47 protein-coding genes are annotated in these 51,386 nt (G+C 74.0%); 32 read left to right on the forward strand and 15 right to left on the reverse strand.

The window, feature by feature from the left end; all coding sequences use genetic code 11:
• The 3 genes from ACFE60_RS01325 to ACFE60_RS01335 form a co-directional block, all read left to right on the forward strand.
• A partial coding sequence (locus ACFE60_RS01325) for an SDR family NAD(P)-dependent oxidoreductase (protein WP_375387030.1) occupies window positions 1–526 on the forward strand: 526 nt, incomplete at its 5' end.
• A gap of 18 nt (window positions 527–544) precedes the next feature.
• On the forward strand, window positions 545–1,423 hold the full coding sequence (locus ACFE60_RS01330) for a fumarylacetoacetate hydrolase family protein (RefSeq protein ID WP_375387031.1): 879 nt from the start codon (window positions 545–547) through the stop codon (window positions 1,421–1,423).
• Window positions 1,424–1,523: 100 nt separating this feature from the next.
• On the forward strand, window positions 1,524–2,363 hold the full coding sequence (locus tag ACFE60_RS01335) for a fumarylacetoacetate hydrolase family protein (protein ID WP_375387032.1): 840 nt from the start codon (window positions 1,524–1,526) through the stop codon (window positions 2,361–2,363).
• Between the two features lie 25 nt (window positions 2,364–2,388).
• Here the strand turns inward: ACFE60_RS01335 and ACFE60_RS01340 are convergent, their stop codons facing one another.
• Window positions 2,389–3,006, reverse strand: a complete 618-nt coding sequence (locus tag ACFE60_RS01340) for a TetR/AcrR family transcriptional regulator (protein WP_375387033.1) — start codon at window positions 3,004–3,006, stop codon at window positions 2,389–2,391.
• Window positions 3,007–3,148: 142 nt separating this feature from the next.
• On the opposite strand from ACFE60_RS01340, the gene ACFE60_RS01345 reads away from it, so the two are divergent.
• The 8 genes from ACFE60_RS01345 to ACFE60_RS01380 all read left to right on the forward strand — a co-directional run bounded on the left by ACFE60_RS01345 (window position 3,149) and on the right by ACFE60_RS01380 (window position 14,537).
• Window positions 3,149–4,723 carry an ABC transporter substrate-binding protein gene (locus tag ACFE60_RS01345; RefSeq protein ID WP_375387034.1) on the forward strand — a complete coding sequence of 525 codons (1,575 nt, stop codon included), beginning with the start codon at window positions 3,149–3,151 and terminating at the stop codon, window positions 4,721–4,723.
• A gap of 72 nt (window positions 4,724–4,795) precedes the next feature.
• Window positions 4,796–5,737: an ABC transporter permease gene (locus ACFE60_RS01350; protein ID WP_375387035.1), complete on the forward strand. Its 942-nt coding sequence runs from the start codon at window positions 4,796–4,798 to the stop codon at window positions 5,735–5,737.
• A complete protein-coding gene (locus ACFE60_RS01355) occupies window positions 5,734–7,731 on the forward strand; it encodes a dipeptide/oligopeptide/nickel ABC transporter permease/ATP-binding protein (RefSeq protein ID WP_375387036.1) in 1,998 nt (665 codons plus the stop codon). Before ACFE60_RS01350 ends, ACFE60_RS01355 begins: the two co-directional genes overlap by 4 nt.
• A complete protein-coding gene (locus ACFE60_RS01360; protein WP_375387037.1) occupies window positions 7,728–8,747 on the forward strand; it encodes an oligopeptide/dipeptide ABC transporter ATP-binding protein in 1,020 nt (339 codons plus the stop codon). The genes ACFE60_RS01355 and ACFE60_RS01360 overlap by 4 nt, the downstream gene beginning before the upstream one ends.
• Before the next feature lie 109 nt (window positions 8,748–8,856).
• Window positions 8,857–11,475: a glycoside hydrolase family 78 protein gene (locus ACFE60_RS01365; RefSeq protein WP_375387038.1), complete on the forward strand. Its 2,619-nt coding sequence runs from the start codon at window positions 8,857–8,859 to the stop codon at window positions 11,473–11,475.
• 17 nt (window positions 11,476–11,492) lie between these two features.
• Window positions 11,493–12,371: an alpha/beta hydrolase fold domain-containing protein gene (locus ACFE60_RS01370; protein ID WP_375387039.1), complete on the forward strand. Its 879-nt coding sequence runs from the start codon at window positions 11,493–11,495 to the stop codon at window positions 12,369–12,371.
• A gap of 46 nt (window positions 12,372–12,417) precedes the next feature.
• Window positions 12,418–13,650: a family 1 glycosylhydrolase gene (locus tag ACFE60_RS01375; protein ID WP_375387040.1), complete on the forward strand. Its 1,233-nt coding sequence runs from the start codon at window positions 12,418–12,420 to the stop codon at window positions 13,648–13,650.
• Window positions 13,647–14,537 (forward strand): nucleoside hydrolase, encoded by an 891-nt coding sequence (locus ACFE60_RS01380; RefSeq protein WP_375387041.1) that lies wholly within the window; start codon window positions 13,647–13,649, stop codon window positions 14,535–14,537. Before ACFE60_RS01375 ends, ACFE60_RS01380 begins: the two co-directional genes overlap by 4 nt.
• 64 nt (window positions 14,538–14,601) lie before the next feature.
• On the opposite strand, the gene ACFE60_RS01385 is transcribed toward ACFE60_RS01380, so the two are convergent.
• Window positions 14,602–17,247 carry a family 78 glycoside hydrolase catalytic domain gene (locus ACFE60_RS01385; protein WP_375387042.1) on the reverse strand — a complete coding sequence of 882 codons (2,646 nt, stop codon included), beginning with the start codon at window positions 17,245–17,247 and terminating at the stop codon, window positions 14,602–14,604.
• A gap of 235 nt (window positions 17,248–17,482) precedes the next feature.
• On the opposite strand from ACFE60_RS01385, the gene ACFE60_RS01390 reads away from it, so the two are divergent.
• A complete protein-coding gene (locus tag ACFE60_RS01390) occupies window positions 17,483–18,799 on the forward strand; it encodes an MFS transporter (RefSeq protein ID WP_375387043.1) in 1,317 nt (438 codons plus the stop codon).
• Window positions 18,800–18,879: 80 nt separating this feature from the next.
• Window positions 18,880–19,521: a TetR/AcrR family transcriptional regulator gene (locus ACFE60_RS01395; RefSeq protein ID WP_375387044.1), complete on the forward strand. Its 642-nt coding sequence runs from the start codon at window positions 18,880–18,882 to the stop codon at window positions 19,519–19,521.
• Window positions 19,522–19,542: 21 nt separating this feature from the next.
• Here ACFE60_RS01395 and ACFE60_RS01400 read toward each other — a convergent pair whose 3' ends face one another.
• The 6 genes from ACFE60_RS01400 to ACFE60_RS01425 form a co-directional block, all read right to left on the reverse strand.
• Window positions 19,543–20,934: an FAD-dependent oxidoreductase gene (locus ACFE60_RS01400; RefSeq protein ID WP_375387045.1), complete on the reverse strand. Its 1,392-nt coding sequence runs from the start codon at window positions 20,932–20,934 to the stop codon at window positions 19,543–19,545.
• A gap of 106 nt (window positions 20,935–21,040) precedes the next feature.
• Window positions 21,041–22,417 carry an FAD-binding oxidoreductase gene (locus ACFE60_RS01405; protein WP_375387046.1) on the reverse strand — a complete coding sequence of 459 codons (1,377 nt, stop codon included), beginning with the start codon at window positions 22,415–22,417 and terminating at the stop codon, window positions 21,041–21,043.
• The gene (locus ACFE60_RS01410; RefSeq protein ID WP_375387047.1) at window positions 22,414–23,208 is read right to left on the reverse strand and encodes an SDR family NAD(P)-dependent oxidoreductase; all 795 of its coding nucleotides are present in this window, start codon (window positions 23,206–23,208) and stop codon (window positions 22,414–22,416) included. Before ACFE60_RS01410 ends, ACFE60_RS01405 begins: the two co-directional genes overlap by 4 nt.
• 49 nt (window positions 23,209–23,257) lie before the next feature.
• Window positions 23,258–24,514: an FAD-dependent oxidoreductase gene (locus tag ACFE60_RS01415; protein WP_375387048.1), complete on the reverse strand. Its 1,257-nt coding sequence runs from the start codon at window positions 24,512–24,514 to the stop codon at window positions 23,258–23,260.
• 96 nt (window positions 24,515–24,610) lie between these two features.
• The gene (locus ACFE60_RS01420; RefSeq protein WP_375387049.1) at window positions 24,611–24,997 is read right to left on the reverse strand and encodes a nuclear transport factor 2 family protein; all 387 of its coding nucleotides are present in this window, start codon (window positions 24,995–24,997) and stop codon (window positions 24,611–24,613) included.
• Window positions 24,998–25,136: 139 nt separating this feature from the next.
• Window positions 25,137–25,481: a hypothetical protein gene (locus tag ACFE60_RS01425; protein WP_375387050.1), complete on the reverse strand. Its 345-nt coding sequence runs from the start codon at window positions 25,479–25,481 to the stop codon at window positions 25,137–25,139.
• A gap of 245 nt (window positions 25,482–25,726) precedes the next feature.
• On the opposite strand from ACFE60_RS01425, the gene ACFE60_RS01430 reads away from it, so the two are divergent.
• Both ACFE60_RS01430 and ACFE60_RS01435 read left to right on the forward strand, forming a co-directional pair.
• On the forward strand, window positions 25,727–26,524 hold the full coding sequence (locus ACFE60_RS01430; RefSeq protein ID WP_375387051.1) for an SDR family NAD(P)-dependent oxidoreductase: 798 nt from the start codon (window positions 25,727–25,729) through the stop codon (window positions 26,522–26,524).
• 1 nt (window position 26,525) lies between these two features.
• Window positions 26,526–27,443, forward strand: coding sequence for a LysR family transcriptional regulator (locus tag ACFE60_RS01435; RefSeq protein ID WP_375387052.1), 918 nt, complete (start codon window positions 26,526–26,528; stop codon window positions 27,441–27,443).
• A 111-nt stretch (window positions 27,444–27,554) separates the two neighbouring features.
• Here the strand turns inward: ACFE60_RS01435 and ACFE60_RS01440 are convergent, their stop codons facing one another.
• Genes ACFE60_RS01440 through ACFE60_RS01460 form a run of 5 tightly spaced genes read right to left on the reverse strand, consistent with a single transcriptional unit; the run spans window position 27,555 to window position 32,715 of the window.
• Window positions 27,555–28,559 carry a fumarylacetoacetate hydrolase family protein gene (locus tag ACFE60_RS01440; RefSeq protein WP_375387053.1) on the reverse strand — a complete coding sequence of 335 codons (1,005 nt, stop codon included), beginning with the start codon at window positions 28,557–28,559 and terminating at the stop codon, window positions 27,555–27,557.
• Window positions 28,559–29,581, reverse strand: a complete 1,023-nt coding sequence (locus ACFE60_RS01445; protein WP_375387054.1) for an amidohydrolase family protein — start codon at window positions 29,579–29,581, stop codon at window positions 28,559–28,561. The genes ACFE60_RS01440 and ACFE60_RS01445 overlap by 1 nt, the downstream gene beginning before the upstream one ends.
• On the reverse strand, window positions 29,578–30,720 hold the full coding sequence (locus ACFE60_RS01450; RefSeq protein WP_375387055.1) for an FAD-dependent monooxygenase: 1,143 nt from the start codon (window positions 30,718–30,720) through the stop codon (window positions 29,578–29,580). The genes ACFE60_RS01445 and ACFE60_RS01450 overlap by 4 nt, the downstream gene beginning before the upstream one ends.
• 25 nt (window positions 30,721–30,745) lie before the next feature.
• Window positions 30,746–31,741: a cyclase family protein gene (locus tag ACFE60_RS01455; RefSeq protein ID WP_375387056.1), complete on the reverse strand. Its 996-nt coding sequence runs from the start codon at window positions 31,739–31,741 to the stop codon at window positions 30,746–30,748.
• Window positions 31,738–32,715 carry a fumarylacetoacetate hydrolase family protein gene (locus tag ACFE60_RS01460; protein ID WP_375387057.1) on the reverse strand — a complete coding sequence of 326 codons (978 nt, stop codon included), beginning with the start codon at window positions 32,713–32,715 and terminating at the stop codon, window positions 31,738–31,740. Before ACFE60_RS01460 ends, ACFE60_RS01455 begins: the two co-directional genes overlap by 4 nt.
• 226 nt (window positions 32,716–32,941) lie before the next feature.
• Here ACFE60_RS01460 and ACFE60_RS01465 point away from each other — a divergent pair, with 226 nt between their 5' ends.
• A complete protein-coding gene (locus ACFE60_RS01465) occupies window positions 32,942–33,958 on the forward strand; it encodes a VOC family protein (RefSeq protein ID WP_375387058.1) in 1,017 nt (338 codons plus the stop codon).
• Window positions 33,959–34,019: 61 nt separating this feature from the next.
• Here ACFE60_RS01465 and ACFE60_RS01470 read toward each other — a convergent pair whose 3' ends face one another.
• Window positions 34,020–35,819, reverse strand: coding sequence for an APC family permease (locus ACFE60_RS01470; protein WP_375387059.1), 1,800 nt, complete (start codon window positions 35,817–35,819; stop codon window positions 34,020–34,022).
• A gap of 297 nt (window positions 35,820–36,116) precedes the next feature.
• On the opposite strand from ACFE60_RS01470, the gene ACFE60_RS01475 reads away from it, so the two are divergent.
• The 14 genes from ACFE60_RS01475 (at window position 36,117) to ACFE60_RS01540 (ending at window position 50,207) form a co-directional block, all read left to right on the forward strand.
• Complete coding sequence (locus ACFE60_RS01475) at window positions 36,117–36,869, forward strand: ABC transporter ATP-binding protein (protein WP_375387060.1); 753 nt, start codon at window positions 36,117–36,119, stop codon at window positions 36,867–36,869.
• Entirely contained in the window at window positions 36,859–37,671 is an 813-nt protein-coding gene (locus tag ACFE60_RS01480; RefSeq protein ID WP_375387061.1) for an ABC transporter ATP-binding protein, read from the forward strand. The genes ACFE60_RS01475 and ACFE60_RS01480 overlap by 11 nt, the downstream gene beginning before the upstream one ends.
• A gap of 49 nt (window positions 37,672–37,720) precedes the next feature.
• Window positions 37,721–39,025 (forward strand): ABC transporter substrate-binding protein, encoded by a 1,305-nt coding sequence (locus ACFE60_RS01485; RefSeq protein WP_375387062.1) that lies wholly within the window; start codon window positions 37,721–37,723, stop codon window positions 39,023–39,025.
• 39 nt (window positions 39,026–39,064) lie between these two features.
• Window positions 39,065–41,152: a hypothetical protein gene (locus ACFE60_RS01490; RefSeq protein ID WP_375387063.1), complete on the forward strand. Its 2,088-nt coding sequence runs from the start codon at window positions 39,065–39,067 to the stop codon at window positions 41,150–41,152.
• A complete protein-coding gene (locus ACFE60_RS01495) occupies window positions 41,136–42,107 on the forward strand; it encodes a heme-binding protein (RefSeq protein ID WP_375387064.1) in 972 nt (323 codons plus the stop codon). Before ACFE60_RS01490 ends, ACFE60_RS01495 begins: the two co-directional genes overlap by 17 nt.
• Complete coding sequence (locus ACFE60_RS01500; RefSeq protein WP_375387065.1) at window positions 42,104–43,051, forward strand: ketopantoate reductase family protein; 948 nt, start codon at window positions 42,104–42,106, stop codon at window positions 43,049–43,051. Before ACFE60_RS01495 ends, ACFE60_RS01500 begins: the two co-directional genes overlap by 4 nt.
• Window positions 43,048–43,956: a flavodoxin family protein gene (locus ACFE60_RS01505; protein WP_375387066.1), complete on the forward strand. Its 909-nt coding sequence runs from the start codon at window positions 43,048–43,050 to the stop codon at window positions 43,954–43,956. Before ACFE60_RS01500 ends, ACFE60_RS01505 begins: the two co-directional genes overlap by 4 nt.
• On the forward strand, window positions 43,953–45,308 hold the full coding sequence (locus ACFE60_RS01510) for an FAD-dependent oxidoreductase (protein ID WP_375387067.1): 1,356 nt from the start codon (window positions 43,953–43,955) through the stop codon (window positions 45,306–45,308). The genes ACFE60_RS01505 and ACFE60_RS01510 overlap by 4 nt, the downstream gene beginning before the upstream one ends.
• On the forward strand, window positions 45,308–46,075 hold the full coding sequence (locus ACFE60_RS01515; RefSeq protein ID WP_375387068.1) for an SDR family NAD(P)-dependent oxidoreductase: 768 nt from the start codon (window positions 45,308–45,310) through the stop codon (window positions 46,073–46,075). Before ACFE60_RS01510 ends, ACFE60_RS01515 begins: the two co-directional genes overlap by 1 nt.
• Window positions 46,076–46,265: 190 nt before the next feature.
• Window positions 46,266–46,727, forward strand: a complete 462-nt coding sequence (locus ACFE60_RS01520) for a VOC family protein (protein WP_375387069.1) — start codon at window positions 46,266–46,268, stop codon at window positions 46,725–46,727.
• Window positions 46,724–47,200, forward strand: coding sequence for a VOC family protein (locus tag ACFE60_RS01525; protein WP_375387070.1), 477 nt, complete (start codon window positions 46,724–46,726; stop codon window positions 47,198–47,200). The genes ACFE60_RS01520 and ACFE60_RS01525 overlap by 4 nt, the downstream gene beginning before the upstream one ends.
• A 151-nt stretch (window positions 47,201–47,351) precedes the next feature.
• Window positions 47,352–47,813, forward strand: coding sequence for a MarR family winged helix-turn-helix transcriptional regulator (locus ACFE60_RS01530; RefSeq protein WP_375387071.1), 462 nt, complete (start codon window positions 47,352–47,354; stop codon window positions 47,811–47,813).
• Window positions 47,814–47,856: 43 nt separating this feature from the next.
• Window positions 47,857–48,708, forward strand: a complete 852-nt coding sequence (locus ACFE60_RS01535) for an SDR family NAD(P)-dependent oxidoreductase (RefSeq protein WP_375387072.1) — start codon at window positions 47,857–47,859, stop codon at window positions 48,706–48,708.
• 86 nt (window positions 48,709–48,794) lie between these two features.
• Window positions 48,795–50,207, forward strand: a complete 1,413-nt coding sequence (locus ACFE60_RS01540; RefSeq protein ID WP_375387073.1) for a dihydrolipoyl dehydrogenase family protein — start codon at window positions 48,795–48,797, stop codon at window positions 50,205–50,207.
• A gap of 7 nt (window positions 50,208–50,214) precedes the next feature.
• On the opposite strand, the gene ACFE60_RS01545 is transcribed toward ACFE60_RS01540, so the two are convergent.
• A complete protein-coding gene (locus tag ACFE60_RS01545; protein ID WP_375387074.1) occupies window positions 50,215–50,685 on the reverse strand; it encodes a MarR family winged helix-turn-helix transcriptional regulator in 471 nt (156 codons plus the stop codon).
• Between the two features lie 41 nt (window positions 50,686–50,726).
• On the opposite strand from ACFE60_RS01545, the gene ACFE60_RS01550 reads away from it, so the two are divergent.
• Together ACFE60_RS01550 and ACFE60_RS01555 are read left to right on the forward strand one after the other, a co-directional pair.
• Window positions 50,727–50,984: a hypothetical protein gene (locus ACFE60_RS01550; protein WP_375387075.1), complete on the forward strand. Its 258-nt coding sequence runs from the start codon at window positions 50,727–50,729 to the stop codon at window positions 50,982–50,984.
• Between the two features lie 160 nt (window positions 50,985–51,144).
• Window positions 51,145–51,386: hypothetical protein (locus ACFE60_RS01555; RefSeq protein ID WP_375387076.1), on the forward strand; the 242-nt coding region annotated here is incomplete at its 3' end.

Raw genomic sequence — 51,386 nt, forward strand, 5'->3', positions numbered from 1 at the left:
GTTCGGCGGCCTGGACGTGCTCGTCAACAACGTGGGCGACGTCTCCAGCGAGCAGATGTCGTGGCGCGACCTGACCCAGGAGGCGCTCGACGCCGTGGTCGACGTCGACGTCAAGGGCACGCTGCTGATGACGCACGAGTTCGGCGAGCGGATGCTCGAGCAGGGCCACGGCAGCATCGTCAACGTCGGCTCGACCGTGATCGTGCGGGGCTCGCCCCGCGCCCCCCAGTACGCCGCGGCGAAGTACGCGATCCTCGGCATCACGAAGTCCTACGCGAAGGTGCTCGCCCCGGCCGTCCGCGTGAACACCTTCGCCCCGGGCTTCATGGAGACCGAGCGGCTGCTGAACCGCGCCGACTGGAAGAGCGGCCGCCGCGAGGTGCTGCTGTCCCAGACCCCGATGGGCGTCATCCCGCCGCCCGAGTTCGTCGCGGGCACCTGCTTGTGGCTCGCGACCGACGAGGCCGCGCATCTGACCGGCTCGTACATGCTCGCCGACGGCGGGTTCAACATGGTCGGCGCGTAGGCGCCGGGAAGGATCGACATGAAGCTCATCACCTTCGACGCCGGCCGCGTGGGCCGCCTGGAGGGGGACGACGTCATCGAGCTCGACGTGCCGTCGACCCGCGAGTGGTTCGAGCGCGGCGGCGACGTCCGCGAGACGGGGGAGCGCCTGCAGCTGGCCGACGTGCGTCTGCGCTCCCCCATCCAGCCGAAGAAGTTCTTCCACACGGCGGGCAACTTCGCCTCCCACCACGAGGAGCTGACGGCGGTCAACTGGTCGCACCCGGTGCACAAGGGCATCGTGTTCTTCCAGAACGTCGACGCCGTGATCGGGCCGGACGACGACATCGTCTACCCCGCCAACCTCACGAACGAGCTGGACTACGAGCTGGAGCTCGCCGTCGTGATCGGCAAGAAGGGCAAGTTCTTCGGGCCGGACGAGGCGGAGTCGTACATCGCCGGCTACACGGTGTTCAACGACATCACCGCGCGCGACATCCAGCGCCGCGAGATGAAGTCGGGCGTCTTCTCGTTCAGCAAGGGCATCGACACGTTCTGCCCGATCGGCCCGTGGATCGTCACGGCCGACGAGATCGACGACGCCCAGAACCTGTCCATGGAGCTGCGGGTGAACGGCGAGGTCCGCCAGACCGGCAACACCAACGACATGAAGCTGACGCTGCCGCAGCTGGTCGCCTTCCACTCCCCGCAGGGCTACAGCGCGGGGGACCTGCTGACCACCGGCACGGTGTCGGGCGTCGCGGCGATCCAGCCGAACCCCTTCGACTTCTACCTGCAGCCCGGCGACGTCGTCGAGGCGGAGGTGCAGGGCGTCGGCGTGCTGCGCAACCGCGTCGTGTCGTGGCAGGACGCCTACGGCACGGAGGAGCCGAAGCCCGCCGTCTCGGTCGAGGGATGACGCGCCGCGCGCCGCGATCCCGGGCGACTTCGGACATTCCGGGCGTGTTTTCGCGCCCGGAACGTCCGAACCCGCCCGGGCTCGGCGGGGGAGCGGCCCGATGAGGCTCGCGAACGTCGACGGCCGCGCCGTGCTCGTGACGGAGGAGGGCGCGGGCGCCGACGTCGCCACGGCGAGCGACGGCCGGTTCGGGCCCGACCCGCAGGCGGTGCTCGCGGACTGGGCGGCCTTCACGGAGTGGGCGGCGACGGCCGCTCCGGCCGCGGACGTGCGCTTCACGACCGAGCAGCTGGGCCCGCCCGTCCCGCGCCCGCCGCAGGTGTTCGCGATCGGCATCAACTACCGGGAGCACGCCGACGAGGCCGGCTACCCGCCCGACTCCGCGCCCGTCACGTTCACGAAGTTCCCGACCTGCCTCACCGGGCCGGACGCGGTCGTGGCGCTGCCGACGGACACCGTCGACTGGGAGGTGGAGCTGGTCGTCGTGATCGGCCGGGAGGCGCGCGCCGTCACCCGGGAGGCGGCGTGGGACCACGTCGCCGGGCTCACGATCGGCCAGGACCTGTCCGAGCGCACCGCGCAGCTGGAGGGCGGCCGCCCGCAGTTCAGCCTCGCGAAGTCGCACGAGGGCTTCGGGCCGACCGGGCCGTACCTCGTCACGCCGGACGAGGTGCCCGACCCGGACGACCTCGCGATCTCCTGCCGGCTCGGGGACGAGTCCCTGCAGTCCAGCCGCACCTCGCGCATGATCTACGACGTGCCCGAGCTGCTGGTGCGGCTGTCCGCGGTCTGCGCGCTGCTGCCGGGCGACCTGATCTTCACCGGCACCCCCTCCGGCATCGGCAACGCCCGCACGCCGAAGCGCTTCCTGCGCGCCGGCGACGTGCTGGTCAGCGAGATCGAGGGGCTCGGCTCGATCCGGACGCGCTTCCGCGACTGAGTCCCGGCCCCGGGGGAGGGCACGGCTACGGCTCGAGGAGGCGGAGGAACTCCTGGACGTGGTGCTCCACGTCCAGCTCGCCGTCGTAGAGCCCCAGCGCCTGGATGCCGCTGATGAGCGCGAGCAGCTGCATCGCCGCGATCGCGGGATCCACGTCCGCGCGGATGCGGCCGTCCCGCTGCTGCGCCGCGAGGGCGGGCGTCACCTCGGCGACGAAGTCCTCCTGGCGGTCCTTGATGAAGCGATGAGCGGGGTGGGCGGGATCGATCCCCTCCGCCGTCAGCACCGTGTCGAGATGGACGATCCCGGGGACGGCCGCGTTCCGGCGCATCATCACGCGCGCGATCGACGCCACGTCCGCGTCGGCCCCGACCGCCTTCCGCGCGGCGCGGTCCAGCTCGACGCGGCGCTCCAGCACCCGCTGGTACAGCACCTCCTTCGAACCGAAGTGGTGGATGAGGCTCAGGTGCCCGGTGCCCGCTCGCTCGGCGATCGCGCGCAGGGTGGTCCGGCCGAAGCCCTGCTCCGCGAAGACCTCCATCGCCGCGGCCAGCAGCTGCTCGCGACGGCGCTCGCCGTTCGCGTAGCGAGCGCGGGCCGTGCCGGGGGCCGGGCTGGGCAGCGCGGTCGTGGTGGTCTCCATCCGGCCATCCTGCCGTGCCCGCTCCGCGCAGCGGAAGCCTCAACTTTCGACAAATGAAAGTAATACTCATTGGTTGAACTTTGTGGTAGAACGATTCAAGCGTCGGCACCGGACCGACCACGAGGCAAAGGTGCACGTGCAGATGAAGACCCTCCCGCGGACCACTCGCCGCTCGACGCGGCGTCCGCTCGTGGCCGCAGCCGCCGTCGGCGTCGCCCTCTCCCTCGCGCTCGCCGGCTGCAGCAGCGGCGGCGCCGGCGGGGGCTCGAAGGACTCGTCGACGCTGACCTTCGGCGTGAACGCCGACAACGCGCCGAACGGCTACGACCCGCTGCTCTACTCGCAGGGGCAGTCGACCTTCTTCAACGGCATCTACGACTCGCTCTTCGTCACGGACAAGACCGGCCAGGCGCAGCCGAGCCTCGTGTCCAGCGCGACGACGAGCGCTGACAAGCTGACGCTGACGCTGAAGCTGCGCTCCGGCGTCGCCTTCACGGACGGATCGAAGCTGACCTCGGCGGTCGTCAAGGACAACCTGGACCGCCGCTCCGACAAGACGCTCGTCGCCTACGGCGCGCTGGCCGCGGGCGGCGCGGCCGAGATCAAGTCCATCGCCACCCCGGACGACTCCACCGTCGCGATCACCTGGGCGAAGCCGCAGGCGACCGGGCAGAACAACCTGACGGACGAGGCCGGCATCATCGTCGGCCCGAAGGGGCTCGCGGACGCGGCGTCGCTGAAGACGACGCCGGACGGCTCCGGCCCGTACACGCTCGACACGGCCAAGACGACGAAGAGCAGCACCTACACGCTCGTGAAGAACACGAAGTCGTGGCACGCGAAGGACTACCCGTTCAGCACCGTCGTGTTCAAGGTGATCACGAACACGCAGACGCTGGCGAACGCGGTCGTCTCGGGCCAGGTCGACGTGGCCGGCCAGCTGGACGCCTCCACGGTCGACCTCGTGAAGTCCCGCCAGAAGGTCGCTCAGAACGGCGGCACGATCGTCGGCTTCCCGGTCGCGGACAAGCTGGGCAAGACGAACAAGGCGTTCGCGAAGGTGGAGGTGCGGCAGGCGCTGAACTACGGCACCGACCGCGACGCGCTCGTGAAGGACCTGCACCCGACCGCGAAGGCGACCGCGCAGCTGTTCCCCTCCGAGGCGCCGGGCTTCGACGCCGCGCTCAACACGAAGTACGCCTACGACCCGGCCAAGGCGAAGCAGCTGCTCGCCTCCGCCGGCTACCCCGACGGCTTCTCGATCGACCTGGTCGTGCTCGGTCAGCCGACCGACGACGAGATCGCGGTCCAGAAGCAGTGGCAGAAGATCGGCGTGAAGCTGAACTTCAAGATCGTCACCTCCACGGACGCGGCCTTCGCGGCGGTCAGCACCACGCCGCTGCTCTTCGGGCCGTTCGGGGTGGGGGGCCAGCCCGCCGGCTTCGTCGCCGGTGTGGTGTACGGCGGGTTCATGAACCTGCAGCAGGCGAAGGACCCGAACATCGAGAAGCCGCTCGGCGCCGCGCTCGGCGCGACCGGCGACGCGCAGGCCGCCGCCCTCACGCAGCTGAACGCCGCGATCACCGACGACGGCTGGTACATCCCGCTCTACGAGAGCTACATCACCTACGGCTACAACGCCGAGAAGGTGAACGAGCCGGTGTACTCGGGGACGAACGGCTACCTGCTGCTCTCCCAGATCACGCCCGCGAAGTAGCCGGCGTCCTCCTCCGGCCCGTACGGCCGGAGGAGGACGACCTCGGTCCGATCCCGTCTTCGAGGAGGAAGCATGGGTCTGTACATCGCGCGCCGGCTGGCGTTCGCGATCGTGACGGTGCTCGCCGCGGTGCTGATCAGCTTCCTGCTGGTGCACGCGGCCGGCGGCAGCCCCGGGGCGGTCGTGCTCGGGCCGTCCGGGACCGCGGCGGAGATCGCGGCGAAGAACCGCGAGCTCGGCTGGGACCGGCCGCTGCCGGTGCAGTTCCTCGACTACCTGGCGCACCTGGTCCGCGGCGACCTCGGCACCTCGCTGATCGACGGGCACTCGATCGCGGACGACATGGCGGCGCGGCTGCCGGTCACCGGCGCGATCGCCCTGTTCGCCACGATCCTCTCGGGCGTCCTCGGCGTGCTGCTCGGCGTCACCGCGGCCGTCCGCGGCGGCCGGGTCAGCCGCCTGATCAACGCGGGCAGCGGCGTCGTGCTCTCCCTGCCGCCGTTCTGGGTCGGCATCCTGCTCGTGTTCGTCTTCGCCATCCAGCTGGCCGTGCTGCCCGCCACCGGCTACGTCGCCTTCACCGACGACGTCGGCGGCTGGGCCGCGAGCCTCGTGCTGCCGGTCGCGGCGCTGACGCTCGGCGGCGCGGCGATCATCGCCCGCACGGCCTGCGCCGGCATGCGGGCGGCGCTGAACCAGGAGCACATCCGCACCCTGCGGGCGCTCGGCACCGCGACCTGGCGCATCCGGTACATCCACGCGCTGCGGCTCGCGAGCCTGCCGGTCGTGTCCGTGCTCGGCATCCAGTTCATCTCGCTGTTCGGCGGGTCGGTCATCGTCGAGACGCTGTTCGCCCTGCCGGGGCTCGGGCAGGCCAGCCAGGCCGCCGTCTCCTCCCACGACTTCCCGTCGCTGATCGCCGTCGTGATCGTCGCGACGGTCGTGGTCGTCGTCATCAACCTGCTGCTGGACCTCGTGATCGCCGCCCTCGACCCGAAGCTGAGGAACGCATGACCGCCACCGTGCCGATCCACCCGGCGCCGGACGACCCGATCCCGCCCGCCTCGCCCGGCGGAGGGCCGCAGGTCGCCGTCACCGCGCGCCGCCGCCGCGGGCTGCCCGCTGCCCTGCGCCGGCCGGGCGGCATCGCGGGTGCCGCCTGGCTGGTCGCCGTCCTCCTGCTCTCCTTCACCGCGCCGCTGTGGCGGCCGTACGCCGTCGACGACCAGGACCTCGCCCACCGGCTCGAGCTGCCGTCCGCGGCGCACTGGCTCGGCACCGACAAGCTGGGCCGCGACCTGCTGTCCCGGCTGTTCACCGCGGGCGCCGAGCCGCTGCTCGCCTCCGCGCTCATGGTGCTGGTGGCGTTCGCGATCGGGGTGCCGCTCGCGCTGCTCGCCGCCGAGCGCGGGCGGCTCACCGAGAAGGCCGTCAGCCGGTCGACGGAGGTGCTGCTCGCGCTGCCGGGCACGATCATCCTGCTCGCCGTCATCGGCGTGATCGGCCCGCAGACCTACCTCGTGATGATCGTGCTCGGCATCCTGATCTCCGCGGCCGTCTACCGGATCATGCTCGGCGTCGCCCAGTCCGTGCGGCAGCGGCTGTACGTCGACGCGGCCCGCGTGAACGGGCTCGCGTCCGTGCGGGTGAACCTCGTGCACGTGCTGCCCGCGATGGGCACCGTGATCGCCGTCCAGGCGGCGCAGCTGTTCGGCATCGGCCTGCTCGTCGTCTCCGGCCTCGCCTTCCTCGGCTTCGGCCCGGCCGAGCCGCAGCCCAGCTGGGGCGTCATGATCAACGACGCCTCCGGCCACGTCTACGACGACCCGTGGCTGATGGTGCCGTCCGGCCTGATCCTCGCGCTGACCGTCGTGGCGGCGAACGCGCTCGCCGACGCGATCGCCGGGCCGCGGGAGCGGGAGGCGAAGCCGGTGCGGCGCCGCGCGGTCGCCTCCGCCGCCGCCCCGGCCGACGCCGCCGCGGTGCTGGAGGTGCAGGACCTCGGCGTCTCGGTCGACGGCGGGCCCGCGCTCGTGACCGGGGTCTCCTTCGCGCTGCGGCCGGGCCAGGTGCTGGGGCTCGTCGGGGAGTCCGGCTGCGGCAAGACCATGACCGCGCGCTCGCTGCTGGGCCTGCTGCCCGACGGCGTCGGGGTGTCGAGCGGCGCGATCCTCTGGCGCGGACGCGACCTGGTCGGCCTGTCGGAGCGGGAGCTGAACGGGATCCGCGGCCGGGAGATCGCGATGATCTCGCAGGAGCCGATGGTCGCGCTCGACCCGGTGTTCTCGATCGCGTACCAGCTGATCGGCCCGATCCGGCGCTTCCGGAAGGTGAACCGGCGGCAGGCCCGCGACATCGCCAGGCAGCTGCTGGGGCAGGTCGGCATCGTCGACGCCGACCGGGTGCTCGCCAGCTACGCCCACCAGCTGTCCGGCGGGATGGCGCAGCGCGTCGCGATCGCGCTCGCGCTCACCGGGGAGCCGCAGCTGCTGGTCGCGGACGAGCCGACGACCGCGCTCGACGTGACCGTGCAGGCGGAGATCCTCAGCCTGCTGCGCGCGCTGGTGCGCGAGCAGGGCCTCGCGATGGTGCTGGTCAGCCACGACCTCGGCGTCGTCGCGGACATCTGCGACGAGATGGCGGTGATGTACGCGGGCGAGGTCGTCGAGTCCGGGTCGACCGCGGAGGCGCTCGGCGACGCCGAGCACCCGTACACGATGGCGCTGCTCGGCGCGAACCCCCACCTGCCCGAGGGGGAGCCGGTGCCGCTGCGCCTCGCCTCCATCCCCGGCACCGTCCCGTCGCCCGGCTCCTGGCCGGCCGGGTGCCGGTTCGCCAGCCGCTGCCGGTTCGCGCAGGCGCGGTGCCGCGTCCCGTTCGAGCCGCTGCCCGCGCACGGCGACGGCATCGTGCGCTGCATCCGGGTGCCCGAGCTGGTCCGGGCCGGCGCCGCCTGGACCGCGGAGGAGCCCGGCGCCGAGACCGTCGTCGTCGAGGGAGCAGCATGACCGCCGTCGCCCCGTCCACCTCCGTCGTCCCGCAGGACGGCCTGGCCGCCCTGGAGGTGCGCGACCTCGTCGTCCGTTACGGCTCGGGCCGGAAGGCGCGGCAGGCGCCGCCCGCGATCGACGGCGTCAGCTTCAGGGTCGCGCCGGGGGAGACCCTCGGCCTGGTCGGCGAGTCCGGCTCGGGCAAGTCGACGATCGGCAAGGCCGTGCTCGGGCTGCAGCCGCCCACCTCCGGCACGGTGCTGCTGCACGGGCGCGACATCACGAAGGCCTCGCTGAAGGAGCGCCGCACCCTCGCGGTGGACCTGCGCGTCGTGTTCCAGGACCCGTACTCCTCCCTGAACCCGGCCAGGTCCATCGGGCAGACGCTCGCCGAACCGTTGCGGCTGCTCGGCGCGAGCGCGGCGGAGGCGCGGCGGCGCGCGGGCGCGGGCCTCGAGTCCGTGGGGCTGCCGGCCGACGTGATCGACCGGTTCCCCTCCCAGTTCTCGGGCGGGCAGCGGCAGCGCATCGCGATCGCCCGCGCGCTCGTCTGCGACCCGAAGGTGGTCGTGCTCGACGAGCCGGTCAGCGCGCTCGACCTGTCGACCCAGGCGACGGTGCTCAACCTGCTCGCCGACCTGCGGGACGAGCGCGGGCTCGCGTTCCTGTTCATCGCGCACGACCTGGGCGTCGTGCGGTTCCTCGCGCAGCGGACCGTCGTGCTGTACCGCGGGCAGGTGATGGAGGAGGGGCCGGTCGCCGCGGTGAACGAGCACCCGAACCACCCCTACACGGTCGCGCTGACGATGGCCGCGCCGGTGCCGCGGCCGGCGGAGCAGCTCGCGCGCCGGACCGCGCGGGAGTCGCTCGGGATCGGGTCCGCGGGAGCGGCGCAGCCCGCCGCGACCGGCTGCCCCTTCGTGCCGCGCTGCCCGCTCGCGACCGAGATCTGCAGCGCCGAGCGCCCACCCCTCCGCGACGTCGCGGGCACGCGCAGCGCATGCCACCACCCCACGGAAGCAGCCGCCCTGTGACCGGTCGCCGCCGCTCGGACCGCGGACTTGCCACTTTCTGCGGGTCCGGCGGCGTGTCGGGTGCAAGAAGTGGCAACTCCGCGTTCGTCCGGGCGCACGAAGGGATCGCATGTCCGAAGTGACCATGACCGCCGTGACGGTCGAGCACCACCGGGAGCCGTTCGGGATCGGGGAGGCGCGGCCGCGGCTCTCCTGGACGACCGCGACGGAGGCGCCGGACTGGCGGCAGGCGGCCTACGAGCTCGAGATCACGCCCGACGGCGGCGAGCCCTGGTCCTCCGGCCGCGTCGACTCCGACGAGTCGGTGCTGGTCGCGTGGGTGGCGCCGCCGCTCGCCAGCCGCGAGCGCCGGTCGATCCGCGTGCGCGTATGGGGCGACGGCGGGGCCTCCGGCTGGAGCGACCCGACCGTCGTCGAGGCGGGGCTGCTCGAACCGGCGGACTGGACCGCGCAGCTGATCCAGCCGGTGCTGCCCGAGGGCGTCGATGAGCCGGTGGTGCAGCTGCGCCGCGAGTTCGAGCTCGGAGGCGAGGTCGTGCGTGCCCGCCTCCACGTGACGGCGCACGGGGTCGTCGAGGTCGCGCTGAACGGGACCGTCGTCGGCGACGAGGTGCTGGCCCCCGGCTGGACCAGCTACCGGCACCGCCTGCGCTACCGCACCCACGACGTCACCGCGCTGCTCGTCGACGGCCCCAACGCGATCGGCGCGGAGCTGGCCGACGGCTGGTTCCGCGGGTACGTCGGCTTCACCGGCACGCGGGCCCACTACGGCGACCGCACCGGGCTGCTGCTGCAGCTCGAGATCGACCACGCCGACGGCACGCGCACCACCGTCGGCAGCGACGGCTCGTGGCGCTCCGCGACCGGCGCCACCGTGAGCGCCGGCCTCTACAGCGGCGAGACGTTCGACGCCCGGCTGGAGGCGCCCGGCTGGGCGCGCGCCGGCTTCGACGCCGCGGCCTGGGCGCCCGTCGAGGTCGCCCCCTTCGATCCGACCGTGCTCGTCGCCCCGACCGGCCCGCCCGTGCGGCGCACGCAGCTCGTGTTGGCGCAGCGGGTGCTCGCCTCCCCGTCGGGCGCGACCCTCGTCGACTTCGGCCAGAACCTGGTCGGCCGCATCCGCTTCGCGCTGCCCGACGGGCCCGCGGGCACCCGGATCACGATCCGGCACGCGGAGGTGCTGGAGCACGGCGAGCTCGGCACCCGGCCGCTGCGCGCCGCCCGCGCGACGGACACCGTGATCCTCGACGGACGCGGTCCCCGCGTCTGGGAGCCGCGGTTCACCTTCCACGGCTTCCGCTACGCCGAGGTGACCGGGTGGCCGGGCGGCCCGGCGCCCGCCGACCTCACCGCGGTCGTGATCCACACCGACCTCGAACGGACCGGCACCTTCGCGTGCTCCGACCCGGAGGTGGAGCGGCTGCACGAGAACGTCGTGTGGGGCATGCGCGGGAACTTCCTCGACGTGCCCACGGACTGCCCACAGCGCGACGAGCGGCTCGGCTGGACCGGCGACCTGCAGGTCTTCGCGCCCACCGCCTCCTTCCTGTATGCCACCGCAGGCATGCTGCGGTCGTGGCTGGCGGACCTCGCGGTCGAGCAGGCGGACGCGGGCGGGAACGTGCCGATCTACGTGCCGTTCCTGCCCCTGCTGCCGTTCGAGCCGGGGGCGGAGGTGGGCTGGGGCGACGCCGCCGTCGTCGTGCCGTGGGTGCTGTTCCAGCGGTTCGGCGACGTCGCCGTCCTCGAGGCCCAGTGGCGGAGCATGACCGACTGGATCGACGTCTTCGCCGCGCGAGCCGGCGCCGACCTCGACTTCCCCGGCGGCGGCTTCTCGTTCGGGGACTGGCTCGACCCGATCGCGCCGCCCGAGAACCCGGGCGCGGCTCGGGTGCCGTGGCAGGCGGTCGCGACGGCGTACCTGTCGCGTTCGGCGCGGATCGTCGCGGACGCCGCGGCGGTGCTCGGCCGCGACGGCGCGCGGTTCGCCCACCTCGCCGACCGCGCCGCCGAGCGGTTCCGCCGCGAGTACGTGACCCCGAACGGCCGCGTCGCGTACCCCTCCCAGACCGCCTACGCGCTCGCGCTCGAGTTCGGGCTGGTCGACGAGGCGCAGCGCGCGGAGACCGGCCGGCTGCTGGCCGAGCAGGTCGCCGCCGACGGGTTCCGCATCGGCACCGGCTTCCTCGGCACCCCGGTCGTCGCCGACGCGCTGACCGGCACCGGATCGGTTGCGGCGGCCTACGCCCTCCTGCTGCAGCGGGAGCAGCCGTCGTGGCTGTACCCGGTGACGATGGGCGCGACGACGGTCTGGGAGCGGTGGGACTCGATGCTGCCCGACGGCACCATCAACCCCGGCGACATGACCTCGTTCAACCACTACGCGTACGGCGCGGTGGCGGACTGGCTGCACCGCGTCGTCGCCGGGCTGGCGCCCGCGGAGCCCGGGTACCGGCGCATCCGGATCGCCCCGCGCCCGGGTCCGGGCATCACCGCGGCGAGCGCGGCGCACCAGACGCCGTACGGCCGCGCCGCCGTGTCGTGGACGGTGGAGGCGGACGCCTTCGCGCTCGACGTGGTCGTGCCGCCGAACGCCTCCGCCGAGGTCCTGCTGCCGACGGGCGAGGCACCGATCCTCGTGGGATCCGGTCGCCACCGGTACGAGCGCACCATCGCCGTGCCGGCCGCGGTGCAGGCGCCTGCGCTGCACTGGAGCCCCGACGCATGACCACCGAAGGAGCCCGGATGACCCCCTACGACGTCCCGCTCGAGGCGGCCGGATTCACGTTCCGCGTCCGGGTCTACCCCGCCGCCGAGCCGACCGGCGCGGTCGTCGTCTGGCTGCACGGCGGGGCGTTCATGTTCGGCTCGATCGAGATGCCGGAGGCGGACGAGGTCGCGAAGCGGTTCGGGGACCACGGGGTCACGGCGGTGTCGGTCGACTACACGCTCGCCCCGCTCGACGCGCTGCCCGACCTCGACACCGCGGACGCGCCGGAGGGCATGCCGTCCGCGGAGCAGATCCAGGCCGAGATCGCCGCCGCCGGGCCCCGGGCCCGGTTCCCGGTCGCGTCGCTGCAGAGCGTCGCCGCGTTCGACTGGGCGGTCGCGTACGCCGCGTCCTTCGGCGGCGACCCCGCGCGGGTCGGGCTGGGCGGGGCGAGTGCCGGCGGCAACCTCGCCGCCGGGGCCGCGGTGCGCCTCCGGAACCGCGGTGGCGCGTCGCCCGCCGCCCTGCTGCTCGCCTACCCGGTGCTGCACTCGCAGCTGCCGCCCGCGGGGGAGGAGCTGGCGGCGCTGCTCGTCGGCCTGCCGGCGATGCTCACCTTCCCGCCGGAGCAGACCCGCGCCTTCAACCGGAACTCCGTCGGGGACGAGGCGCTGCTCGCCGATCCGACCGCCTTCCCGGCGGGGCACGACCAGCGGGGCCTGCCGCCGACCGTGATCGTGACCGCCGAGCGGGACCGCCTGCGCACCTCCGCAGAGGCGTGGGCCGCCGAGCTCGCGCTCGCCGGCGTCGACGTCGCCATCCGCACGGAGCGCGCGGCGCTGCACGGATTCCTCAACGAGGTCGGCGACGCCGCCGCGCTGCGGACCGTCGCGCGCTTCGCCGCCGCCCTCTGAACCACCTCCCCGGCGCACCCGCGCCACGAACCACCAGGAGCCCCGCATGACCACCCGAACCGTTCCCGCCGACTTCCTCTGGGGCGTCGCCACCGCCGGCCACCAGAACGAGGGCGACAACACCGCCAGCGACACCTGGTTCCTCGAGCACGTCACCCCGAGCGTGTTCCGCGAGCCGTCCGGGAAGGCCGCGAACGGCTGGCAGCTGTGGGAGTCCGACCTCGACCTCGTGGCCGGGATGGGGCTGAACGCGTACCGCTTCTCGGTCGAGTGGGCGCGCATCGAGCCGGAGGAGGGGCGCTTCGACGCAGCCGCGCTCGACCACTACGAGGCGCTGGTCGACGGCTGCGTCGCCCGCGGCCTCGCCCCGGTGGTGACGTTCAGCCACTTCACCGCGCCGCACTGGTTCGCGCAGCAGGCCTCCTGGCTCGACGAGGGCGCGGCCGCGCGCTTCGCGCGGTTCTGCGACGTCGTGATGGAGCGCTTCGGCGACCGCATCGCGCTCGCCGTGACCTTCAACGAGCCGAACCTGCCGCGGCTGCTCTCCTGGGTGCTGCCGCAGCCGGCGATCGACCTGCAGCGCGCGACCCTCGCCGCCGCCTCCGAGGCCGCCGGGGTCGAGCGGTACCGCGCAGGCAACGTCGTGGCGCCGGAGGACTTCGACGCGATGGAGGCGGGCCTCACCCGCGCGCACCTCGCCGGGAAGGCCGCGATCAAGGCGCGGCGCCCGGATCTGCCGGTAGGGCTCTCGATCGCGGTGATCGACGACGTCGCCGCCGGCGACCCCACGGTCCGCGACCGCAAGCGCGCCGAGTGCTACCAGCACTGGCTCGAGCTGGCGCGGGACGACGACTTCGTCGGCGTGCAGAACTACGAGCGCATCCACTACGGGCCGGACGGCGCGCTGCCGGTGGCGGAGGGATCGGTGCTGAACGAGATGGGCTCCGCGGTCGACCCGGCGTCGCTCGGCGGCGCGGTCCGCTACACCTTCGAGGTCGCGCAGGTGCCGGTGCTCGTCACCGAGCACGGCGTCGCGACGGACGACGACGCGGTGCGCCTCGGCGTGCTCGAGCCGGCCCTGGAAGGGCTGCTCGACGCGATCGACGACGGCGTGCCGGTGCTCGGCTACTGCCACTGGACGCTGATGGACAACTTCGAGTGGATCTCGGGCTTCCACAGCTTCCTCGGTCTGCACGCGGTCGACCGGACGACCTTCGCGCGCACCGCGAAGCCGAGCGCGGGGGAGTATTCGCGGCTGGTGCGGGCGCTGTCGGCATGAGCCCGGGCCCGCAGTGCCGGGTGGTGCTCGACAACGACTGGGCGGGCGACCCCGACGGGCTCGTGGCGCTGGCTCACCACCTCCTGTCGCCGACCAACCGGGTCGACCTGGTCACGAGCTCGTTCCTGAACCCGGTGTTCGAGCCGCTCGGCACCGGTGCCCGGCGCGGGGCCGAGCTCGCTCGGGACCTGCTCGGGCTGATCGGCGCATCGGAGGACATCCCGGTCCTCGCGGGCGCCGAGCGGCCGCTCCAGGACGCGGAGGCGCCCGGCGCCGCTGCGCTCGCGATCGTGGCGGAGGCCCGGCGGGACGACCCGCTGCCGCTGATGGTGGTGTGCGGCGGGCCGTTGACGAACATCGCTCAGGCGCTGCGGCTGGCGCCGGACGTCGTCGACCGCCTCACGCTCGTCTGGGTCGGCGGCACGCTCGCGGCGGACGCGTGGGAGTACAACCGGGAGACCGACCGCGCAGCCGCCGACGAGGTGCTCGCGCGGCCGGGGCTCCGCCTCCGCTCGTTCCCGCTCGAGGCATACGAGCGGTGCGCGGTCTCGCGGGCCGAGCTGGAGCACGATCTGGGCGGCTCCGGGGTCGTCGGCCGGTGGCTGTGGGACCGGTTCGTCACGCTCCCGATCCCCGAGGGCATGCCGGTCGGAGGCACGTGGGCGCTGGGCGACAGCCCGCCGATCCTGCTCACCGCGCTCACCGACGCGTCGAGCACGTTCGAGGCGCGGCCCTCGCCCGGCGAGCACCGGGTGTGCACGCAGGTCGACCTGCGCCTCGTCCTCGGCGACCTGCTCGCCCGCCTCCGCCTCCATGAGGCCGCACGGCGCGAGCAGCGCGAGCACTTGAGCAGGAAGAACGACGTTCGGCAGGAAGAATCGGGCTAGTTCTTCCTGTCGAAGAGGATTCTTCCTGCCGACGTGCTCGGTTCTTCCTGCTGTCGTGCTCGGGTCAGGCTGGACGCGGCTCGGGGGTGCCGGACTCGCCGAAGCGGTGGGTGCCGACGCCGACCACGACGGTCGCGCCGCCCGGAGGCGTGACCTCGCAGGTGGCGCCGGGCGGCACCTCGACCTCCAGCAGGATGCCGGTCGGCGTGCGGCGCCAGGCGCTGCGGATGCGGCCGTACGGCGAGTCGTGGGTCGCTTCCGCCCGGTCGAGGCGCGCCGTCGGGACCGGCCGGACGGCGAAGCGGCGGTAGCCCGGCTCCAGCGGCCGGATGCCTGCCGTGTACCGGTGCAGGAAGCCGATGACGGCGCCCTTCGAGTAGTGGTTGTGCGACTGCGACGGCATCCCGTCCGCGTCGTAGCCCTGCCAGCGCTCCCAGATCGTGGTCGCGCCGGCGTCGATCATCCCGAGCCAGCTGGGCCACGAGTCCTGCAGCAGGAGGTCGTACGCGAGCTCCGCCAGACCGGCGTCGGCGAGCACCGGCAGCAGCAGCGGCGTCGACAGGAACCCGGTGGTGAGGTGCCCGCCCGCGTCGCGCACCAGGTCCGCCAGCTGCGCGGCGATCGCGGCCCTCGCCGCGGCGGGCACCAGGTCGAAGGCGAGCGCGCGGACGCAGTTCGCCTGGTTCGCGGGCAGGACCAGCCCGTCGGCGCCGACGAACTCCGTCGCCCACGCGACCGCGACCCGCTCCGAGTAGGCCGCGTACCGGGAGGCGTCCTCATCGCGCCCGAGGGCGGTCGCGATCCGGGCGGCGAGCCGCGTCGAGTGCCGCAGGTACGCCGTCGCGACGTCGCTCTTGTCCGCGGCGAGGAAGGCGGGGAAGCCGAGGCGCTCGACCTCCGGCTCCGGCTCGAGCCACTCCCCGAACGCGAAGCCCGTGTCCCACAGGTACGGCTCGTGGTCGAGCGGAGCGCCCTCGCGCGTCGGGTGCCGGTGGTCGCGCGCCGCGGTCATCGCCCGCTCCAGCCAGCGCTCCAGCGCCGGCCACGCCTCCGCGAGCACGTCGACGTCGCCGGTCGCCAGGTGCTGCTCCCACGGCAGGATCGCGATCGCGTCGCCCCAGCCCGCCGAGCCGCGCATCATGCCGACCGGTCCGCCGGCGCCCTCGAACGGCGGCTCGGGAGCCGTGCTCGCCAGCGCCCCGTCGGCGTCCTGGTGGACGACGAAGTCGCGCAGCCACTTCAGCGCGAAGCCGCCCACGTCGAACAGGAAGGCCGCGGTCGGCAGGAACAGCTGCCAGTCGCCCGACCACCCGGCCCGCTCCCGGGTCGGGCAGTCCGTCGGGATGTCGCAGGCGTTCCCGCGGAAGCTCCACACGGCGGCCTCGTGCAGGCGGTCGAGGCGCTCGTCGCTGCAGGAGAACGTCCCGCGCGGCTCGAGATCGGTGTGCACGACGACCGCGGTGATGTCGCCAGTCGCCAGCTCGTGATCGAGCCCCTCCACGCGCACGTAGCGGAACCCCTTCGTGCTGTGGCGGGGCTCCGCCACAGCGTCCTGGTCGTCGCCGACGAGGACGTGGTCGACCTGGCCGGCGGACAGGGGGTGCGGCAGCATCGGCACGTCCGGGACGATGTTCACCTGCGTCACGTCCCCGGACGGATCCAGCGCCTCGCCGTACGTGAGCGTCAGGCGGGAGCCGGCGGCGCCGAGCCCGCGGAGGCGCACCCAGCCGTTGCCGTTCTGCCCGAAGTCGACGACCTGCCCCGTACCGACCCGCCGCACGCTCCGCGCCGGCAGGTCCTGCACGCGGCGGACCGGCGGGGCGGGGGAGGCGACCAGGTCCGCGACGCCGTGGCCCGCGACGGCGACCGGCCGCCGGGCGCCCCGGGGACCCGGCCGGGCGAGGTCGAGGGTCTCGCCCTCGATCAGGTCGGCGAGGTGCCGCGAGGGCGCCGAGGTCCAGCCGTCGCCGGTGACCACCGTGCGGAGGGTGCCGTCGGCGTCCGTCAGCTCGAGCTGCGCGAGCAGGCCGGTGCGGGCTCCCCACTGGTCCGTGGCGTGGAACAGGCCGACCTGGCCCCGCCACCACCCGTCGGACACCTCGACCTCGACGACGTGCTCCGCCTCCGCCGCGAGGAGGTCCGTCACGTCGAAGGTCTGCACCTGCAGCCGCCGGTCGTACTGGGTGTAGCCGGGCGTCAGCTCCGCGTCCCCGACCCGGCGGCCGTCGATCCACGCCTCGTAGATCCCGTGCGCGGTGATCCGCAGCCGGGCGGAGGCGGGGCCGCGGCTCGCGGGGAGGACCGTCCGGAACCAGTGCGTCGGGCGGCTCCCGGGCGCCACCGGGTCCTCCTCGGCGGGCTCGATCCAGCGCGCGGTCCAGTCCGAGGCGTGGAGCAACCCGCACTCCCAGGACGCCCAGGCCGACCACGCGGAGCGCCCCTCCGGGGTGTAGACCCGCACCCGCCACCCGACGCGCTCCCGGCTCGCGGCGGGCGGGATCGGCGGGTGGACCAGCACCGACTCGGCGGATCGGACCAGCCCGGTCGTCGCGACGCCGCCGCGCCGACGGGTCTCGATCTCGTAGGCGTCCTGGCGGGAGGCGCCGGCGGGCAGCACCCAGGAGAGCCGCGGAGCGGGCTCGTCGATCCCGATCGGGTCCTGCAGGTGCTCGGTCCGCAGGCGGGTCGGCGTGCCGAGGTCGTCCGCCATCCGAGCTCCTTCGGTCGGTGGAAGTCGGTATCGCAGTCTACCCGGACGGCTCGAGCGGGGCGGAGATGCGGCTCCGACCGCACAGGACGGTCATAAGCCCAGGTGATACCGCTCTTTTGTCAAACGAAAGTGATTCTCAAAAGCGGAGCGGTCTGGTACAACCGACGCAGCGCGACCAGCCGGCTCATCGACCGACCGAGGGCCGACGGCGTGCATCGCGAGCGAAGGAGCACGCATGACCGACTCACGCGTCCACGACGGCGACCGGCTCGATCCGGTGCTCGCCGACCCGGCCGGCGCCCCTCCGGGCGGCTGGACGAACCCGCGCGGCGGGTACCTCTTCTTCACGGCGTTCGCGGCGATCGGCGCCGGCATGGGCAGCCTGGTCCCCGCCGTCCTGACGCTCGCGCTCAAGGCGAAGGAGATCGATCCGGACAACGCGACGACGATCCTCGGCGTCGTCGTCGGCATCGCGGGCCTGGCCGGGCTCGTCGCCTTCCCCGCGCTCGGCCGGATCAGCGACCGCACGACGTCGCGCCTCGGCCGGCGCCGCCCCTTCCTCCTGCTCGGCGCCGCGCTGTTCGCGATCGGTGCCGTCGGCATCCTGCTGTCGACGAACGTGCCGCTGCTGATCGTGTCCGACGTGATCACCGCCGTCGCCTACAGCTCGGTCATGGTCGCCGTCACCGCGACCATCGCGGACCAGTTCGAGCCGCTGCGGCGCGGACCCGCCTCCGCCGTCGTCGGGCTGAGCCTGCCGCTCGGCGCCCTGGTCGGCCTCGGCATCGCGACCGCCGTGGCGAGCAGCCTCACCCTGCAGATCGTCCTGCCCGCCGTCGTCGCGGTGATCGGGACCGTCCTCCTCGCGTTCCGGCTGTCCGATCGCACGCTCGCGGCCGACGAGCGCCCGCACTTCGGCTGGACCCAGGCCCTCGGCACGTTCTTCGTCAGCCCGGTGCGCTACCCGAACTTCGCCCTCGCGTGGTGGAGCCGGTTCCTCATCTACTTCGGCGTCGCCGCGCTGCAGGCGTACCAGGTCTTCTACCTGATCTTCCGGCTGCGCTTCGACGCCGTCAGCGTCGCGAGCGGCGTGTTCCTGACGACGGTCGCGCTCGTGGTCGGGGCGCTCGTGTTCGCGCCGATCGCCGCCAAGGTCTCGGACCGCGTCGGTCGCCGCAAGCCCTTCGTGATCGTCGCCGCGGTGATCTTCGCGATCGGCCTGGTGCTCGCCGCGAACGCGCACGACTTCGCGTCCTTCATGATCGCGTCGCTCGTGGTCGGCATCGGCCAGGGCGTGTACTTCTCGGTCGACATCGCCCTGGTCACCCAGATCCTGCCCGACCCGACCAACCCGGCGAAGGACCTCGGGATCATGAACCTCGCGAGCACGCTGCCGATGGCGGTCACACCGCTGATCGCGCCGGTCGTGCTGGCCATCGGCGCCCTCAGCCCCGCGCCGCCGGACCAGAACTACTCCGCGCTCTTCCTGCTCGGTGCGGTCGCCGGCATCGTCGGCGCGGTGCTGATCCTGCCGATCCGCCGGGTGCGCTGACGCGGGGGGCGGGTCCCGCGATCGCGGGACCCGTCCCGTGCGTGCGGCCTCCGCAGCGCAGCACTTCCTAGAGTTGCCGGATGGCCGAACCCGATGTCGCCCCGCGGCGGGTGCCGCGCGGGGAGCGTCCCGCCAAGGGCGACCTGCGGGAGCGGGCCCTGCTCGACGCCGCGGAGGCGCTGCTCGTCGGCGGTGGGTTCGCGGACGCGTCCGTCGCGGGGCTCGCCGAGGCGGTCGGCATCTCCCGCGCCGCCTTCTACTTCTACTTCGCGTCCAAGCAGGCGCTGCTCGCGAGCGTGATCGACCGGGCGGTCGAGCACTTCAACGCCGAGATCGCCGCGGTGCTCGCGCCCGAGCGGCAGCAGCGCCCGGCCGACGCCGTGCGCGCCACGATCGAGGCCGCCGCGACGCTGTGGTGGGACCACGGCGCCGTGCAGGTCGCCGCGTTCGAGCTGGGTGCGGCGGTCGACGAGGTGTACCAGCGCACGATGCAGAACTTCGCCGTCGTGCGGGACCCGACGGTCGCGCTGCTGCTGCGCGTCGGCACCGTGCCGGAGGCGCGGGACGTGCGGGAGGCCGAGCGGCTGGTGATGACGCTGATCCTGATGTCGGAGCGCAACTTCTACGACCTGATGCGCGGTGCGCCGACGCCGGCCGACCGCGACTCCCTCGTCGACCGCCTCACCCGCATCTGGACCAGGGCGTTCGGCGTCGCGACCTGAGCGGCAGCCGCGGCACCCGCGTCACCGGCGGGTCATCGCCTCCGCAGCGCTGCGCGCGGCGATCGCCCCGAACACCAGTCCGTCGGTGAGCCCGCCGCCGTGATGCGTGAGGTGGCCCCACACGCTGCCCAGGCCGCCCGCGGCGAACAGCCCGGGAACGGGGGAGCCGTCCCAGCGCACCACGCGCGCGCCCGCGTCCCGACGCGGACCGCCGGAGGTCGTCGCCGCGCCCGGCCACACGGGCAGCGCGTGCAGGCGACCGGTCAGCGGCGCCATCGTCCCGGGATCGCGCCCGAAGGCGTCCCCGCCCTGCTCCGCCGCGGTCTCGAACGCCTCGACGGTCGCGGTCAGCGTCGCCGGGTCCATGCCCAGCGCCGCCGCCAGCTCGGTCGGCGAGTCCGCCGTGACGAACCAGCCGCGATCGAGCTCCGCGTCGTTGTCCGCGCTCCACGGGGCGCGGTCCGGCGCCGGGAACGGGGCGAGCGGCCCGGCGGCGAGCAGCGCGTCGTCGACGATCAGCGTCGCGGGCAGGGAGGGGACCACGTCGCGGCCGGGCAGCACGTCGCCGACCGGGCGCAGCAGGTCGTGCGCCTCCCGGCCCGCCTCGGCGTGGAACCGACGGCCGGAGGCGTCGACGAGCAGGAAGCCGCGCCCGAGCGGCAGCACGGGGATCGCGGAGGCGCCACCCGGCGGCTGGAACGCCCAGAAGCCGAAGAACGTGCTCATGTGCCAGAGCGCGGCGCCCACCTGCTGCGCCGCGCGCAGCCCGTCGCCGGTGTTACCGTCGCCGGCCACCGGGACGAGATCGGGGACGGGCAGGTACGCGGCCTTCAGGTCCGCCGACGCCTCGAACCCGCCGGTCGCGAGCACGACGCCCGCGCGGGCCCGGACGACCTGCTCGCCGTCCGCCGTGGCGATCCGCGCGCCCGTCACCCGGTCGTGCTCGGTCGTCAGCCGGGCGAGCGCGGCGTGCGTCCGCACCCGCACGCCGCGGTCGTCGAGCGCCCGGGCGAGCGCGCCCCATAGCGCGGGCCCGGCCGGCTCCGCCCCGGCGACGCGGTAGTAGGCGACGCTCTCCGCACCGGGCAGGTGCGGCCAGCAGTGCGGCAGCCACGGCACGTCCTCGGTGCGCGCGCCGAGCGACTCCAGCCGCCCGCGCAGCCCGGCGAGCCCGTCGGCGTAGGCGCCCAGCACGGCGTCGTCGGTCCGACCGAAGGACAGGGATCGCAGATGGGGGAGCGCGCCCGGGCCCTGCAGGTCGAGCAGGTTGCCGCCCGACCACAGCGCCGAGCCGCCCGGCCGCCCCGTCTTCTCGATCAGAAGGACGTCGAGCCCCAGGTCCGCGGCGGCGATCGCCGCGCTCGCCCCCGCGACGCCGCCACCGACCACCAGCAGATCGCATTCCGGCTCCATCGCCGACCGCCTTCCGTCCGCCGCGCTTCCGTCTGGCGAAAGCGCGTCTCATCGCTCTGTCGACCGTAGCTCGACGCGGTCCGGGCGGCAACGCGGGCGCGGGCGATCAGGCGGGCGGCACGTTCTGGTTCACCCGGAACAGGTTCTCCGGGTCCCAGACCCGCTTGAGCCGCCGGAGCCGCGTCCAGGTCCGCGGGTTGTACGCGGCCTCGACGTGCTCGGGCTCGTCGTTCAGGTAGTTCACGTAGTACGCGTCGTGCGCGTGCGCCTCGAGCTCGCGCAGGTACCCGTCCTGCCAGGCGCGCAGGCGCGTCCCGTCCTCGACGGCGCCCCAGCTCGCGGTCGCGGCCAGGTTCCACGGCTTGTCGCGATGGCTCATCGCGGTCCCGTCCTCATCCACCCTGGCCAGCCTGCCGCCGTAGTGGTGCAGCGAGATGAAGCTCGATGCGGACAGGCCGCGCACGGCGCGGTCCGTGATGCCGATCACCTCGTCGCCGAGGTCGTGGACGTGGTGCATCCGCGTCCAGCGGTGCACGCCGGAGGGGAACACGTCGGGCGCGGTGGACAGGGCGGGCCAGGGGATCCGCGCGATCCCGTCCGCGACGACCGCGGGATGGCGGCGCACCACGGCGAGGTCCGCCTCCGCCTGCGCGGCCGGGCCGCTGTGGCAGACGAGCAGGTGGACGGCGCCGCGGCCGCGCAGCGACGCCGGACCGGTCCAGGACGCCGGCGGCTGCGCGGCGGACACGATGGCGGTCAGCTCGTCGGGCGCCCCGAGCACCAGCTCGCGGCCCGCCCCGAGCGCATCGACGGTCGCGTCGGGGTGGAACCAGAGGAGCCCGAAGGTCACCTCCTCGAGCGGCACGAGCCGCAGCTCGAGCCCGACCACGACGCCGAACCCGTGCCCGGCGCCGCGCATCGCCCAGAACAGCTCCGGCTCCTCCTCGGCGCTCGTGTGCACGAGCCGCCCGTCCGCCGTGACGACGTCGACCGAGACGAGCGTGTCCGACGCCCAGCCGAGCAGCCCGGTCAGCCAGCCGTGGCCGCCGCCGAGCACGTGACCGGCGACGCCGAGCCGCGGGAACTGGGGTCCGGCGGCAGCCAGACCGAATGCGGCGAGCTCGTGCGCGACCTCCCGCCAGATCGCCCCGCCCTCCACCCGCACCCGCCGGCGGACGGGATCGACCCGCACGCCGTCGAGCGCGGCCAGATCGAGCAGCAGGGAGTCGGGCGGGGCGCCGAGCCAGCCGACGCCGCCCGACCGGATCGCGACCGCGAGGCCGTGCCGGCGGGCGAACCGCACCGCCTCGAGCACGTCCCGCACGCCGGCCGCCGCGACGACGACGTCCGGCTCCCACGGCACCAGCGGGTTCGGGAACGGCGGGGCCACGAGCGCCGCGTACGCGCCGTCGAGCCGGCCGGCGGCCGGGCCGCGCAGCCGCTCCCGCAGCCGCGCGACCGCGGAGGCGTCCGGCGGGCTCACGGCCCCGTCTCCGGCAGCCGGTACGGATCGGTGGCGAGCACGCCGCCGTCCACGGGCACCACCGTGCCGGTGATCCAGGAGGCGGCGGGGCCGAGCAGGAAGTCGACGACGGCCGCGACCTCCTCCGCCGTGCCGTAGCGGCCCTGCGCCCTGCCGAGCGGGGTGGTCGCGTGCAGCAGCGCGGCCGCGCGCGGGCCGCCGCCGAGCCGCGCCTCCATCGCCGCCATCAGCGGCGTGCCGATCGAGCCGGGGGCGATCGCGTTCACGCGCACGCCGAGCGGCGCGCCCTCGACCGCCGCGGTCCGCACCAGGGCGATCGCGCCGTGCTTCGCGGCGCTGTAGGCCGCGAGGTCCGAGCCGCTCAGCCCGGCGGTCGACGCGGTGACGACGACCGCGGCCGGCCGGCCGGAGTCGCGCGCGTGCCGCAGCGCCGCCCGCAGCCCGAGGAAGACCCCGCGCAGGTCGACCGCGATGATGCGATCGAACCCCTCCACGGTCTCGTCGATCAGGGGCGTCGCCGACCCGATGCCGGCGTTCAGGAAGTACCGGTCGATCGACCCGAAGCGCTCGAGGCCGGCGGCCGTCGCGGCCGCCGCGGACGACTCGTCGGCGACGTCGGCCGCGACGGCGAGCGCCTTCGGACCGAGTTCGTCCGCGAGCGCCCGCACCGGCCCCGCGTCCCGGTCGACCAGCACGACCCGGCCGCCGTGCTCCACGACGTGCCGCGCGAACGCGGCGCCCATCCCGCTCGCGGCGCCCGTGATCAGGGCGGCGCCTCCGGAGTCCGGCATCGCGGTCCCTCCCCTCCCCGCTGCGCTGCGGGCGTCGGTCGTGCGCCGGTCAGGCGCTCACGTCGGTGCGGGCGAGCGCGCCGCCGCCGAACACGTTGTCGTGGTCCACGGTGATCGCGATCAGCGGGTACGCGAACCCGCGCATCTCCGCCTCGTACGCGCCCACCGCCTCCGCGATGCCCGTCCGGCCCGCCGCGACCTCGGCGAGCCGGTCGGCCAGCACCGACGCGTCGCGGATCGCCGAGTTGGCGCCCATGCCGAGGGTCGGCAGCATGCCGTGGGCCGCGTCGCCTAGCACGGTGACCCGGCTGGGCGACCAGTCCTGCACCGGCTCGAGGTAGCTGAACGCGATGGAGAAGAGGCTGTCGGGATCGATCGCCTCGACGATCGCCCGGACGGCGGGGTCCCACTCCGCGACCACCTGCGCCATGCTCGCGACGATGTCCGCGCGGGTCTGCTCGGTCCACTCGGCGGCGGGCGGGATCACGGTCTCCGGCAGCACGCTGCAGCTGACCATCATGTAGTCGTCGACCGGCTCGAGGTCCGCGCCCGGCACCGCCGCACCCGCCTCGGCGATCGGCCGGCGGGGGCGGAAGGAGGCGAGCAGGCACCGGGTGCCGTGCGGACCGGCGACGATCAGCATGCTGTCGTGCAGCTCGTCCGGGATCTGCGCCAGCAGCTGCGGCGTGTAGGGCGCGCGGGCGTAGAGGTCGATGCCCGTGATCGCGGTCGAGACGACCCTGGTACCCGGCAGCCGCTGGTCCCGCAGCCGGGAGTGGATGCCGGCGGCGATCACGAGCAGGTCGCCGTGCGCCGTGGAGCCGTCGCCGAGCGTCAGGGTCACGCCGTCCTCGTCCTCCGCGTAGGACTCCGCGGTCGTGCCCCATCGCACGTGCTCCTCGATGCGCGTGCCGAGGATGCGGCGCAGCGTGCGGCGGTCGACCCCGGTGTGGCGGCGCTCGCCGAGGTTCGGCGGCCCCATGCTCGGCCGTGCGCCGAGCACCTCCAGCCGGGGGTTCCGCACGACCGACGCCTGCGTCTCGTACGGCCGCCGCGAGGTGTCCAGGTACAGCTCGAACAGGTCGGGAGGCAGCAGCCGCTGCAACGCCTGCCCGCCGTCCCCGTTGATCGTCAGGTAGTAGCCCTGCCGGCGGCGGCTGTCCGCGTCGCGCTCGAACACCTCGACCGTGTGGCCGTCGGCGATCAGGCCCTGCGCCAGCGCGAGCCCGCCGAGGCCGCCGCCCGCGATGAGGACGTGCAGGGGACGCGGGGAGGAGGCGGTGGGCTCGGTGGCGGGCGTGGACATGACGCTCCTTCGGCGGTGCGGCGGGGCACCCGGGTCGGGGTCGCGCCCGGTCGGGTGCGGCGGGGGTCAGGCTGAGTTCGGCTGGGCAGCGTTCGTTCAGAACATCGGGTGGTCGTTGGCCGACTGCTCGGGCACGGGCTGGATCGCGTCCCAGTGCTCCACGATGCGGCCGTCCTCGAGGCGGTAGAGGTCGGCGACGGCGAGCACCGGCCGCCCGGCCGGATGCGCGCGCACGTGGATGGCCGCGAGGTCGCCGTCCACCAGGATGCGCTGCACCTCGAACGTCGAGCCCTCGGCCGTGTAGAGCGGGGTGAGGAAGGCGACCGCCGCAGCGCTGCCGTCCGGCAGCGCCGGGTTGTGCTGCACGTAGTCGGGGGCGACGAACCGCTCGAAGGCGTCCGCGGGGCGCCGCTCGTCGTACATCAGCCGGGCGAACTCCGCGATGACGCCGCGGTTGCGCTCGGTCGCGTCGGGATCGGTCATGCGTACCTCCTGGGATCAGCCCTGATCCGGTGGGCCGATCGGTCCGCACGACCGGTCGTGCAGTCATCCTGATGGGTGGTCGATCAAAAATCAACACGTGTCGAAAACACTCGACGAGCGTCGAGTGTCGCCGACCCGGTCAGCGGAGCGGCGAGGAGGGCGCGGCCTCCAGCAGGACGGCGTCGACGTGCTCGATGGCGCCCATCGGGAACCCGGCCATGTCGGCCCGGAACGCCTCGCTGCCCATGAAGGCGCGTCCGGCGACGACGGGATCGACTCCCGCGGCGAAGGAGACGAGCGCCCGGACGACGGGCCGGCCGTCGGCCTCCAGCCACACGCCGTGGGTCGTGATGCCGAACGTCGCCAGGCTCGGCACGTGCCGAGCCCAGTGGGTGCCCGCGTACGCCACCGCCGACGCGCGGTCCCGCAGGGTGTAGGTGCGCAGCTCGAACACGAGCGCCTCGCTCTCCGCGCGGTCCGGCATCGACGCCCCTGTCGGCGCGCGCCGTCGCGCAGCAGCATGGTGGCAGCGGCGGGGTCGGACGGGAAGGCCGGGAGGCTGATACGGGCTATCGAAGGAGCTGATGCAGCGCGAGATGGACTCCCGGATCGCTGATGACTCGGCGGGGTCGAGCGGCTAGCATGGCGCCGACCGGCACCGGTCGGTCCCTCCGGCCGCGGCTCCTCCCGTGCGCGCCGGCTCTCGACGACGAGCGGACCGGAGGCACGATGGGCGCGGACGTCACGGCCGCCGCAGCGACGGCCGGCCGGGTCGCCGGCAAGGTCGTCGTCGTCACCGGTGCGGCCCGCGGCATGGGCCGCGCGGAGGCGGAGTGGCTGGCCCGCGAGGGCGCGACGGTGTGGGCCGCCGACCTGCTGCAGGACGAGGGGCGCGAGGTCGCCGACGGCCACCCGCGCATCACGTTCCACCCGCTCGACGTCTCGAGCGAGCGCGACTGGGCCGCGCTCGCCGCCGCCGTCCGGGACCGCGACGGGCACCTCGACGGCCTCGTCAACAACGCGGGCATCGCCGCCAGGGGCCGGCTGCCCCACGTCGATCCCGCCGAGTGGCGGCGGGCCCTCGACGTCAACGTGACCGGCCCGCTGCTCGGCATCCAGGCGCTTCACCCGCTGCTCGGCCCGGGCTCGTCGATCGTCAACGTCGTCTCGATCGCCGCGCTGTCGGGGCACGCGGCCGCTCCCTACACCGCCAGCAAGTGGGCGCTGCGGGGCCTCAGCCGCACCGCCGCGCTCGAGCTGGGCGAGCAGGGGATCCGGGTGAACGCGATCTTCCCCGGCCTCGTGGAGACCCCGATCATGGCGGACGCGTCGCCCGCGTTCCGGGACGCTGCCGTCGGCCAGACGCCGCTCGGCCGGGCCGGCACGCCGCAGGAGGTCGCGGCCCTGGTCGGCTACCTGATCAGCGACGAGGCGTCGTTCGTGCACGGCGCCGAGATCGCGATCGACGGCGGCCTGACCTCGCACGTGTCGCACAAGGCGATCGCCGACGCGACCAGGATGGCCTGAGATGGCGCGGACCCCGATGGCACGGCTCGAGCTGAACCTGCTCGTGTCCCTGGACGCGCTGCTCACCGAGCGCAGCGTGTCGAAGGCGGCCGAGCGGCTCGGGCTCAGCCAGCCGGCGCTCAGCGCCTCCCTGTCGCGCCTCCGCGTGCACTTCGACGACCAGATCCTGGTGCGCGAGGGCAACACGTACCGGTTGACGCCGCTCGCCGGCCGTCTGGTGGAGCAGACGGCGACGGCGCTCGACGCGGCGAGGAAGGTGTTCGCGAACGAGGCCGTCTTCGACCCCGGGACCGCGACCCGCGAGTTCACCGTCTACGGCTCGGACTACGCGTTCGCGTCCGTCGGCAGCCGGGTGTCCGCCGCGGTCGGCGGGATCGCGCCCGGCGTGCGCTTCCGCTTCATGCACCACACGCCGCCGATCGTCGAGAGCCCGATGACCTCGCTGCGCACCGTCGACGGGATGCTGCTGCCGCACGGGTTCGCGAGCGATCTGCCCTGCATCGACGTGTACGACGACGAGTGGGTCTGCCTCGTCGCGGCGGACAACACGGCGGTCGGCGACCGGCTGACGATGGACAACCTGCGCGAGCTGCCGTGGGTGTTCACGTACCAGAGCCGCAGCGCCTTCACCCCGGCCGGCCGGCAGCTGCAGATGATCGGCGTGGAGCCGCACATCGACGCGGTGGTGGAGGGGTTCCTCGCGCTGCCGTACTTCCTGGTGGGCACGAACCGCATCGGGATGGTGCAGGCGGAGCTCGCGGACCGCATCACCGCGAAGGGCGACGTGCGCGCGATGCGCCCGCCGTTCGACGTCGTGCGGCTGGCGGGCGCGCTGTGGTGGCATCCGATGCACACCGACGACCCGGCGCACATCTGGATGCGGCAGCAGTTCCTGCGGTTCGGCCGCCGCCCCGCCTGACCCCCTCCGTTTTGAAGGCGTTCTGGCGAGCGGAGCGATGCCAGAACGCCTTCACAACGAAGAAGGTCAGGCGTGCTCCGTCCTGGACGGGGCGCCGGGTCCGGCGGCGGGTCAGGCTGTCGAGGCGGCCGCCCGGCGCTGCGCGGCGGGGGAGCCCGGCCGGCTGCGCGCCCGCGGGATCGCCGGCACGTCGACCGGCGCCCCGACCGTGTTCGTGATCGTGCCGATGCGCTCCACCGTCATCGTCACCTCGTCGCCGGGCTGCAGCGGCGGGGGGACGAGGTCGCCCGCCCGCCCCCACAGCTCCGCCAGGCAGCCGCTGCCCGCGGTCCCCGACCCGAGCACGTCGCCGGGCACGACCCGCGCGTTGCGGGAGGCGTACGCGATCAGGTCGCGGAACGGCCACCCCATGTCGGCGAGGGTGTCCCGCCCGATCTCGGTGCCGTTCACGGCCACGACCAGCTCGACGTCGAGGAAGCCGTCCGCGTCGAACCGGTCGGCGAACTCGTCGGCGGTCGTGATCCAGGGCCCGAGCGTCGTCGCGAAGTCCTTGCCCTTGCAGGGGCCGAGCCGCACCTGCATCTCGCGGCTCTGCACGTCGCGCGCGGACCAGTCGTTGAACACCGTGAAGCCGAACAGGTGCCGCTGGGCGTCCTCGGGGGACAGGGAGCGGCCGTCGCTGCCCTCGACGCCGCCGATCACGGCGCCGACCTCCAGCTCGAAGTCGAGGCGCTCCGTCGCGGGCGGCACCACCACGGCGCCCGACCCGATCAGCGAGTGCGGGTTGGTGAAGTAGAAGGTCGGCGCCTCGAACCACTGCGGGTGCACGCCGACGGAGTTGTCGACGCTCTGCACGACCCCCTCCACGTGCTCCTCGAACGCGACGAAGTCCCGCACGGAGGGCGGGCGGATCGGGGCGAGCAGCGGCACGGTCCCGACCTCGGGCGCGTCGGCCGGCACCGCGGCCGCCAGGCGCTCGCCGAGCGCGAGCGCCGCGTCGAGGCCGCGCTGCGCGAGGTCCAGGACGGTGAGCCCGTCCGGCAGCGCCACGAGCCGGTCGCCGACGACGACGCCGTCCCGCTCCTGGCCGTCCTGCAGCCATCGCGCGAGTCGCATCAGCGGGCTCCCGCCGGTGCCGGGAGGAGGGCAGCGGCGTTGCCCCGCAGCACGGCCTCGGACACCGCGTCCTCGAGGTCCGCCTCCTGGACGGCCGCGACCGGGTCCTCTGTGCCCATGTCGAACGGGTAGTCGGAGCCGAGCAGCACGCGATCGGCGCCCGCGGCGTCGATCAGCGCGCGCAGCTGCACGGGGGAGTGGGTCAGCGAGTCGAACCAGAGCCTGCGGAGGTAGGACGACGGCGGTTCGGCGCAGGTGTGCGCGTCCGGCCGGGCGTGCCAGGCATGGTCGCTGCGACCGATCGCCGTGGGCAGGTAGCCGCCGCCGTGCGCCGCGAGGACCCTCAGATCGGGGTGCCGATCGAGCACGCCGCTGAAGATGAGGTGCGACAGCGCCACCGCGTTCTCCGCCGGCTGCGAGACGGTGTTCGACAGGAAGAACCGGTCGAGGCGCTCGTCGAGGCTGCAGCCGAACGGGTGCAGGAAGACGAGCGCTCCGGTCTCGGCGGCACGGGCCCAGAACGGCTCGAGACGTTCGTCCGAGAGCTCGACCCCGGGCGCGAACGAGGAGATCTCGACCCCCGCGAGCCCCTGGGCCAGCGCGTCGTCGAGCAGCTCGGCGCAGAGGTCGGGGTGCTGCAGGGCGACGAGCCCGAGGCCGACGAGCCGATCGGGCGCCTGCGCGACGAGCTCGGCGACCGCGCGGTTCGCGGCGTGCGCGACGTCCGTCGCGAGTGCCCGATCCGCCCACGCGTAGTAGTGCGACGGGGACGGCGAGACCACCTGCACGTCGACCCCGGTCGCGTTCATGTCGGCGAGCCGACGGGACACCTGGGTCAACCGTGGGAAGCGCTCCCGGATCATCGCCCCGGCGACCGCGGTCGACTCCGCACCCTGCCGGCGCAGGTCGAGCGCCTGCGCTGCCGCGAACCCCTCGGGGTCGCGCTCGGCGACGAGCGCCTGCAGCGCCGGGAGGAGCACGTGGGCGTGCACGTCGACGACGGGCCGGTCCGCGGCGCTCATGCCGGCAGCCCTACGACCGCGGTGACGCGGTGCATCAGCCCGGGCACGTCGGCGTCCCGGTCGTGCGCGAGCAGCCAGTTCGCCAGCTGCTTCGACGCCTCCACGATCGTCCTCGCCCGCGGCAGGCGCCGCTCGGTGAAGCGCTGCCAGAGCGCGTCGTCGATCGCGTCCGCGTCGATCAGCAGCTCCGCGAGCACGAGCGCGTCCTCGAGGGACATCGCGGCCCCCTGCGCGATGGTCGGCGGGCAGCTGTGGGCGGCGTCGCCGATCACGACGACTCGGCCGCGGTTCCACGGCCCGTCGATCAGGTGCTCGGTGAACCAGGTGTAGTTGACGCGGGAGTCGTCGCCCAGGGACTCGCGGATCTCGTCCCAGGGCCCGTGGTACGACTCGGCGAGCCGGCGCATCGTGGCGACCTGCTCCGCAGGCGACAGCGTGGAGCGGTCCTGCGCGTCCTCCACGAGGTACGCGTAGATGTGGTCCTCGCTCGTCGGGCAGTACCCGGCGATGTAGGAGGGGCCGCCGTAGACGAGGTCGGTCCGCGTGACCTCGGCGGGGCGGGGCACGAATGCGCGCCAGATGCCCATGCCGTTCCGACGCGGCTGCACGTCGATGCCGAGCAGCGCCCGGACGGTGGAGTGCAGCCCGTCGGCGCCGATCACCAGGTCGAAGTGCTCCCGATGCAGCCCGTCGGCGTCGTGCCACGTCAGCTCGACCTCGTCGCCCTGCTGCACGAGCCCCTCGACGCGGGCGCCCCAGCGGATCCGCGCGCCGACCGCCTCCGCCCGCTCCACGAGGATGCGCGCGAGGTCGGGCCGGTACATGCCGATCGTCGCCGGCAGGTCGGGGCCTCCCGTCTTCACGTCGGGCAGCACCGCGATCACGGTGCCCTGCGGGTCGGGCGCGCGCAGCCCCAGCTCCTCGAACGGGTACGAGCGCCGCTGCACCTCATCCCACACCCCGAGCCGCACGAGCGCGCGGCACGCGTTGCCCTGGATGGTGATGCCGGAGCCGAGGGCGCCGACGTCCTCCTTCGCGTCGAACAGCTCGACCTGCACGCCGGCCTCGGCGAGCAGGATGGCGGCCGCGGCGCCGGCGAAGCCGGTGCCGACGATGCCGACGGATCGGACTGCGGTCATTCGATGCTCCTTCGCACGCGGGCGATCACTTGAGGGCGATGGGGTTCACGGGTGCGCCGACGGCGCCAGTGAACGGGATCGGGGCGGCGACGAGCAGGAACTCCCACACGCCGTCCGCAGCGCAGTCCGCGGCGAGCTCGTCGAGGTCCCACAGCTCGCCGATCGTGAGTCCCATGTTCGGGATCGCGATCTGGTGCAGCGGCTGGAACGCGACGTCGAACTCGTTCGGCCGCACCTCGAAGCCCCAGGTGTCGGTCGCGACGGCGGCGACGTCGTGCTCGTGCAGCCAGCCGGCGGTGGTGAAGGACAGGCCGGCGCTCGGGCCGCCCGCGTACGCCTGCCAGCCCTCCCGCCGGGCGCGCGTGAGCCGCCCGGTCCGAACCAGGACCAGGTCGCCCCGCCGCACCTGCGCAGTGGCGCCCTGCGCGGCGATCGTCGCGTCGAGCTGCTCGGCCGTGATGGCGAAGCCGTCCGGCAGCTCGCCCCCATCGCCCAGGTGGCCGCCGACGTCGAGCAGCACGCCGCGCCCCGTGAGCACGGCGGCCATGTGCTCGATGCCGGTGACCTGGTCGCCCTCGCTCGTCACGACGGTGCCGGCCGGGCGGCCGTTCCAGGCCTTGCCGCGGTCGAAGATGTGGCCGAGGCCGTCCCACTGCGTGGACGCCTGCAGCGGCATCGCGACCACGTCGTCCGCGCCGCCGAGGCCGTGCGGGAAGCCCTGGTCGCCGAACTCGGCGTCGAGCCCGGTGTCGAGCATGGTGTGCACCGGGTTCGTGCGGCGCCGCCACCCGTTCTGCGGCCCGTCGCCGTCGAACCGCTGCGACAGGCTGAACGCCCGGCCGCGGCGGACCAGGCCCGCGGCCGCGGCCCGGTCGGCGTCGGTGATCAGGTTCGCGGTGCCGAGGCGGTCGTCCTCGCCCCACCGGCCCCAGTTGCGGTAGGCGCCGGCCGCCCGCGCGATCTCGCCGGCGGGATCGGCGCGGTCGAGCGCGGCCGGGTCGGTGGTGGGTCCGTCGGTCATCGTGCCTCCTCCGCGACGCAGGTCACGCGCTGCGTGCCGAGCCCGCTGATCGATCCGGTCATCCGGTCGCCGGGGCGCAGGAAGATCCCGCGGGCCTGCCCGTTCCCGGCCGGGCTGCCGGTGAGCAGCAGGTCGCCGGGCAGCAGGGGCAGCGTCTGGGACGCGGAGGCGATCAGCGCGGGCACGTCGAACAGCAGATCGCTCGTGCCCGCGTCCTGCATGGTCTCGCCGTTCACGTCGAGACGGACCGAGAACGCCTCCGGCGCGGGCGCGTCGCTCCTGGGCACGGCGAACGGGCCGGTCGGGTTGAAGCCGGGGGAGTTCTTGCCGCGGTACCAGTCGGTGCCGATCGCGGGCATGTCCCGGCGGAACACGCGGTCGCGGGTCGTGATGTCGTTCACGATCGTCCAGCCCCACACGTGCGCCATCGCGTCCTCGCGGAGGACGCGGAACGCCGGGCGGCCGACGACGACGGCGAGCTCGAGCTCCCAGTCGTGCGCGGCGCTGGAGGCGGGGAGGACCAGGTCCTCGTCCTGGCCGACCACCGTCGCGGGCAGGCCGATGAAGAAGTAGGGCTCGCCGTGCGCCGCCCGGTCGTCCATCATCGCCGCCGCCGCGGCGCGCACCTCCTCCACCGGTCGCGGGTCGTCCTTCGCCAGGTGACCGACCTCGAGGTCGATCACGTGCGTGCGGTAGTTCGCGCCGGTCTGCAGCAGCTGGCGCGGCTCGACGGGGGCGGCGAGCACCACGTCCTCGAGCGGGAGGCCGGCGGAGGTGGTCGCGGCCTCGCGGACCCCGGCTTCGAGCTCGTCCCAGCGCGCGAACACGTCGTTCAGCGACTCGGCACCGACGGCGGCGAGGTCGAGCGGGTGGACGAGGCCGCCCGCGAGGACCCCCGGCTCCGCCGCGGCGCCGGGCGTCCGGCGGAAGCGGACCAGCGCGAACGCCGGCAGCACGTCGTGGTCGATGGGCATCGTCGCCTCCAAGGGTCCGCCGGCTCTGGCCATGCCCAGCCTGCAAGGCCGAGGCGGATCAGTCCAGATGAGGATGCCTATGACCGCTATCAGTTCTGCTGATCCGGTGCATGAGCGGTGGTATCAGCAGCACGGATACAGAGGATCGCTGATCTCGTCTTCCCTGATACGCCGGCCTCGCGCACGCTGGACCGGTGCCCGCACCGGCGGCCCGGAAGGATCGAAGATGATCAAGCTGCTCTCCCACCTCTCGTTCGTCGCGATCACCGCGCCGGACGTGGAGGCGTCCGTGAAGTTCTACGAGGACCAGGTCGGCCTCACCGTCGTCGACCGCATCGGCGACGACGTCTACCTGCGCTGCTGGGGCGACTACTACCGCTACTCGGTCGTCGTGAAGCCGGGCAGCGAGCCCGCGCTCGCGACCATGGCGTGGCGCACCTCCAGCGCCGAGGCGCTCGAGGCCGCCGTGCAGGCGATCGAGGCGAAGGGGATCGCGGGCGAGTGGGCCGAGCTGCCCGCTGTCGGCCGCGCCTACACGTTCACCGGCCCCTTCGGGCACGTGATGACGCTGCACTGGGACGCGGAGCACTTCCACGCGACCGGCGACCAGGCCTCCGTCTACCCGGACCGTCCCGCCCGCCGCAGCCGCCACATCGGCGCCCCGCGCCAGCTGGACCACGTCACCATCGCCGCGTCCGACGTGGACGGCTTCGCGGCCTGGTACAACGAGGTCCTCGGCTTCCGGATCATGGCCAGGACCGTCCTCGACGAGGCGCCGATCTCGGTCTTCACGGTGCTGACCACGAACGAGAAGTCCCACGACCTCGGCGTCGTGCTCGACATGTCCACCCGCGGCGGTCGCATCAACCACTACGCGTTCTGGGTCGACCAGCGCGAGGACCTGTTCCAGGCGGCCGACGTGCTGATCGAGAACGGGGTGCCGATGGAGTACGGCCCCTCCATCCACGGCATCGGCGAGCAGAACTTCCTCTACTTCCGCGAGCCGTCGACGCTGCGCATCGAGATGAACACGGGCGGGTACCGCAACTACGTGCCCGACTGGGAGCCGCAGACCTGGAAGCCGTCGCAGGGGTCGAACAACTTCTACCGCAACGGCGCCATGCCGATGTCGATGACCGAGTCGTTCCCGCCCGCCGACGCGCCGACGGCCACGGAGGAGGGCGTCCCGGACGAGCTGAAGGAGCAGCTGCTCAACCCCTACGCCGAGCAGGGCCGCGGCTGACTCTCCCTGCCCGTGTCTCGTTTCGTAGGTCTGACAGACCTACGAAACGAAGCACGGGGGATCAGCGGAGGCGGAACGGCACCGTCGCGATGACGGCGTCCGTCTGGGCCCGCAGCACGGCCGCGAGCACGGTGCCGCGCTGGTTGTGGAAGACCTCCTGCCACCGGTGCCGCGGCTCGACCTCCGCGAGCAGCACGGTGACGTCCGCGCCCTCGCGCACCTGCGCCCGGACGTAGGCGACGAGGGGCGTGACGAGGCTGCGGTGCGGGCTCGGGAGGACCGTCAGCGGCACGCCGCAGTCCCACGCCTTCCAGGCCGCCGACAGGCGCTTGGCGGAGCCGGGCTCGTTGTCGACCGCGACCGCCTCCAGGCGCCCGCCCAGCCGCATCGCGGTCTGCAGCGCGAGCGCGGTGCGCGCGCTGACGTCGGACACCGGGATCAGCACCAGCGGGTCGTCGGCGACGTCGCGCGGCTTCGGCAGCGCCGTGCCGAGACCCAGCTGCCTGCCGACGGCGGCGTAGTACCGCTCGACCCCGCCGAGCAGCAGGATCAGCGCCGGCAGGATCAGCAGCAGGACCCACGCGCCCTCGGTGAACTTGCTCACGAGGAAGACGACGGCGGCGAGCGCCGTCAGCAGCGCGCCGAACGCGTTGAGGGCGGCGCGAGGCCGCCAGCCCGGCTCGCGCGTGCGGAACCAGTGCCGCACCAGCCCGACCTGGCTGATCGTGAAGCCGATGAACACGCCGATCGCGAAGAGCGGCAGCAGGCGGTTCGTGTCCGCGTCGAGCACGACGAGCAGCACCGCTGCGAGGATCGCGAGCGCGACGACGCCGACCCGGTACACCGGCTTCTCGCTGCGCAGCGTGAACAGGTGGGGCAGGCGGTGGTCGCGGGCGAGCAGGTTCATCAGCACGGGCAGCCCCGCGAAGCTGGTGTTCGCCGCGAACAGCAGCACGAGCGTGACCGCGATGTTCGTCACGAAGAACGGCCACCCGGTGCCGAACGCGATCGCGGTCACCTGCGCCAGGATCGTGACGCCGCCGCGCGGCACCAGGTGGTGCACGCTGATCGCGACCGCGATCAGGATCAGCAGGACGCCCAGCAGGAGGCCGAGGGACAGCTCGGTCCGCTTCGCCCGCTGGACCGCCGGGGTGCGGAACGCGGGCACCCCGTTCGCGATCGCCTCCACCCCGGTGAGCGCGGAGCAGCCCGCCGCGAACGCCTTCAGCACGAGGACGACCCCCAGCGCCTCCGTCCCCTGGATCGCGCCGAGGTCCTGCCCGATGGGGGCGCCGCCCGGGTTCACGATCGCCACGATCGCGGCCGCGCCGACGGCGAGCACGAAGACGATCGTCGGGATCATCACGGTGACGGCGGACTCCACCAGCCCGATCAGGTTGATGGTCGCGAGCAGGACCAGGCCGCCGAGGGTGATGGGCAGCAGGTACCCGCCGAGCGCGGGGAAGACGGAGGCGAGGCTCGCGGCGCCCGCGGCGAGGCTGACCGCGACGGTCAGCACGTAGTCGACGACGAGGCTCGCGGCCGCGAGCAGCGCGACCGGCCGCGACAGGTCCGCCTTGGCGACCGAGTACGCGCCGCCGCCGTTCGGGTGCACCGCGATCACCTGCCGGTACGACAGCACGAGCACCAGCAGCAGCACGGCGATCGCGATCGTGATCGGCAGCGTGGCGGAGGTCGCCGCCGACCCGGCCGCGACGAGCGCGAGCACGATCGCCTCCGGGCCGTAGGCGACGCTCGACAGCGCGTCGAGGGAGAGGGCGGCGAGCCCGGTGACCGCGGTGAGCTTCTGCGCGTCACCCTTCGGCTCCCGATGCACGCGCCGGCCGGGTGCGGTGGTCACCGCTGGATCCTCACACCGCGGGGGCGCGGGCGGGCCGGCTCTTGACGACATCCATACGCCGCACGCCGCCGCGGCGCCTCCGCGCGGTAGCCCCACCTCCGCGCGGTAGGTGGACCTACCGCGCGATGGTGACGAGTACCGCGCGACGCGCTTCGACTCCGCGGCGCTGGGTGCACGGTGACCGGATGGTGACCTTGCGCTGTTGACACCCCTCCGGGCGACGGCTTAGCGTGGAGGCGATCTGCAAAAGCAACTTTCGCTTGACGAAAGTCTCGGCGGGCGGCGCAAGGAGGCGCGGTGGCACGGCTTCTCGATGTGGAGCGGCTGCGGGTGACGTACGGCGCCGTGGTCGCGGTCGACGACGTGTCGCTCACCGTCGACGACGGCGAGATCGTCGGCCTGATCGGCCCGAACGGCGCCGGCAAGTCGTCCTTCATCGACGCGCTCACCGGCGGGATCAAGCGCACCGGCTCCGTCCGTCTCGCCGGCGACCCGATCGACGGGCTGCCGCCCTACCGGGTGAGCCGCCGCGGGCTCGCGCGGACCTTCCAGTCGGTCGAGCTGTTCGGCGACCTCACCGTCGAGGAGAACCTGCGCCTCGGGGCCGACCGCCCGCGGATCGCTGACCTGTTCCGCGACCTCGTGCTGCCGTCCAAGCCCCGCGGGCTCGAGGACGTCGCCTGGGCCGCCGCCCTGTGCGGGATCGAGGACGACCTGCAGCGCTACCCGGCGGAGCTGAGCCACGGGCGGCGGGAGCTGGCCGGCGTCGCCCGCGCGCTCGCCATGCGGCCGAAGCTGGTCCTGCTCGACGAGCCGGCTGCCGGGCTCGACACCGAGGAGAGCGTCGCGTTCGGCGAGCGCCTCCGCTCCCTGCCGCGGAACGGCGTCGGCGTCCTGCTGGTCGACCACGACATGGAGCTCGTGCTCGGCGTCTGCGACCGCATCGCCGTGCTCGACTTCGGCTCGGTGATCGCCAGCGGCACCCCGACCGAGGTCCGCAACGACCCGCGGGTCATCGAGGCCTACCTGGGGAGCGGTCATGCCGCCTGAGGCCGCCGCCGAACCGGTGCTCGAGGTCGTCGACCTGGTCGCCGGCTACCACGGGCTGCCCGTCGTGCGCGACCTGAGCCTGACGGTCCGGAAGGGCGAGGTCGTCGCGCTGCTCGGTGCCAACGGCGCCGGCAAGACCACCACGCTGCGCACGATCGCGGGCCTGCTGAAGCCGCTGTCCGGCACGATCACGGTCGGCGGCGCGAGTACCGCCGGCAGGACCGCGCACGCGCTCGCGCGCCGCGGCGTCGCCCTCGTGCCCGAGGACCGTGCGATCTTCGCCGACCTGACCACCCGCGAGAACCTGCGCGTCGCCGCGACGAGCAAGGCGAAGGAGCGGGAGGCGCAGGTGCTCGACCTGCTGCCCGAGCTGAAGAAGTGCCTCGGCCGGAAGGCGGGGAACCTGTCCGGCGGGGAGCAGCAGATGCTCGCCGTCGGCCGGGCGCTGGCCGGGCAGCCGCGGCTGCTCGTCGTCGACGAGATGAGCCTGGGCCTCGCGCCCGTCGTCGTGCAGCGCCTGCTGCCGGTGCTGCGGGACATCGCCGCGCTCGGCACCGCCGTGCTCGTCGTCGAGCAGCACGTGCACCTCGCGCTCGAGGTCGTCGACCGCGCCTACGTGCTCGCGCACGGCCGGCTGCGGGTGGAGGGGGACGCCGCCGACCTGCGCCGCGACGCCTCCCTGATCGCGGCCTCCTACTTCGGCGACGCGGACGCCGCCGAGCAGCTCGTCGAGTCGGCCGGCCTCGCCGACGAGGTCCGCATCGCGCCGCCCGACACCCCACCCCCCGGCACCACCCCCTGAGCACCACCGCACCAACCCCCCGCACGACACAGCAGACGAAGGAGTTCGCATGTCCCACCTGAACCGATCCCACCCCGCCCGATCGCGCGCATCGGCAGCGGTCGCCGCCGTGGCCGGTCTCGCCCTGGCCCTCACCGGCTGCTCCTCCGCCACCCCCGGTACCACGTCGACCAGCGGAGGCGGCCGCAGCAGCGGCGCCGCCTCCGACGACTCCGCCGTGCTCGGCGCACCGAACAAGGCCTCCGGCACCCCCGTCACGTTCGGGGTGCTGAACCTCGAATCCGGTCCCGTCACCTTCCCGGAGGTGTTCCTCGCCGAGCAGGCCGCGGCCGACTACATCAACGACTACCGCGGCGGCATCGGCGGGCACCCGATCAAGCTCGTCAAGTGCGCGACCGACGGCACGCCCGCGACGTCGGCCCGATGCGCCAACCAGGTGCTCGACTCGAAGCCCCTCGCGATCCTCGGCGCTGCGGACACCGGGTCGCCCGGCGCCGTCGCCGTGTACGAGCGGCAGGGCCTCGCCTACCTGGGCGGCATCGCCTTCACGCCGGTCGAGCAGAACTACAAGGACGCGGCGATCTTCTCCAGCATCTCGACGGGCGACAATGCGGCCGCGAGCGTGTACCTGACGAAGGACCTCGGCGTGAAGAGCGCGGCGGTCGTCTACACCTCCGACACGCAGGGCACCGCGAGCGGCCTCGGCGTCATCGTGCCGACCCTGCAGCGCGCCGGCGTGACCAAGATCACGAAGATCCCGATCCCGCCGACCGCCTCCGACGTCTCCTCCGCGGTCGCCACGGTGACCTCGGCCCAGCCCGACCTCGTGTACGTCGCGGCGCCCGCCGCCTGCCCGAACGTGCTGTCGTCGCTCAAGCAGCTCGGCTACACCGGCAAGCTGGCCGGCGTCGACACCTGCACCTCGCCGAAGGCGGTCCAGGGGGCCAACGGCGGCGCGGAGGGGCTGTACTTCGCCTCCCCGGTGCTCGACCCGGGCGACTCCGGCGACGAGGCGGCGCTGTACCGCGCGGCGCTGAAGAAGTACGCCCCGGCCGACATCGCGCTCGACTCCCTCGCCACGATCGGCTTCCAGTCGATGATGAACATCTCGAACGTGCTCGGCAAGGAGGACCCGGCGAAGCTCACCACCGCGTCGATCCTCGCCGCGTTCCGCGACGGGTCGGACAAGCCGAACTTCATGGGCCACCCGTACACGTGCGACGGCAAGCAGATCCTCGGCGCGTCCGCGGTGTGCAACGCGAACGAGCAGATCCGCCAGCTGAAGGGCGGGAAGATCGTCGTCGCCAAGGAGTGGACCACCGCCGGGTCGTACTACGTGCCCGCCGCCGGCTGAGCGGGCCGGACCGGTGACCGGAGAAGGCGAAGTCGATCGATGACTCCGAACCTCATCATCCTGTTCGTGCTGCTCGGCCTCGGGGCGGGCGCGGTCTACGCGCTGCTCGGCCTCGGGCTGGTGCTGAAGTACCGCAGCACGCAGGTGATCGACTTCGCCCACGCGGCCGTCGCGATGTACAGCGCGTACGTCTTCGTGAACCTCCGCTCGAACGGCTCGCTCCAGCTGCCCTGGATCGTCCTGCCCCACCAGATCCAGATCGCGAGCGCCGGCATCGACGTGCTGCCGGCGCTCGCGATCACCCTGGTGTACGGCACGGTGCTCGGGCTCGTGCTGTTCGTCGTCGCGTACCGGCCGCTGCTGCGTGCGGCGCCGCTCACGAAGGTGTGCGTCTCGGTCGGCATCATGCTGCTGCTGCAGGCGATCGCCGTCCTCAACTTCGGCACGACCTCGCTCGCGACCGGCCCGGTGCTGCCGAGCACCCCGATCCCGATCGCGGGCGTCACCGCCCCATCCGACCGGCTCGTGCTGTTCGGCATCGTGGTCGCCGTCGCGGTCGCGCTGCTCGCCCTGTACCGCTTCACGCGCTTCGGGCTGGCGACGCGGGCGAGCGCGGAGAACGAGACCGGAGCGGCCCTCATCGGCATCTCGGCGACGGGCATCGCCGGCCGCAACTGGCTGCTCGGCAGCCTGCTCGCCGCGCTCTCCGGGGTCCTGATCACGCCGATCTCGTCCCTCGACCCGACGTCGTACACGCTGTTCGTGGTGCCGGCGCTCGGCGCCGCCCTGGTCGGGCGGTTCGCATCCTTCCCCTGGACGGCGGCGGCCGGCATCGGCCTCGGCGTCTTCCAGTCCCTGATCGTGCTGCTGCAGTCGCAGATCGCCTGGCTGCCGCGGCAGGGCCTCGGCGACGGCCTGCCGTTCCTGCTGATCCTGATCGCGATGACGATCAGCGCGAGGAGGCTCGGGGTGCGCGGCGACCCGGGCACCATCCGGAACCCGTCGCTCGGCCGCCCGACCAGGCCGCTCGCGACGACGCTCGTCTGCCTGGTGCTCGGCGTCCTGGCGCTGGTCGCGCTGCAGGGATCGATGCGGGCCGCCTTCATCGCCTCGCTCATCACGATCTGCATCTGCCTGTCGCTCGTCGTGCTCACCGGCTACGTGGGGCAGGTGTCGCTCGCGCAGCAGTCGTTCGTCGGCTTCTCCGCCTTCATGCTGTCGCAGCTCGGCGTGGTCGCCGGGCTGCCGTTCCCGGTCCCGCTGCTGCTCGCGGCGATCACGGCGGTGCCGCTCGGCCTGGTCATCGGTCTGCCCGCGCTGCGCGTGCGCGGGGTCAGCCTCGCGGTCGTCACGCTCGCGGTCGCGGCGGCGATGGACGCGCTCATCTTCAGCGCCACCGCGTTCACCGGCGGCCTCGGCGGCCGCTCGGTCGCCGACCCGACGTTCTTCGGCCTCGATCTCGGCATCGCGCAGGGCGACGACTACCCGCGGGTGATCTTCGGCGTCCTCGTCCTGGTCGTCGTGCTGGTGGTCGGCTACGCCGTCGCGCGCCTGCGCACCAGCTCCACAGGCCGCATGCTGATCGCCATCCGCTCGAACGAGCGGGCGGCGGCGTTCGTCGGCATCGACGTGGCCCGCACCAAGCTGTACGCCTTCGCCCTGTCGTCCTTGATCGCCGGGATCGGCGGCGGGCTGCTCGCGTACGCGCAGGGCACCGTGTCGAGCGCGTCGTTCGGCACCTTCACCTCGCTCACCGTGCTCGCCATCGCGTACGTCGCCGGCATCGGGCGCATCGCCGGCGCGGTGATCGCCGGCATCATGTTCGCCTCCGACGGCCTCTTCGTCGCCTTCCTGGACTCGGTGCTGCACATCGGCCAGTACCAGCAGATCGTCGCGGGCATCGCGCTCGCGTTCACCGCCGTGCAGAACCCGGACGGCGTCGCCGCGGCGCTCGTGAACGGGAAGGGCCTCGCCCGCCGGATCACCGCGGTGCGGGACCTGGTGCTGCCGGTGCGGTGGTTCGGCGGCGCTCCGGCACCCGCGCTCGCCGCCGACTCCTCCCTCCCGCCCGGCGAACCGGCCGAGCGTCCGACCCCGACGGAGCGGCCGCATGCCCGAAACCCGTGACCTGCCCCTCGCGGACGCCCGCGCGCTGATCGCCCGCGCGATCGACAAGGCCGAGCAGCTCGGCCTCCGCGGCGGCATCGCCGTCGTCGGCGCGACCGGCGCGCTCGTCTCCACCTCCCGCATGGACCGCGGCGGCGCGGGCGGCATGGCGCGGGCGCGCTCGAAGGCCTGGATCTCCGCGACGCAGCAGATCCCGAGCGCGGAGCACCTCGGCCGGATGAACTTCGTGTCCGCGCCGGTCGAGAAGGGCTTCGTGCTCTGCTCGCCGGAGGCCGCGTTCCCCGGCGCCGGCGGCATGCCGGTGCTCGACGGCGACGAGGTGGTCGGCGGCATCGCGGCGTCGGGCGCGACCGTCAGCCCGTTCTTCCCCGCCGGCGTCGAGCAGCAGCGGATGATCGCCGACGGCAGGCCGGCGAACCCGGAGGACCTGCTGATCCACTACGCGCTGCGCCTGCCGTACGCCGGGCAGCACGGCGACGACGACGCCCGCTGGGCGCGCAGCTTCGGGCCGTTCCCCGACGACGCCCCGGCGGGGCTCGGGATGGCGGAGGCGCCGCGCGCCGCCCTGCAGACGGAGCTGGACGCGGCGATCCGGCTCGCCGACGCCGCGCTCGCCGCCGCGGACCGGCTCGGCGCGCGCATCTCGGTCGCGGTCGTGGACCGGCGGGGCGACCCGATCCAGCAGGACTCGACGGACGGCGCGGCGACCGCCGCGTCGTTCCTCGCGCCCGCGCTCGCCGCGGCCGCGGCCACCTTCGAGCTGGCGAGCGAGGCGATCGGCGCGCGGTGGACGGAGGGGGCGCTCGCCCGCCTGCTGCCGTTCCCGGTCGCGACTGTCGCCGGCGGCCTGCCCTGGACGGACGGCGACCGCGTCCGCGGCGGCCTCGGCGTCGCCGGGCCCGACCCGCTGCTCGCTGCGGAGATCGCCCGCGCGGCCCTCGCGGACGCGCGGTGACGCGGGTCTGCGTCGTCGGCTGCGGCGCCATCGGCAGCCTCTTCGCCGCGCACCTCGGCACCCTCGACGACGTGGAGGTGTGGGCGTACGACGTCGCCCGACCGCACGTCGACGCGATGAACGCGACCGGGCTGCGCGTGACGGGCGCCTCGGAGGTGCTCGGCCGCGTGGCAGCCCGCACGGACCCCTCCGAGATCCCGCCCTGCGACCTCGGCATCGTGGCGACGAAGTCGGAGCACACCGCGGCCGCCATCCAGGCCTGCGCGGGCGTCTTCGCGGACGCCGCGGTCGCGAGCGTGCAGAACGGGCTCGGCAACGAGGAGGCGATCGCGCCCGCCGTGCCCAGGGTCCTCCGCGGCACGACCCTCGTCGCGGGTGCCGTGACCGCGCCGGGCGTCGTCCGGTTCGACGCGACCGGCGGCACGTGGCTCGGGCCCTTCGAGCCGAAGCCGGCCCGCGCGGACGAGGTCGCGCTGCTGGCCGACCTGGTCACCCGGGGCGGCCTGCCCGCCTCCGCCCTGCCGGACGCGCGCGGCGCCCAGTGGACGAAGCTGCTGTTCAACGCCGGCACGAACGCGGTCGGTGCGGTCACGGGACTCACGATCGGGCAGGTCGGCTCGCTGCCCGCCGTCCGACGGCTGGCCGGACAGGTCATCGACGAGGGCCGCCGGGTCGCGGCGGCGCTCGGCATCGAGGTCGACGCCGACCCCGAGGCGATGATCGACGACGCCGTCGAGCGCGCCTACGCCCACCGCGCGAGCATGCTGCAGGACGTGCAGGCCCGCCGTCGCACCGAGGTCGAGATGCTGAACGGCGGCATCGCCGCGGCGGGCCGCGGAGCGGGCGTGCCGACGCCGCTGAACGACGCGCTCGTCGCGCTGGTGCAGGGCATCGAGCGGTCGTGGCTGACGGACGACCGCATCGTGGGGGAGGGGCACGCATGAGACTGCTGGGGCTGTCGGCCGGGAACGCCGGCGGGAGCGCGGAGATCCTGCTGAAGGAGGCGCTGCGCAGCGCCGAGGCCGCGGGGGCGGAGGTGCAGCTGGTCCGCATCGGCGACCTCGACCTGTCGACGGGGCCCGCCGCGCACGGCGACGACGCCCAGTGGTTCTGGGACCGGCTGATGGCGGCGGACGGCCTGATCGTCTCCAGCCCGATCTACACGCGGACGATCCCCGGCCTCCTCCGGCTGCTCGGCGACAAGATCTCCGGGCCGCAGGCGGACGTCGTGTTCACGGCCGAGCTGCTGCGGCTGCGCAGCGAGGGCGCCGAGATCCCGGTCGACTTCGCGATCGACGAGCGGGTGCTGCGGCCACGGGTCGCGGGCTTCATCGCGGTCGGCGGCTCGCTGCCGTCGTACTGGAAGACGCTCGCGCTGCCGCTGATGCACACCCTCACCGCCTCCGCGCAGATCGCGGTGGTGGACCAGGTCGAGTTCGCGGGCGCGGGCAGCCCGGCGTCGATCGTGCTCGACGCGGCGGCGCTCGAGCGGGCCGCCCAGCTGGGCCGGAACGTGGGCGAGCAGCTCGGCCGCCCGTTCGAGCAGGCCGAGTACCGGGGCGCCTCGGGTGCCTGCCCCGTCTGCCACCTCTCCGTCCTCGCGCTGCGCGGCGGCGACCTGGTCGAGTGCGCCTCCTGCGGCGCGGGCGGCACCCTCCGGGTCGAGGACGGCGAGGCGCTGGTCGCGTTCGGGCCGGCCGGGCTCGCGCAGTCCGTGATCTCGCTGGAGGAGAAGCGCGCGCACTTCGCCGAGGTGCAGCAGACCGCCGCCCGGCACGCCGCCATGCGCCCGGAGATCGAGGCGCGCCGCCAGGGCTACCTCGACTGGGACCCGAGCGTGCGGCCGTGACGGGACGCCTGGTGCTCGCCGGCGAGCCGGGGTTCGAGGAGGCCGTGCTCGGCCGGATCTTCAACGGCCGCAGGCCCTCGGACCGGCGCCCGGAGGCGGTGCTGCTCGCCGCAGACGAGGCGGACGTGCAGGAGGGGGTGCGCCTCGCCGCGGCGCGCGGCTGGCAGGTCGCGGTCCGCTCCGGCGGGCACAGCTGGGCGGCGTGGAGCATCCGCGACCGGTCCCTGCTGATCGATCTTGGCGCCTTCACCGGCATGACGTACGACGAGGCGACGCAGATCGTCTCCGCCGGGCCGGCCGTCAGGGGCGGGGACGACCTCGGCCCGTTCCTGGAGGCGCGCGGCCGGTTCTTCGGCGGCGGCCACTGCCCCTCCGTCGGCATCGGCGGGTTCCTGCTGCAGGGCGGCCAGGGCTGGAACGCCCGCGGCTGGGGCTGGGCCGCGGAGCAGGTCGTCGCCGTCGACGTGGTCACCGCGGACGGCGAGCTGGTCCGGGCCGACGCCGCGACCCACGCCGACCTGTACTGGGCGGCGCGCGGCGCCGGGCCCACCTTCCCCGGCGTCGTCACCCGCTTCCACCTCGCGACCAGGGCCCTGCCTGGGCACCTGTCCTTCACGCTGCACGTGTACCCCGTCGCGCTGTTCGACCGGGTGCTGCCGTGGCTGTACGAGATCCACGAGCAGGTCCCGCCGACCGTCGAGATCGTGGCGGTCAGCATGACGCCAGAGAACGGCGAGCGGGTCCTCCTGGTCAGCGCGCTCGCGTTCGTCGACGACGCGGCGGAGGGGGAGGCGGCGCTCGCCGCGTTCCGCACCTCGCCCCTGGTGCACGAGGCCCTCGTCCACGTCGACGCGGTCCCGACCACCCTGGCGGAGCAGCGGGCGGAGCAGGTGCGCGCGAACCCGGAGCACGCCCGCTACCTCGTCGACAACGGCTGGATCGACGGCGACCCCGCCGAGGTCGCGGCGGCCCTCCGGCCCCTGTTCGTCGACCTGCCGGAACCCGCGGCGTTCACGATCTGGTTCAGCATGGGCCCGCTGCGGCCACTGCCCGACATGGCGTTCTCGCTGCAGAGCGAGGCCTACGTCGCGAGCTACCTCGTCTACGACGACGAGGCGCGGGACGCGGCGCTGCGGCGCTGGCTGAACGGCGCCTGGACCGCCGCCCAGCCGGTCACCGTCGGGCAGTACCTGGGCGACAGCGACATGACGAACCGGCAGCTGCAGGTGCTGAGCCCCGAGCACTGGCGGCGGCTGCAGCGCGTGATCGAGGAGCGCGATCCGCGCGGCCGGTTCGTGCGCCACCTGGCGGGGGACCCCGCCGCGGTCAACGTCAACCACTGGAGCAGCTGATGGCACGACTGGCGGGCAGGACCGCCCTGATCACCGGGGTCGGCGGCGGCATGGGACGCGCTGCGAGCCTCCGCTTCGCCGCCGAGGGCGCGCGGATCGTCGGCTGCGACATGGATGCGGCGACCGCGGAGGAGACCGCTCGCCTCGTGCGGGACGCGGGCGGCGAGATCGCCGTGACGGCTCCGGTGGACCTCGGCGACGCGGCTGCGGCCGCGGCCTGGGTGGAGGCGGGCATCGGGGAGGCAGGCGACGCGGACATCCTCTACAACAACGCCTCCTCGCCCCGGTTCGGCGCGATGGACGAGCTGAGCGTCGAGGACTGGGACCACACGATGCGGAACGAGCTCGACCTCGTCTTCTACGTCTCGAAGGCGTTCTGGCCGCACCTGAAGCGGCGCGGCGGCGGGGTGATCCTGAACGTCGGGTCGATCGCGGGCATCCGCGGCGTCGAGTTCATGGCGCAGAACGCGCACGGTGCCGCGAAGGGCGGCGTGCTCTCCCTGACGCAGCAGCTCGCGGCGGAGGGCGGCCGGTTCGGCATCCGCTGCGTGGCGGTCAGCCCCGGCTTCACGGTCACGCCGCAGACCGCGTGGCTCGTCGAGACCGGGCCGCAGGCGTTCCGGGACAACATCGCCCGCATCCCGCTGCAGCGGGTCGGGCAGCCGGACGACATCGTGAACGCGGCGCTGTTCCTCGCCTCCGACGAGGCCTCCTGGATCACCGGCGTGAACCTGGTCGTCGACGGCGGCCAGAGCGTCCTCGGCTGATGGTTGCGCGGCTGATGCGCTCCCGCCGGCGGGCCCCTCGCGCGGTACCCGCACCGCGTCGCGCGGTACCCCCACCGCGTCGCGCGGTGCTCCCACCATCGCGCGGTAGGTCGACCCACCGCGCGATGGTGCGGCCCTCCGCGCGACGCGGACCGACCGGCCGGCGCACGCTTAGCGGGGTCCCGCGCTGATGGCCGCCATCGATCACGTGGGCCTCAGCGTCGGCGACCTCGACGCGCAGCTGGCCTGGTACGCGGCGGCGTTCGGCTGGCGCGTCGCGGCGCCCTTCGCGATCCCGCCGCTCGGCCTGCGCGGCGCGTTCGTCGTATCCGAGGACGGGCAGGCGATCGAGCTGCTCGAGCGGCAGGGCTCGGGAGGCGGCCTCCGCGCCCCCGACCCGCAAGCGGCCCTGCTGACCCGCGGCCTCGGCCACGTCTGCGTGCGGGTCGACGACACCGATGCGTGGCACGCGCGGCTGCTCGCGGCGGGCGCCGAGGAACGCCTCCCGCCCGGCGACGCCCCCGAACCCGGCGTCCGCTTCAGCTTCGTCGCGGACCCGGAGGGGAACCTCGTCGAGCTGCTCGACCGGCCCGGGCCGGTGAGGAGCACGCCGCGGCCGCACATCCGACCGACGGAGAAGGAGGAGTCGTGACGTCTCGCGGGCTGCACCACATCGGCTACTGGACCGAGGACCTGGAGGCGAGCATCCGGGACGCCGAGCGGCTGCTCGGCGTCGGTCCGTTCACCGTGCTCGAGCACGTCGACCTCGGCGAGTTCCGGTTCCGCGGCGCACCGGCCGTGCTCGACCACACCGCCGCGTTCGCGCAGTGGGGACCCGTGATCCTGGAGCTGAACCTCGCTCACCGGATCGAGCCGCCCGAGCTGCGCGCCGCCCTCGGCGTCGCGCCGGGCGCGGTGAGCCACGTCTCGTGGTGGACGGAGGACCTCGCCGCCGAGACGCAGGACCTGGACGGCGGCGGCTGCGCGCTGCTCACGACCTCGGTCGGTGGCGCCGTCGCGAACTGGTTCGACGGCGGCCCGCTGTTCGCGCATCCCATCGAGATCCACCAGCCGACCCCGGGGGTCAGGCGGATGTGGGACTCCCTTCGCACCGAGGCCTCCTAAGCGGGTCAGCGGCTCATCCGCAGCGGTGCGGAAGGTGGAGCACCTCGACGAGGTGCCGTTCTGAGTTCGCGTCCCCGCAGGATCGGAACGGCTCCGCGCCGCGCGCCCGATCGAACGCCTGCAACTGCGGTTTAGTGCTAAACTCGCGCCCGTGAGCGCGCTCTCGTCCCCCGAGTCGGCGCTCTTCACCGCGATGGCGCGCTTCCTGCACGGCGCCGGGCAGGCGGCCGCGGCAGAGCTCGCCTCCTTCGGGCTCACGCCTGCGCAGCTGCAGACGATGGTGCGGATCGCCGAGCATCCGGGCATCGCGCAGTGGCAGCTGGCCGGCGCGTCCGGGGTGACGAAGGGCAACGTCAGCCAGCTCGTCAAGAAGCTCGAGCAGGCGGGGCTCGTCGAACGGGTCCGGAACCAGGGCGCCGACGAGCTCGCGGTGTCCCCGGCCGGCGCCGCCCTGCTGGACCGGGTCGTCCCCGCGCACGGCGCGTTCATGGAGCGCACCTTCGCCGCCCTCGATGCGCAGGAGCGCGACCTGCTCCACGCCCTCGTCCTGCGGCTCATCCCGGCGGACCGCCCGCCCGGCCGATCGTCCGACGGACCCCGGGTCCAGACCTGAATCGAGGAGTCCCATGCAGCAGACGGGTCGCGGCGGGAGCGCCATGATCGGAACCACCGCCGTCGTGACCGGCGGCACCGACGGCATCGGTGCCGCCACCGCGCTGGAGCTGCGGCGTCGCGGCGCGGACGTCCTGATCCTCGGGCGCTCGCAGGCGAAGGCGGATCGGCTGCTGGCCGAGGCGGCGGGGCTGACCGGGCCCGGCAGCATGCGCGCGATGCCGACGGACCTCTCGCTGATGGCGAACGTCACCGCCGTCGCGCGCCGCATCGCGGCGGACGTCGAGCACGTCGATGTGCTGGTCCAGGCCGCCGGCATCCTGCTCACCCGCACGGAGCACACGAGCGAGGGGATCGAGCGGGACTTCGCGGTGGGCTACCTCTCCCGGTTCGTGCTGCTCGAGACCCTCGCGGAGGAGCGTGCGCTGCGGCCGTCGACCCGGGCGATCACGATCGCGGCGTCCAGCCGGACCGTGCCGTCGTTCGCCCGGCTCGAGTTCGCCGACCCCGCCGTCGTCCGTGCCCGGACGGGTATGACCAGCCACGGGCAGGCGCAGCTGGCCAACGACCTGCTCACCGCGCAGGCGGCGGACCGGTACGGGGTGACCGCGATCGGCTTCGGTCCGGGATCGGTCGACACGCAGATCCGCCGCGAGGTGCCCGCGGTCGTGCGCGCGATCATGAAGCCGTTCTTCGCCCGCTCGACCAGGACGCCCGCGGCGGTGGGCACCCAGCTCGCCGACATCGCCGCGGATCCGGCGCTCGAGCCCGGCGCCACGGTCTTCTTCGACCGGCACGGCCGGTTCCCGATCGCCGACTTCATCGCGGATCCGGAACGGCAACGCGATCTGCTGTCGGTGAGCCTGCTGCTGGCGGAGCAGGCCGCCGCGGGCTGAGCGGCTCGGCGCATCCCCAGAGGCCCGTGCTTGCGTCGACCCGGACCGCCGTGCGCGCGGCACCGATCGACCGGAGGAACGCCCTGATGCCAGAGGACCCGACCGTCTACGACGTCGCCGTGATCGGCGCCGGCCCGGCGGGGACCGCGGCCGCGCTGCGGGCCGCGGAGCTGGGCGCGACGGTGGTGGTCCTGGAGGCCGGTCGCCTCGGCGGCACGTGCGTCAACACGGGCTGCGTGCCGACGCGCGTGCTCGCGAAGACCGCTCGGCTGGTGCGCGAGGTGCGCGCCGCCGGCGCGTACGGCATCGGCGTCGGCGCGCCGACGGTCGACTGGTCGGCGACCGTGCAGCGCGTCGCCGAGCGGGTCGAGCAGGTGCGGTCGATCAAGCGGGAGGCGCAGCGGTTCGCGGAGGCGGGCATCGAGCTCGTGCAGGAAGGACGCGCCCGGTTCGAGGACGACCGCACGCTCGTGACGGAGAGCGGTCGCCGGGTGACCGCCCGCGCGATCATCGTCTGCGTCGGCGGGCGCTCCCGCCGGCTGCCGATCCCGGGCGCCGAGCTGGCGACCGTGCCGGAGGAGGTGCTGCGCCTGCCCTCGCTGCCGCGCCGCGTGGCGGTGATCGGCGCCGGCAACACCGGTGCCCAGCTGACGACCGTGTTCAGCGCGTTCGGTTCGGCCGTCACGCTGCTCGACCTCGCGCCGCGGGTCCTCGTCGCCTCCGACGAGTCGATCTCCGAGGCCGTCGCGAACGCGTTCGGGGAGCAGGGCGTCGACGTCCGCACCGGCATCGACGGCGTCGACCGGCTCGAGCGCGCCCCGGACGGCGCGATCACCCTCACCTGGCGGGAGGGTGGCGGACCCGCCTCCGCGGACTTCGACGTGGTGCTGATGGCCACCGGCTGGCCGGCCGACGTCGAGGACCTGGGTCTCGAGCGCGCCGGGATCCAGACCGTGCGGTCGAGCGTGCCTGCCGACCGGTACTTCCGCACGGTCGTGCCCCACATCCTCGCCGCGGGCGACACGAACGGGCGCGACATGCTGGTGCAGGCGGCGCAGTTCGAGGGCGAGGCCGCCGCGGAGAACGCGGTGCTCGGCGTCGACCGACGCACGCCCCAGCACCTGCTGCCCGCTGGCGGGTTCACCGATCCCGACTACGCCGGCGTCGGGCTGACGGAGGCGGAGGCGCGGGCCCGCGACCTCGAGTGCGTCGTCGCGACCGTTCGGTACGCCGACCTCGACCGGGCGGTGATCGACGACCGGGAGCGCGGCTTCCTCAAGCTGATCGCGGACCGGCGGCGCGAGCTGCTGCTCGGTGCGCACGCGGTGGGGGAGAACGCCGTGGAGGTGATCCAGTCGGTGACGACGGCGATGGCGGCCGGCATCGACGTGTCGACGCTCGCGAACGTGCGGTTCGCCTACCCGACCTACAGCGCCGTCGTCGGCATCGCGGCCCGCGAGCTGACGCGGACGCCCGCGCTGCCGGCGACCCTGCGCTGACCGGTGCTCAGGCCGGCTGGTCCTGCGGCAGGGGGCCTCGGGCGCGGGTCGCGGCGAGCAGCTCCGTCAGCCGATCGCGGACCTCCTCCAGCGTCGCGAGCGGCACGCCCAGGCGCTCGACGACCTGCTCGGGCACGCGCTCGGCCTGCTCCCGCAGCGCGCGGCCGCGATCGGTCAGCTCGACCCGCAGCTCGCGCTCGTCCGCCGGGTTCCGCAGCCGGGTGACGGCGCCGATCGCCTCCAGGCGCTTCAGCAGGGGGGTGAGGGTCGGCGGCTCGAGGTAGAGGGCGTCGGCGATGTCCCGAGCGGACCGGGGGCTGCGCTCCCACAGGGCGAGCATCACGAGGTACTGCGGGTGCGTGAGGCCGAGGGGCTCGAGGATCGGCCGGTAGACGCCGATCACGCTCCTGCTCGTGGCGGCCAGGGCGAAGCACACCTGGCGGTCGAGGGCCAGCGGATCCTGCTCGGTCGAGCTCACGCCCACAGTCTACTCGTCCACGAAGTGTTAGTATACGAAGCATGAGCCGACGATCGATCAGGGAGCGGCTGTTCGGCTCGGCGCAGGGTCTCGACCGGGGGCTGCTACCGATCATGGGGCCGGCCCAGATCGGCGCGGGCCACGCCGAGGAGCCGTACCGGCTGCCCGCCGATCCCCGCTGCCCCGTCTGCGGCGGACCGATGGCGCTGCACGACCTGCGGCGCACCGCCGACACCTCGCGGCCGACGCAGCTGACCTGCCCGCCGCGCAGCGCCTGGGACGCCGCCGCGGAGGCGTAGCGGGCGTCGTCGCGTGCACGCACACCGCGCTCACGAGATCGAGAGCGACACTCGACATGTCGGCGCGATCGCCGTCCGGGGTGGTCGGGCGGAGCACGGGACCCGCCCGATGTGGGGGTGCTGTGGGGTCCGCTCGGCTCGCGGGACAGGGACGTCCGGCATGAACATCGCCGACCTCGTCGCGGGTCCACCGCCGGAGCAGCGGGACGTCGGCATCCAGTACGAGGACCGCCTCCACCTGATCAGCGACGCCAAGCGGATCTACCTCGAGCTGGGCGTCGCGTGCGAGCTGCACGACCTGTCGATCAGCTTCGCGGTGCCGCGGACCTCGTCGCGCTGGTACGCCGGGGCGTTCGAGCGCCTGACGGGGCATCGCGCCTACAACGAGTGGGACGAGCCGCG

This window comes from uncultured Amnibacterium sp., from assembly GCF_964245895.1.
Lineage (GTDB): Bacteria > Actinomycetota > Actinomycetes > Actinomycetales > Microbacteriaceae > Amnibacterium.

Coding starts and splice junctions, on each gene's coding strand:
- ACFE60_RS01335 (WP_375387032.1), top strand. CDS start 1,524: ATGAGGCTCGCGAACGTCGACGGCCGCGCCGTGCTCGTGACGGAGGAG.
- ACFE60_RS01425 (WP_375387050.1), bottom strand. CDS start 25,481: ATGCCGGACCGCGCGGAGAGCGAGGCGCTCGTGTTCGAGCTGCGCACC.
- ACFE60_RS01435 (WP_375387052.1), top strand. CDS start 26,526: ATGGCGCGGACCCCGATGGCACGGCTCGAGCTGAACCTGCTCGTGTCC.
- ACFE60_RS01480 (WP_375387061.1), top strand. CDS start 36,859: ATGCCGCCTGAGGCCGCCGCCGAACCGGTGCTCGAGGTCGTCGACCTG.
- ACFE60_RS01455 (WP_375387056.1), bottom strand. CDS start 31,741: ATGACCGACGGACCCACCACCGACCCGGCCGCGCTCGACCGCGCCGAT.
- ACFE60_RS01535 (WP_375387072.1), top strand. CDS start 47,857: ATGATCGGAACCACCGCCGTCGTGACCGGCGGCACCGACGGCATCGGT.
- ACFE60_RS01430 (WP_375387051.1), top strand. CDS start 25,727: ATGGGCGCGGACGTCACGGCCGCCGCAGCGACGGCCGGCCGGGTCGCC.
- ACFE60_RS01350 (WP_375387035.1), top strand. CDS start 4,796: ATGGGTCTGTACATCGCGCGCCGGCTGGCGTTCGCGATCGTGACGGTG.
- ACFE60_RS01330 (WP_375387031.1), top strand. CDS start 545: ATGAAGCTCATCACCTTCGACGCCGGCCGCGTGGGCCGCCTGGAGGGG.
- ACFE60_RS01445 (WP_375387054.1), bottom strand. CDS start 29,581: ATGAGCGCCGCGGACCGGCCCGTCGTCGACGTGCACGCCCACGTGCTC.
- ACFE60_RS01550 (WP_375387075.1), top strand. CDS start 50,727: ATGAGCCGACGATCGATCAGGGAGCGGCTGTTCGGCTCGGCGCAGGGT.
- ACFE60_RS01520 (WP_375387069.1), top strand. CDS start 46,266: ATGGCCGCCATCGATCACGTGGGCCTCAGCGTCGGCGACCTCGACGCG.
- ACFE60_RS01400 (WP_375387045.1), bottom strand. CDS start 20,934: ATGGAGCCGGAATGCGATCTGCTGGTGGTCGGTGGCGGCGTCGCGGGG.
- ACFE60_RS01390 (WP_375387043.1), top strand. CDS start 17,483: ATGACCGACTCACGCGTCCACGACGGCGACCGGCTCGATCCGGTGCTC.
- ACFE60_RS01490 (WP_375387063.1), top strand. CDS start 39,065: ATGACTCCGAACCTCATCATCCTGTTCGTGCTGCTCGGCCTCGGGGCG.
- ACFE60_RS01420 (WP_375387049.1), bottom strand. CDS start 24,997: ATGACCGATCCCGACGCGACCGAGCGCAACCGCGGCGTCATCGCGGAG.
- ACFE60_RS01415 (WP_375387048.1), bottom strand. CDS start 24,514: ATGTCCACGCCCGCCACCGAGCCCACCGCCTCCTCCCCGCGTCCCCTG.
- ACFE60_RS01385 (WP_375387042.1), bottom strand. CDS start 17,247: ATGGCGGACGACCTCGGCACGCCGACCCGCCTGCGGACCGAGCACCTG.
- ACFE60_RS01440 (WP_375387053.1), bottom strand. CDS start 28,559: ATGCGACTCGCGCGATGGCTGCAGGACGGCCAGGAGCGGGACGGCGTC.
- ACFE60_RS01375 (WP_375387040.1), top strand. CDS start 12,418: ATGACCACCCGAACCGTTCCCGCCGACTTCCTCTGGGGCGTCGCCACC.
- ACFE60_RS01355 (WP_375387036.1), top strand. CDS start 5,734: ATGACCGCCACCGTGCCGATCCACCCGGCGCCGGACGACCCGATCCCG.
- ACFE60_RS01380 (WP_375387041.1), top strand. CDS start 13,647: ATGAGCCCGGGCCCGCAGTGCCGGGTGGTGCTCGACAACGACTGGGCG.
- ACFE60_RS01540 (WP_375387073.1), top strand. CDS start 48,795: ATGCCAGAGGACCCGACCGTCTACGACGTCGCCGTGATCGGCGCCGGC.
- ACFE60_RS01465 (WP_375387058.1), top strand. CDS start 32,942: ATGATCAAGCTGCTCTCCCACCTCTCGTTCGTCGCGATCACCGCGCCG.
- ACFE60_RS01370 (WP_375387039.1), top strand. CDS start 11,493: ATGACCCCCTACGACGTCCCGCTCGAGGCGGCCGGATTCACGTTCCGC.
- ACFE60_RS01450 (WP_375387055.1), bottom strand. CDS start 30,720: ATGACCGCAGTCCGATCCGTCGGCATCGTCGGCACCGGCTTCGCCGGC.
- ACFE60_RS01495 (WP_375387064.1), top strand. CDS start 41,136: ATGCCCGAAACCCGTGACCTGCCCCTCGCGGACGCCCGCGCGCTGATC.
- ACFE60_RS01395 (WP_375387044.1), top strand. CDS start 18,880: ATGGCCGAACCCGATGTCGCCCCGCGGCGGGTGCCGCGCGGGGAGCGT.
- ACFE60_RS01365 (WP_375387038.1), top strand. CDS start 8,857: ATGTCCGAAGTGACCATGACCGCCGTGACGGTCGAGCACCACCGGGAG.
- ACFE60_RS01345 (WP_375387034.1), top strand. CDS start 3,149: ATGAAGACCCTCCCGCGGACCACTCGCCGCTCGACGCGGCGTCCGCTC.
- ACFE60_RS01410 (WP_375387047.1), bottom strand. CDS start 23,208: ATGCCGGACTCCGGAGGCGCCGCCCTGATCACGGGCGCCGCGAGCGGG.
- ACFE60_RS01360 (WP_375387037.1), top strand. CDS start 7,728: ATGACCGCCGTCGCCCCGTCCACCTCCGTCGTCCCGCAGGACGGCCTG.
- ACFE60_RS01485 (WP_375387062.1), top strand. CDS start 37,721: ATGTCCCACCTGAACCGATCCCACCCCGCCCGATCGCGCGCATCGGCA.
- ACFE60_RS01340 (WP_375387033.1), bottom strand. CDS start 3,006: ATGGAGACCACCACGACCGCGCTGCCCAGCCCGGCCCCCGGCACGGCC.
- ACFE60_RS01515 (WP_375387068.1), top strand. CDS start 45,308: ATGGCACGACTGGCGGGCAGGACCGCCCTGATCACCGGGGTCGGCGGC.
- ACFE60_RS01460 (WP_375387057.1), bottom strand. CDS start 32,715: ATGCCCATCGACCACGACGTGCTGCCGGCGTTCGCGCTGGTCCGCTTC.
- ACFE60_RS01505 (WP_375387066.1), top strand. CDS start 43,048: ATGAGACTGCTGGGGCTGTCGGCCGGGAACGCCGGCGGGAGCGCGGAG.